The 56156-nt window shown below is 61.3% G+C and carries 54 protein-coding genes and 1 tRNA gene (2 of these 55 cut by a window edge); 41 read left to right on the top strand and 14 right to left on the bottom strand.

What is annotated here, in order from left to right:
• The 3 genes from DKK67_RS21875 to DKK67_RS18175 form a co-directional block, all read left to right on the top strand.
• Positions 1-1247 carry the 3' portion of a hypothetical protein gene (locus DKK67_RS21875; RefSeq protein ID WP_228160701.1) on the top strand. The gene continues 292 nt to the left of window position 1, outside the view, so only the last 1247 of its 1539 coding nucleotides appear in the window; its start codon lies beyond the left edge, outside the window; the stop codon is at positions 1245-1247.
• Between the two features lie 4 nt (positions 1248-1251).
• Positions 1252-1632 carry a hypothetical protein gene (locus tag DKK67_RS18180; RefSeq protein ID WP_111497921.1) on the top strand — a complete coding sequence of 127 codons (381 nt, stop codon included), beginning with the start codon at positions 1252-1254 and terminating at the stop codon, positions 1630-1632.
• Between the two features lie 74 nt (positions 1633-1706).
• On the top strand, positions 1707-2066 hold the full coding sequence (locus DKK67_RS18175; RefSeq protein ID WP_162628875.1) for a hypothetical protein: 360 nt from the start codon (positions 1707-1709) through the stop codon (positions 2064-2066).
• Between the two features lie 86 nt (positions 2067-2152).
• Here the strand turns inward: DKK67_RS18175 and DKK67_RS18170 are convergent, their stop codons facing one another.
• A complete protein-coding gene (locus DKK67_RS18170; RefSeq protein ID WP_162628874.1) occupies positions 2153-3019 on the bottom strand; it encodes a porin family protein in 867 nt (288 codons plus the stop codon).
• A 475-nt stretch (positions 3020-3494) separates the two neighbouring features.
• On the opposite strand from DKK67_RS18170, the gene fabA reads away from it, so the two are divergent.
• Entirely contained in the window at positions 3495-4007 is a 513-nt protein-coding gene (gene fabA / locus DKK67_RS18165) for a bifunctional 3-hydroxydecanoyl-ACP dehydratase/trans-2-decenoyl-ACP isomerase (protein ID WP_111497918.1), read from the top strand.
• Between the two features lie 9 nt (positions 4008-4016).
• The gene (gene fabB / locus DKK67_RS18160; RefSeq protein ID WP_111497917.1) at positions 4017-5234 is read left to right on the top strand and encodes a beta-ketoacyl-ACP synthase I; all 1218 of its coding nucleotides are present in this window, start codon (positions 4017-4019) and stop codon (positions 5232-5234) included.
• Here the strand turns inward: fabB and DKK67_RS21965 are convergent.
• Entirely contained in the window at positions 5215-5724 is a 510-nt protein-coding gene (locus tag DKK67_RS21965; RefSeq protein ID WP_322873919.1) for a helix-turn-helix transcriptional regulator, read from the bottom strand. The genes fabB and DKK67_RS21965 overlap by 20 nt on opposite strands.
• 388 nt (positions 5725-6112) lie before the next feature.
• Here DKK67_RS21965 and DKK67_RS18150 point away from each other — a divergent pair, with 388 nt between their 5' ends.
• The gene (locus tag DKK67_RS18150) at positions 6113-7807 is read left to right on the top strand and encodes a methyl-accepting chemotaxis protein (RefSeq protein ID WP_111497916.1); all 1695 of its coding nucleotides are present in this window, start codon (positions 6113-6115) and stop codon (positions 7805-7807) included.
• Positions 7808-7879: 72 nt separating this feature from the next.
• On the opposite strand, the gene DKK67_RS18145 is transcribed toward DKK67_RS18150, so the two are convergent.
• The gene (locus DKK67_RS18145; RefSeq protein ID WP_111497915.1) at positions 7880-9088 is read right to left on the bottom strand and encodes an MFS transporter; all 1209 of its coding nucleotides are present in this window, start codon (positions 9086-9088) and stop codon (positions 7880-7882) included.
• 239 nt (positions 9089-9327) lie between these two features.
• Here DKK67_RS18145 and DKK67_RS18140 point away from each other — a divergent pair, with 239 nt between their 5' ends.
• The 3 genes from DKK67_RS18140 (at position 9328) to DKK67_RS18130 (ending at position 13568) form a co-directional block, all read left to right on the top strand.
• Positions 9328-10389, top strand: a complete 1062-nt coding sequence (locus DKK67_RS18140) for a linear amide C-N hydrolase (protein WP_111497914.1) — start codon at positions 9328-9330, stop codon at positions 10387-10389.
• A gap of 82 nt (positions 10390-10471) precedes the next feature.
• Positions 10472-10906, top strand: coding sequence for a GFA family protein (locus DKK67_RS18135; protein WP_111497913.1), 435 nt, complete (start codon positions 10472-10474; stop codon positions 10904-10906).
• A 274-nt stretch (positions 10907-11180) separates the two neighbouring features.
• Positions 11181-13568: a membrane-bound PQQ-dependent dehydrogenase, glucose/quinate/shikimate family gene (locus DKK67_RS18130; RefSeq protein WP_111497912.1), complete on the top strand. Its 2388-nt coding sequence runs from the start codon at positions 11181-11183 to the stop codon at positions 13566-13568.
• A 52-nt stretch (positions 13569-13620) separates the two neighbouring features.
• On the opposite strand, the gene DKK67_RS18125 is transcribed toward DKK67_RS18130, so the two are convergent.
• On the bottom strand, positions 13621-14772 hold the full coding sequence (locus tag DKK67_RS18125) for an MFS transporter (protein ID WP_204355870.1): 1152 nt from the start codon (positions 14770-14772) through the stop codon (positions 13621-13623).
• 108 nt (positions 14773-14880) lie between these two features.
• Here DKK67_RS18125 and DKK67_RS18120 point away from each other — a divergent pair, with 108 nt between their 5' ends.
• From DKK67_RS18120 to DKK67_RS18080, 9 genes are all read left to right on the top strand, one after another.
• Positions 14881-15624 (top strand): IclR family transcriptional regulator, encoded by a 744-nt coding sequence (locus tag DKK67_RS18120; protein ID WP_204355869.1) that lies wholly within the window; start codon positions 14881-14883, stop codon positions 15622-15624.
• A gap of 172 nt (positions 15625-15796) precedes the next feature.
• Positions 15797-16225, top strand: a complete 429-nt coding sequence (locus tag DKK67_RS18115; protein WP_228160700.1) for a DUF302 domain-containing protein — start codon at positions 15797-15799, stop codon at positions 16223-16225.
• Between the two features lie 424 nt (positions 16226-16649).
• On the top strand, positions 16650-17087 hold the full coding sequence (locus DKK67_RS18110) for an OmpA family protein (protein ID WP_111497910.1): 438 nt from the start codon (positions 16650-16652) through the stop codon (positions 17085-17087).
• A 26-nt stretch (positions 17088-17113) separates the two neighbouring features.
• The gene (locus DKK67_RS18105; protein ID WP_111497909.1) at positions 17114-18841 is read left to right on the top strand and encodes an OmpA family protein; all 1728 of its coding nucleotides are present in this window, start codon (positions 17114-17116) and stop codon (positions 18839-18841) included.
• 11 nt (positions 18842-18852) lie between these two features.
• On the top strand, positions 18853-19671 hold the full coding sequence (locus DKK67_RS18100) for a vWA domain-containing protein (protein ID WP_111497908.1): 819 nt from the start codon (positions 18853-18855) through the stop codon (positions 19669-19671).
• Positions 19664-20557 (top strand): glycine betaine ABC transporter substrate-binding protein, encoded by an 894-nt coding sequence (locus DKK67_RS18095; protein WP_111497907.1) that lies wholly within the window; start codon positions 19664-19666, stop codon positions 20555-20557. The genes DKK67_RS18100 and DKK67_RS18095 overlap by 8 nt, the downstream gene beginning before the upstream one ends.
• A complete protein-coding gene (locus DKK67_RS18090; RefSeq protein WP_111497906.1) occupies positions 20557-21210 on the top strand; it encodes a 5-bromo-4-chloroindolyl phosphate hydrolysis family protein in 654 nt (217 codons plus the stop codon). The genes DKK67_RS18095 and DKK67_RS18090 overlap by 1 nt, the downstream gene beginning before the upstream one ends.
• Before the next feature lie 14 nt (positions 21211-21224).
• A complete protein-coding gene (locus tag DKK67_RS18085) occupies positions 21225-22343 on the top strand; it encodes a toxic anion resistance protein (RefSeq protein WP_111497905.1) in 1119 nt (372 codons plus the stop codon).
• A 163-nt stretch (positions 22344-22506) separates the two neighbouring features.
• Positions 22507-22782 (top strand): hypothetical protein, encoded by a 276-nt coding sequence (locus DKK67_RS18080; RefSeq protein ID WP_111497904.1) that lies wholly within the window; start codon positions 22507-22509, stop codon positions 22780-22782.
• Positions 22783-22833: 51 nt separating this feature from the next.
• On the opposite strand, the gene DKK67_RS18075 is transcribed toward DKK67_RS18080, so the two are convergent.
• Complete coding sequence (locus DKK67_RS18075) at positions 22834-23733, bottom strand: NAD(P)/FAD-dependent oxidoreductase (protein ID WP_111497903.1); 900 nt, start codon at positions 23731-23733, stop codon at positions 22834-22836.
• A gap of 142 nt (positions 23734-23875) precedes the next feature.
• Between DKK67_RS18075 and DKK67_RS18070 the strand changes: the two genes are divergently transcribed.
• Together DKK67_RS18070 and DKK67_RS18065 are read left to right on the top strand one after the other, a co-directional pair.
• Positions 23876-24298, top strand: a complete 423-nt coding sequence (locus tag DKK67_RS18070; RefSeq protein ID WP_111497902.1) for an Rrf2 family transcriptional regulator — start codon at positions 23876-23878, stop codon at positions 24296-24298.
• Between the two features lie 149 nt (positions 24299-24447).
• Complete coding sequence (locus DKK67_RS18065) at positions 24448-25302, top strand: hypothetical protein (RefSeq protein WP_111497901.1); 855 nt, start codon at positions 24448-24450, stop codon at positions 25300-25302.
• Between the two features lie 16 nt (positions 25303-25318).
• Here DKK67_RS18065 and DKK67_RS18060 read toward each other — a convergent pair whose 3' ends face one another.
• Positions 25319-27430 (bottom strand): glycoside hydrolase family 3 protein, encoded by a 2112-nt coding sequence (locus DKK67_RS18060; RefSeq protein WP_162628873.1) that lies wholly within the window; start codon positions 27428-27430, stop codon positions 25319-25321.
• Positions 27431-27640: 210 nt separating this feature from the next.
• Between DKK67_RS18060 and DKK67_RS18055 the strand changes: the two genes are divergently transcribed.
• The 11 genes from DKK67_RS18055 to DKK67_RS18010 all read left to right on the top strand — a co-directional run bounded on the left by DKK67_RS18055 (position 27641) and on the right by DKK67_RS18010 (position 37277).
• Entirely contained in the window at positions 27641-28660 is a 1020-nt protein-coding gene (locus DKK67_RS18055) for an AraC family transcriptional regulator (protein WP_111497899.1), read from the top strand.
• A gap of 1022 nt (positions 28661-29682) precedes the next feature.
• Positions 29683-29895 carry a hypothetical protein gene (locus tag DKK67_RS18050; protein ID WP_111497898.1) on the top strand — a complete coding sequence of 71 codons (213 nt, stop codon included), beginning with the start codon at positions 29683-29685 and terminating at the stop codon, positions 29893-29895.
• A 211-nt stretch (positions 29896-30106) separates the two neighbouring features.
• Positions 30107-30634 carry a DUF2569 domain-containing protein gene (locus tag DKK67_RS18045; protein ID WP_111497897.1) on the top strand — a complete coding sequence of 176 codons (528 nt, stop codon included), beginning with the start codon at positions 30107-30109 and terminating at the stop codon, positions 30632-30634.
• A gap of 53 nt (positions 30635-30687) precedes the next feature.
• Positions 30688-31077: a DUF6559 family protein gene (locus DKK67_RS18040; protein WP_111497896.1), complete on the top strand. Its 390-nt coding sequence runs from the start codon at positions 30688-30690 to the stop codon at positions 31075-31077.
• 281 nt (positions 31078-31358) lie between these two features.
• Positions 31359-31859: an N-carbamoyl-L-amino acid amidohydrolase gene (locus DKK67_RS21655; RefSeq protein WP_162628872.1), complete on the top strand. Its 501-nt coding sequence runs from the start codon at positions 31359-31361 to the stop codon at positions 31857-31859.
• 106 nt (positions 31860-31965) lie between these two features.
• A complete protein-coding gene (locus DKK67_RS18035) occupies positions 31966-32640 on the top strand; it encodes a hypothetical protein (RefSeq protein WP_111497895.1) in 675 nt (224 codons plus the stop codon).
• A gap of 58 nt (positions 32641-32698) precedes the next feature.
• Positions 32699-33250, top strand: coding sequence for a hypothetical protein (locus tag DKK67_RS18030; RefSeq protein ID WP_111497894.1), 552 nt, complete (start codon positions 32699-32701; stop codon positions 33248-33250).
• A gap of 90 nt (positions 33251-33340) precedes the next feature.
• Positions 33341-33880, top strand: a complete 540-nt coding sequence (locus tag DKK67_RS21650; protein ID WP_162628871.1) for a hypothetical protein — start codon at positions 33341-33343, stop codon at positions 33878-33880.
• Between the two features lie 113 nt (positions 33881-33993).
• Positions 33994-34899 carry a hypothetical protein gene (locus tag DKK67_RS21645; protein WP_162628870.1) on the top strand — a complete coding sequence of 302 codons (906 nt, stop codon included), beginning with the start codon at positions 33994-33996 and terminating at the stop codon, positions 34897-34899.
• 1018 nt (positions 34900-35917) lie between these two features.
• Positions 35918-36211 (top strand): hypothetical protein, encoded by a 294-nt coding sequence (locus DKK67_RS18015; RefSeq protein ID WP_111497891.1) that lies wholly within the window; start codon positions 35918-35920, stop codon positions 36209-36211.
• 142 nt (positions 36212-36353) lie between these two features.
• Positions 36354-37277 (top strand): M14 family metallopeptidase, encoded by a 924-nt coding sequence (locus DKK67_RS18010; protein ID WP_111497890.1) that lies wholly within the window; start codon positions 36354-36356, stop codon positions 37275-37277.
• Positions 37278-37358: 81 nt separating this feature from the next.
• Here the strand turns inward: DKK67_RS18010 and DKK67_RS18005 are convergent.
• Together DKK67_RS18005 and DKK67_RS18000 are read right to left on the bottom strand one after the other, a co-directional pair.
• Positions 37359-37434 (bottom strand) — tRNA-Thr (locus DKK67_RS18005).
• A gap of 140 nt (positions 37435-37574) precedes the next feature.
• Complete coding sequence (locus DKK67_RS18000) at positions 37575-38927, bottom strand: DUF4397 domain-containing protein (RefSeq protein ID WP_111497889.1); 1353 nt, start codon at positions 38925-38927, stop codon at positions 37575-37577.
• Positions 38928-39231: 304 nt separating this feature from the next.
• Here DKK67_RS18000 and DKK67_RS17995 point away from each other — a divergent pair, with 304 nt between their 5' ends.
• Both DKK67_RS17995 and DKK67_RS17990 read left to right on the top strand, forming a co-directional pair.
• Positions 39232-40986: a tannase/feruloyl esterase family alpha/beta hydrolase gene (locus tag DKK67_RS17995; protein ID WP_111497947.1), complete on the top strand. Its 1755-nt coding sequence runs from the start codon at positions 39232-39234 to the stop codon at positions 40984-40986.
• Between the two features lie 122 nt (positions 40987-41108).
• Complete coding sequence (locus DKK67_RS17990) at positions 41109-42011, top strand: alpha/beta hydrolase (protein ID WP_111497888.1); 903 nt, start codon at positions 41109-41111, stop codon at positions 42009-42011.
• A gap of 4 nt (positions 42012-42015) precedes the next feature.
• On the opposite strand, the gene DKK67_RS17985 is transcribed toward DKK67_RS17990, so the two are convergent.
• On the bottom strand, positions 42016-42816 hold the full coding sequence (locus tag DKK67_RS17985) for a helix-turn-helix transcriptional regulator (RefSeq protein ID WP_111497887.1): 801 nt from the start codon (positions 42814-42816) through the stop codon (positions 42016-42018).
• A 282-nt stretch (positions 42817-43098) separates the two neighbouring features.
• Here DKK67_RS17985 and DKK67_RS17980 point away from each other — a divergent pair, with 282 nt between their 5' ends.
• Both DKK67_RS17980 and DKK67_RS17975 read left to right on the top strand, forming a co-directional pair.
• Entirely contained in the window at positions 43099-44472 is a 1374-nt protein-coding gene (locus DKK67_RS17980; protein WP_111497886.1) for an APC family permease, read from the top strand.
• A gap of 42 nt (positions 44473-44514) precedes the next feature.
• The gene (locus DKK67_RS17975) at positions 44515-45393 is read left to right on the top strand and encodes a carbon-nitrogen hydrolase family protein (protein WP_111497885.1); all 879 of its coding nucleotides are present in this window, start codon (positions 44515-44517) and stop codon (positions 45391-45393) included.
• Positions 45394-45550: 157 nt separating this feature from the next.
• On the opposite strand, the gene DKK67_RS17970 is transcribed toward DKK67_RS17975, so the two are convergent.
• Positions 45551-45793 carry a hypothetical protein gene (locus DKK67_RS17970; RefSeq protein WP_111497884.1) on the bottom strand — a complete coding sequence of 81 codons (243 nt, stop codon included), beginning with the start codon at positions 45791-45793 and terminating at the stop codon, positions 45551-45553.
• A gap of 553 nt (positions 45794-46346) precedes the next feature.
• On the opposite strand from DKK67_RS17970, the gene DKK67_RS17965 reads away from it, so the two are divergent.
• Positions 46347-47324, top strand: a complete 978-nt coding sequence (locus DKK67_RS17965; protein WP_111497883.1) for a sulfotransferase domain-containing protein — start codon at positions 46347-46349, stop codon at positions 47322-47324.
• A 272-nt stretch (positions 47325-47596) separates the two neighbouring features.
• Here the strand turns inward: DKK67_RS17965 and DKK67_RS21755 are convergent, their stop codons facing one another.
• The 3 genes from DKK67_RS21755 to DKK67_RS17955 all read right to left on the bottom strand — a co-directional run bounded on the left by DKK67_RS21755 (position 47597) and on the right by DKK67_RS17955 (position 49811).
• Complete coding sequence (locus DKK67_RS21755) at positions 47597-47752, bottom strand: DUF1127 domain-containing protein (protein WP_165856840.1); 156 nt, start codon at positions 47750-47752, stop codon at positions 47597-47599.
• A 244-nt stretch (positions 47753-47996) separates the two neighbouring features.
• Positions 47997-48758 (bottom strand): substrate-binding periplasmic protein, encoded by a 762-nt coding sequence (locus tag DKK67_RS17960; RefSeq protein ID WP_111497882.1) that lies wholly within the window; start codon positions 48756-48758, stop codon positions 47997-47999.
• A gap of 162 nt (positions 48759-48920) precedes the next feature.
• On the bottom strand, positions 48921-49811 hold the full coding sequence (locus DKK67_RS17955) for a carbohydrate kinase family protein (RefSeq protein WP_111497881.1): 891 nt from the start codon (positions 49809-49811) through the stop codon (positions 48921-48923).
• A gap of 288 nt (positions 49812-50099) precedes the next feature.
• On the opposite strand from DKK67_RS17955, the gene ahpC reads away from it, so the two are divergent.
• Together ahpC and ahpF are read left to right on the top strand one after the other, a co-directional pair.
• On the top strand, positions 50100-50663 hold the full coding sequence (ahpC, locus tag DKK67_RS17950) for an alkyl hydroperoxide reductase subunit C (RefSeq protein WP_111497880.1): 564 nt from the start codon (positions 50100-50102) through the stop codon (positions 50661-50663).
• 358 nt (positions 50664-51021) lie between these two features.
• Positions 51022-52608, top strand: coding sequence for an alkyl hydroperoxide reductase subunit F (gene ahpF, locus DKK67_RS17945; RefSeq protein ID WP_111497879.1), 1587 nt, complete (start codon positions 51022-51024; stop codon positions 52606-52608).
• A gap of 105 nt (positions 52609-52713) precedes the next feature.
• Here ahpF and DKK67_RS17940 read toward each other — a convergent pair whose 3' ends face one another.
• On the bottom strand, positions 52714-54060 hold the full coding sequence (locus DKK67_RS17940) for a methyl-accepting chemotaxis protein (protein WP_228160699.1): 1347 nt from the start codon (positions 54058-54060) through the stop codon (positions 52714-52716).
• Between the two features lie 146 nt (positions 54061-54206).
• Between DKK67_RS17940 and DKK67_RS17935 the strand changes: the two genes are divergently transcribed.
• The 3 genes in view from DKK67_RS17935 to DKK67_RS17925 are tightly spaced (at most 48 nt apart) and all read left to right on the top strand, a layout consistent with a single transcriptional unit that may run on beyond the window.
• The gene (locus DKK67_RS17935; RefSeq protein WP_111497877.1) at positions 54207-54845 is read left to right on the top strand and encodes an SDR family oxidoreductase; all 639 of its coding nucleotides are present in this window, start codon (positions 54207-54209) and stop codon (positions 54843-54845) included.
• Positions 54846-54893: 48 nt separating this feature from the next.
• On the top strand, positions 54894-55958 hold the full coding sequence (locus tag DKK67_RS17930; RefSeq protein ID WP_111497876.1) for a Gfo/Idh/MocA family oxidoreductase: 1065 nt from the start codon (positions 54894-54896) through the stop codon (positions 55956-55958).
• A 12-nt stretch (positions 55959-55970) separates the two neighbouring features.
• A protein-coding gene (locus DKK67_RS17925) for a DUF488 domain-containing protein (protein WP_111497875.1) crosses the window boundary here: on the top strand, positions 55971-56156 show its 5' portion. Its footprint extends 174 nt past the window's final position; 186 of the gene's 360 nt are visible here — the first part of the coding sequence; it begins with the start codon at positions 55971-55973; the stop codon falls past the right edge of the window.

Here is a 56156-nt window from a genome sequence, read left to right as displayed (position 1 = left end):
ACGATTCCGGTGTGGACTTTCTGTTGCGCTACTCGCTGGATTATCTGAACGCCCAAAAGTTCACTCCGGAAGATATTAAGAAAGGTGCCGCAAGCAGTAACGGAGCGAGCTTCGCTTCGACCAAATCGGTGGCGGACGACAGCGAGCAAGTTGCTGAATCGCTGAAAGAACGAAAGCTTTCTTTACCGCTTGGAGAGAGCGCGAAGGTCGCCCCCATTGCCGCTGTACCAGCTTCACAGGCAATGGCTTCCAGTCGGCCGGAAGACGTAGAACCAGGGTTCCATGTCGTTCGAAAACCGATGAGTAAGGTTGACCTTCTCACTAAGTTGTTCGGTGCTGCCGGCAATAAGCCGGAGTCCTTTGATCGGTTGAATCCAGACTTGGGGGATCAGGCGCTGCCCGGGGAGATGATTGTCCTGGGTGATCCCGATGGCCAGGAATGCACGCGAGAAGAAGCGGATTTGATGTCAGTGGCCAGTAGCGTCAACGAACAGGTCCGATCGCTGAGTGAAGACGAAGCGCAGTTTATTGTGGATTATTACGACTTGTTGGAGGCATTGACGTCGAATACAGCAACCGGCTTGAGCGCGGGCAGTGTCATGATTTCAAGGCAGATCGATCAGATTAATAATACGCTACGAAGCTTGGAAAGCCTGCACCAGGCATCTTTTAAGAAACATGGTCATCTAAATAGCTCTGAATTTTTTGACGAGCGCCGGAAGCTTTTCAAGCGCCTCGATTTTTCCCTCGGTAATGTTGCTCGCAAAGGTCTATCTCTGGATGATGCTCCCAAGTTGAAACAGGCTCTGGGAGTGTCAACGAAGAGCCTGGTCCACAACTGGAAGCAAGCTGGCGTCGGTGATATTCCCGGTTACGCTACTTACTATGACCGATTGGCGACGGGCGCAAAGTACATGCGCTACACCGGGTATTTGGCAATCGGCCTGGATGCATCTGTAGCGGCGATGAGAATCAAGGAAGCATGCACTGCCGAGAATCCTGAGAAAGAGTGCAAGAAGGTTACGTATATGGAAACCGGCAGAGTCGCCGGAGGGGCGTTTGGCGGGGCTATTGGTGGATCGTCTGCCGTTCTTTGTGGAGTCCTTGGTATTGCAACGACTCCGGTTGGCGGCGTTGCCTGTGTCGTTATCGTTGGCGGGGCCGGATCGGCGGCTGGTGGGTATGCAATGAGCAATGCTGGAGAAAGTTTTGGAGAAGTAATCTACGAGGCCACGAGCGATGAGTAATAACATGGCAACGATGCTGGCTTTTGTCGGGGCAGGCTCGTTGCTCACGGGTCTTTTGTTGATCTGTTTTATGATCACTGCAGGCTTCAAGAAAATAAAAAATATAGAAGGTTATATCGCCACCGAAGGAAAGTATCTGGATCACGTGAGACGGCTCTGGGGAGCAGGACCCATAGGACGTTGGATGAGGCTTCTTCACGTGTTCAGCTTTTTTGCATTGCAGGCGATTCCGGGATTGGGCACAAGAATGGCTGCTCGGCTGGGAGATGAGGCTCAGTCTGTGCCTTTGAGTCTAAGGCTGTGGGCAATCGTTCCCATGAGCCTTATCTACACGTTGGCCATCATAGTTGTCATCTGCGGCTGGAAGATCGGCGCCTATCGATAACAAGCTCCTAACGGGGCGGGGTGTGAATGAAATGATTTTCGTGGCAGTAAACGGTGAATGAGGACATCTATCGGTTGCTGATCCTTTTTGCAGTAGGTTGTTTGGTTTTTTCCCTGGTTCTACTTCTGTTTCTGCAAATTGTTGTTTTTCCCAAAGTGAGGGAGTTAGAGGAGCAGATCGCGACTGAAGGCAAGCACTTGGACAATGTCCGGCGGTTTTGGGGAAGCGGCCCCATCGGTCGCTGGCTCAGACTGATCAACGTGTTTGGCTTCTTCGTTTATCGGCGAATCCCGCGATACGGAAATACCATATCCGCCCGACTCGGTGATGAAAACGGGGATGTGCCCGTTGCTTTAAAGAGATGGGCAACGATTCCTATGGCGCTGTTTTTGGCGTCTACTGTTCTCTTTCTGGTGATTGGCTCTCTGGTTTAATGTTGAGAGAAAAACAGGAACAGGAGACAAGGTATCCTGAACGAGCCCCAGTTACACCCACTGGGGTAGCGCCAGCTCCGAGGCCCTCAAAACTGAGCCTTCAAGTAAAGCTGCCCTCCTGAGTAGCGCCAGCCGAATTCACCCCGGAAGCGGTCCTTGTCGGCGCCCACATCCAGGTCGAAATGCGTTGCGGAAACGCCGATGGACAGAGGCTTCCAGACGTTGTATTCGACACCGACGAGCATGCTGGTAATGCGGCCATCGTAGTCGTCGATATCCGCTTCAAAATACCGACCGGCTGCGCGGAGCTGCCATCCGGGAGCGAACTCATAATCGAAATAAAGGCCGAATAGGGGCAATGGCATGTCGCTACTGACGCTATCCCTGTAGTTATTCTGGAATTCGGCGTTCCCGTCCGAGTCGCTAATGACGCCGCTGGCTTGTACATCGAAGTCCAAATCCACCCAATAGACGCCCGCGGAAACCCCGACCTCCATGCTCTGTGATTTATACAGGCTGTAGATGTAGTTGACGTCGTAGATGTAGAAACGGCTATCCGTCGTCACGTCGGCGCCGGTATTGATGACGGTATCCTCGAACTCGAAATCGCGATCCAGGATGGTGCTGCTTTCCCGGGAAAATGGACTGTATTCCACGCTCAGGCGATGCCGTTCGGCGAATCGCCACAACGCCCTGACAGAGACAAAGTCGACGTCGTCTTCCTGACCGAGATCGTTCTCGATATCGATACTGGCGTTGTTGTCCCGGGTTTCACCGTTGACGGTGATGTCCGAATCGAACCGGGATATCGAGCCCCCGATGCTGAGGGTGAAGGTGTCATCGCCGAGGGCTTGGACGCTGGCCGGGCTCATGGAACAGAGCAGAAACAGGAGGGCATAAAGAGAAGCCTTCAATCCCACCACCCCAGCGTAAATCCGCCGTTGTGATCTCATGGTGAGCCTCCTCCCCATGTCCGGATCAGCGTTCGTTCAGGCGTTTTTCCGAGCGACTTGGAGGGCGAACTGCAGTCTTTAAGGCCTTTCCAGTAGGCTGCTCAGCTCAGCCTGGCTTCTATACTGCGGCGGGTTCGTTCGACTATTTAAGTAGTATGGAAGAAAACCGGAAAAATCCCAGTTCTTCCTGAATAGCCGGATTCTATAAAACGGTAGTCGCCAACGAATCCCGGACCATCTTTCAGGATTCATCCTTCGCAGGATAAAGCGTTCGCTCCAACACTCAGACCGTCACCACAAGCCAACACCCAACCCAACAACGCCTCCAATAGCCAAAAACTAACCACCTTTTAGCCCCCTTTCGGTCAAGGATCGTCAACGACGGGTCAACGGGTTTGAGCTGGGCATTGGCTAGTGTGGAAGACCTCATTCAATGGTGCGCCGGTCCGGTGTCGGCGCAAAGCGGAGGTGTTCCATGATCGAAGCCAAGCAATTTGATCGTCAGGCCCTGGAGGCCTGCGGTCAGGGCCGTTTGTTTCCCGGCAAGGTGCGTCTGCCGATTGACCAGATGCTGATGCTTGATCGCATCACGCACATCGATGCCAACGATGGTGCTTACGGGCAGGGCAGTCTGGAGGCGGAGCTGGATATCCGGCCCGATCTCTGGTTTTTCCGCTGCCACTTTGTCGACGACCCGGTGATGCCCGGGTGCCTGGGGCTGGACGCCCTGTGGCAGTTGATCGGTTTCTTCCTGGGCTGGAGCGGCGGCGAAGGCAAGGGCCGCGCGTTGGGGGCCGGCGAGATCCGTTTCTTCGGCCAGGTGCTGCCCCACAACGAGCGGGTGACCTACCGGCTGGATATCAAACGCGTCATCCGCCGCAAGCTGACCATGGCCATCGCCGACGGCAGTCTGTCCGTGGATGGCCGGGAGATCTACACCGCCCGGGACCTGCGGGTCGGGCTGTTCACCAACACCGATGCATTCTAGGAGGCCGACATGAGACGGGTTGTCGTGACAGGAATGGGCATTGTGTCGAGCCTGGGGCGCAATCGGGAACAGGTTCTGGATTCCCTGAAAAGCGTCACGCCGGGTATTGGCTTCAGTGAGCAGGCGCGCGATGCCGGGCTGCGCAGTCAGGTGTGCGGGCAGATCGACCTGGATCTGGCCGAGGAGATCGACCGTCGCCACCTGCGCTTCATGTGCCCGGCCGCGGGTTACGCCTACCTCGCCATGGCGGAAGCCATCGAGCAGGCACAACTGTCGCCCGCCGCTATCCAGGACGAAAAGACCGGTGTGGTCATGGGCACCGGCGGCGCCTCCACCGTGGAGCTGATGTCGGCCATCGACACGCACCGTGATCGTGGTCTGCGTCGGGTCGGCCCCTATCGCGTGCCGCGTACCATGGGGAGTTCGATCAACGCCTCGTTGGCGACGGCGTTCGGGATTACCGGGGTGAACTACGGCATCACGTCCGCCTGTGCCACCAGTGCGCACTGCATCGGCCACGCGCGGGACCTGATCGCCATGGGGCGTCAGGATGTGATGTTCGCCGGCGGTGGCGAGGACATCCACTGGAGCCTGAGCCTGCTGTTCGACGCCATGGGCGCGCTCTCGACACGCTACAACGACACGCCCGGGCGGGCATCCCGCACCTACGACGCCGAGCGCGACGGTTTCGTGATTTCCGGCGGTGGCGGCGTGCTGGTGCTGGAGGCGCTGGAGCACGCCGAGGCGCGCGGGGCGACGATACTGGGCGAAGTCGTCGGGTTCGGGGCGACCTCGGATGGCGCCGATATGGTCGCGCCGTCGGGGAAGGGCGCCGTCCGCTGCATGCGGCAGGCCCTGGCCGGTATCGATGAGTCGGTGGCCTACATCAACACCCACGGTACCAGCACGCCGGCCGGCGACATTACGGAGCTGGAAGCTATTCGCGAGGTCTTCGGTGAGGAAATGCCCATGCTGGGGGCCACCAAGCCCCTCAGCGGCCATGCACTGGGCGCTGCCGGCGTACACGAGGCCATTTACAGCCTGCTGATGCAGCAACAGGGTTTCGTGACACCGTCGGCCAACATAGAAGCCCTGGACCCACGGGCGGAGGGCTATCCGCTGGTGCGGGAAGCTGTCTCAGACCGGGAGTTGCCGCTGGTGATGAGCAACAGCTTTGGGTTCGGCGGTACCAACGCGTCCCTGGTGTTCAGGCGATGGTCTGCCTGAAGGCGCCCGGCGACAGGCCCATCCAGCGCTTGAACGCGCGGCAGAATGCGCTGGGTTCAGAGAAGCCCAGCCGTTCCGCCACGTCAACCAGCGGGCGATCCGCATCCTTCAGCAGGGTGATCGCCTGTTCGCGCCGCACATCGTCGAGCAGGCGGCCAAAGGTCAGGTTTTCCAGCCGGAGCTTCTTGTAGAGCGTGTGCCGGCTCATGTATAGCCGTGACGCGATGGTTTCGGCCCGCACCGGTCCCTGTGCCAGCGCCTCGGCAATCAGCGGGCGGACCTTGATGCTGAAGGTCAGCGACGGCAGCCCGCGCGATTGGACCAGTTGCCAGAGCCTTTGTAGCTGTGAGGGCGACAGCGCCCTCGCCGGATTGTCCAGCTGTTCCGGTGTTGTGTCGGTGTAGCGTGCCAAAAGGCTGCTGCTGATACCCGCGGACTGGAGATAGGCGATCATCGCGGCAACCAGATTGGCAAAGGCGTCGGTCTTCATGACGTTCCGTCCCCCTGGGGCAAGTGCTCAAAAGTGCTCAACGGACTGTGAATGAATTTCAGCGTACACGTGTTAGCTGAAAGTGTCTCCGTGAACCTTGCGCCGGGTCAAGTCCGGTTTCGCCGAAAGACGGGGTCGGGGTGGGGCAGGCCACGCCAGGACTGGCTTTGTACTCTTGTGCCTCTGGTGAACCTGACCACCCTCCGGTGGCACGACTGATGTCGATGGTTCCGGAAACAAAACCCAAACAATTCCCCCCTACAGCCTTCCCCAACGCGGCCGTTACCCTCCGTATGGGCAGGCAGGATAGCCCGTCGCAACATCCACTCTGTTCCAGGCCTCGTTAAGGACGAACCCGGCTGTACGAGCGACCCAAAACAGGATTGCCATGAAGAACCTGACCATCCAGACGCGCGTTCTTTTGCTGGCCCTGGTGCCGGTGATTGTGCTCACCGCACTGCTCAGCACCTACAACCTCAAGCAGGCGCAGGGCATTGGCGACGAGGCCGTCTCCGGCTTTTCCGATGCCATGATGGCGACCAAGCGCCAGGAGTTGCAGAACTACCTGCAACTGGCGCGGTCCTCCATCGCCCACCTTTATGATCAGCCCGGTTCGGCGGACGACCCCGAGGTGCGCGAGAAAGCCATGGCGATCCTGCGTCAGCTGCGTTTCGATGACGCCGGCAGCATGGGCTATTTCTTTGTGTTCGATACCGACGGCATGACCGTGGCCCACGGCGCGAATCCGTCGCTGGAAGGCAAGAGCCTGTGGGATTTCCAGGATCCCAACGGCAAGTACCTGGTGCGCGAGCTGGTCAAGGCGGCCCGGTCCGGCGGCGATTTCGTGTCCTACGAGTGGGAAAACACCGGGACGGGTGACCCCGAACCCAAGCTGGCCTACGCGGAGATGCTGCCCGAGTGGAATGTGCTGATCGGCACCGGCTTCTGGATCGACGGCCTGGAGAAGCAGAAGGCGGCCCTGGCCAGTGACGTGGACGAGTCCCTGGCCGACGCGGTGATCGGGTCGGTGACCACGTCCGTGGTGGCGCTGGTGATCATCGTGCTGCTCGCGCTGGTGGTGGTGCGTAGCATCATCAAGCCGCTCAAGAACGCGGTGACCGCCATGAACGGCATCGCCAGCGGCGACGGCGACCTGACCCGCCGGCTGGAGGTGGACGGCAACCACGAACTGGGGCAACTGGCTGTGGCGTTCAACAGTTTCGCCGATCAGGTGCACGAACTGGTGGAGCGGGTGCTGTCCTCCACGCGCACGCTGAACGACGCCACCCACGAACTCAACGAGGTGATGAGCGAAGCGGAGCAGGGGGTTGAGCGCCAGACTTCGGAGAGCGACCAGGTCGCCACGGCGATGAACGAGATGACCGCCGCCGCCCAGGAAGTGGCCGGCAACGCCAGCGAGGCCTCCACCGCGGCGGATCATGCCCACGCCGAAGTCAGCGATGCGCAGGGTCTGGTGCATCAGGCCACCGGCGTGATCAGCGGTCTGTCCGAACAGGTGCAGCAGGGCGTGCAGGTGATCGAGAAGCTGGGTGAGGATTCCCGTAGCATCGACACGGTGCTGGAAGTGATCCGCGAGATCGCCGACCAGACCAACCTGCTGGCGTTGAACGCGGCCATCGAGGCGGCCCGGGCCGGTGAGGCCGGGCGCGGCTTTGCGGTGGTGGCGGACGAAGTGCGGACGCTGGCCAGCCGCACCCAGGAGAGCACCCAGCAGATCCAGGGCACCATTGAGCGTCTCCAGTCCGGCGCCGGAAACGCGGTGGAACTGATCGGCTCCATCAGCGAACGCAGCGAAGCGACGGTGGCGGAGACCCGCCAGGTGAGCGAGGCGCTGCAGAAGATCGGTACGGCGGTGCGCACCATCACCGACATGAACACGCAGATCGCCAGCGCGGCGGAAGAGCAGACCAGCGTGTCGGAAACCATCAACCAGAACGTCCACCAGATCGTGACGATCACCGAACAGACCGCCCAGGGCACCCGCCGCGCCGGCGAGACCACCCAGCGGCTGAAGGCGTTGGCGGCGGAAATGTCGGAGCAGGTGAGCCGCTACAAGGTCTGAACGACCCCGCCTAAACCCGATTGACCCACTTCGCGCCGGTGCGGCGGGCGTGAAGTGGGCGTCGCATTCGCGTCAGGCCCCGGCTCGCGCCAGGCGCCAGCTTCCCGGCACCAGCCGGTCCCCCGGCAGGATAAACGGCACCATGGCCATCTGGACGCCGGTGCCCACCAGCATGATCAGCCAGGCATTGGTCAGGTCCGCTGTCTCCTGGCGGATCATGCCCGCCACCAGCGGCATCAGGCTTGCCAGAATGTAGCCGCCGCCCTGCACGAAGCCCATCAGCGCGCCGGCTGCGCGTTCGTCGTCGAGATGCTCCATAGTGACGATCAGCGCCAGCGGGAACATCGTGCCGATCGACAGCCCCAGCGCCACGATCGCCGGCCAGACCAGCGCGTTGGGTGCGACGATCAGGGCCAGGAATCCGGCGACGCCGAGCGCGAGTACGGTGAACAGCAACTGGCGGCGATCCGGAAAGCGCGGCAGGACCACGGACAGCGACAGGCCGGCGCCGACTTCGATGAGCGTCAGCACGCCCAGCAGCAGGCCACTGAAAGCGGGGCTGTGACCCAGTTGCGTGTAGAACGGCGGCAGCCAGGCCAACACCAGGGTGTAGGCCGAGGTGCCGATGCCGAAAAACAACAGCAGGAACCAGGCGCGGCGCGAGCGTACGGGCAGGGCAAACCGCTGCGGCGCGGGAGAGGGGGCAAGGTGGCGCGTGGAGCGGCGCCAGACTACGGCGGCGATGAGCCCCAGCGCGCTCCACACCGACAGGGCAAACGGCCACCCCAGCCACTCGGCGAACGGAGCGGCGGTGCCGGCGGCGACGGCCGATCCGGCCATGATACCGGTGGTGAACAGCGCCATGCCCTGGCCGGCGCGCTCGCCCAGCCGGTTCTTGATGTACGCGGGCATCAGCGCCTGCACCACGGCAATGCCGACGCCGCCCACGGCGGCCGTCAGGATGAGCCATTCGTTACTGTGCCCAAACCCGCGAATCAGGCTGGCCAGGGCGATCACCAGCACCGCCAGACCCACGCCTTTCCAGGGGCTTATCCAGCGTTGCAGGACGCCGCCGAACAGGGCCACCAGGCCCATCGCAAACACCGGCAGTGTGGTCAGAAATCCGGCGCCGACGTCGGTCAGCCCCACGTTGAGCTTGAGCGTATCGAGGACCGGCCCGATCGCCGCCATGATCGGGCGCAGGTTCAGGCCGATCAGGAAAATGGCCAGCCAGATCAACAGACGGCTGTGGCGAACGGGCGGATCTTGAAGGGCTGGCATGGGCGGTCTCCTTACCTCTGGAAGACGCAGGCTACCCGGCAATATATCTTTGCGTCAAGATAAATGCTTACGACGCATTGGCGAACTCATTGTTGGCGGACGTCATGTCATGGTGGGCCAGCGCCCGACATCCGGTCTACGCTTGAAGGCAGCCGCTCAACAGCGTTCGGGCCCCACCGGCTAAGGACACGCCGGACGTGTTGAGCGCTCTCCCTGATCGCAATGGAAAAGGATTGACCATGACGCTCTCCAAACGCTCGCTTGCCCTGTTGTGTTGTCTCGTCTCAGCGCTGTTCACCGCCGCCACGGCCTATGCCTGCACCCGCGCCGTCTATCTGGGACCTGACGATCGGGTTCTCACGGGCCGCAGCATGGACTGGCGCCAGGAGTGGGAAGGCAACCTGTGGATCCTGCCGCGCGGCATCGAGCGGGCAGGGCGCGCCGGGCCGCGGTCGGTGGAATGGACGTCCAGGTACGGCAGCGTGATCGTCACCGGCTATGAGGTGGCGACGGCCGACGGACTCAACGAGGCGGGCCTGATGGTCAACGCGCTGTGGCTGACCGATTCCGAGTACCCGGAGGACGATGGCGAGACCCCGCGCCTGTCCCTGTCGCTCTGGGCCCAGTTCGTGCTCGACCGGTTCGGATCGGTGGGCGAGGCGGTGTCGTACCTGCGGGATAACCCCATCGACGTGGTCACCGGCGAGGTGCCCGGCCAGCCGGGGCGTCTGGCGAACATTCACCTGTCGCTGTCGGACAAGTCGGGCGACAGCGCCATTGTCGAGTGGATTGACGGTGAGATGCGCATCCACCACGGCCGGCAGTATCAGGTGATGACCAACGAGCCAGTGTTCGACGACCAGTTGGCGATCACCAAGTACTGGTCGAAAGTGGACGGGTTGAGCTTCCTGCCCGGCAGCAGCCGGCCCGAGGACCGCTTTGCCCGCGCCAGCTTCCTGATCAACGCGGTGGAGAAGCATGACGATCAGCGCATGGCCGCCGCCTCGGTGTTCAGCGTCATGCGCAACGTGTCCGCGCCCTACGGCGTCAGCATCGACGACCAGCCCAACCTCTCCACCACCCGGTGGCGCGTGGTGGCCGACCACAAGGACATGCTCTATTACTTCGAGTCCGTGGTCTCGCCCAATCTGTTCTGGGTGGACCTGAAGAAAGTGGATTTCTCGAACGCCGCCGGCGTGCGCAAACTCGATCTCGGGCCGCGCCAGCAGCACCTGTTCGCCGGTGATGTGTCCGGGGAATTCGAGCCGGCCGCGCCGTTCGAGTTCATGGCGGCGGAGTAGCGTTGAAGGCCATCGAAGGCGTAAGGTGGTCGAGAATTGATCGATAATCAGGGCGGCGCGTCCAGCCATCGGGGAGGTCATTATGAGCGACCAGCCTACCTACAGGGGGAGCTGTTTCTGCGGAGACGTTCAATTCACGGTGAAGGGGGAGCCGGACGCGATGGGCTACTGTCATTGCGAGTCCTGCCGACGCTGGTCAGCCGGTCCGGTCAATGCGTTTACGCTGTGGAAACCGGACGCGGTTGAAGTGACCCGGGGCGCCGACAACGTCGCAACCTATAACAAGACGTCGGCGAGCTATCGGAAGTGGTGCAAGACCTGTGGCGGCCACGTCTTTACCGATCATCCCGCCATGGGACTGACGGACGTCTACGCCGCGGTGATCCCGGATTTCCCGTTCAGGCCCGCCATCCACGTGCATTACCAGGAGACGGTCCTGCCGATCAAGGACGGTCTGACGAAGATGAAGGATGTCCCGGCGGAGATGGGCGGTTCCGGCGAAACGCTGCCTGAGTAAGCCTTTTTCCGGACGTTCGTGTCCCGAGCGGCCACCTTGGGTGACGCGGCCAGTGCGCCAGGGGCGCCGAGTGCTGGCCGCTGTCTGTTTCGAATAGCAAAACCGGCATATGAGTGGCGCGAAAAGTCATTGATTTGTCAGCCTTTACGTATTGCCCCGTCTTACCCTCTTCATCAATCATGAGCTTACTAATCTAACCTGAGCAGCGCCCGTGTTGCGGTCCCTTCCGTATTCCACGGCGCTGTTGTCTGTCGATCAACAGGAAGTGCATTCAATGACCTCACAATCCGATGCGTCAGGCGGGGGCCGCTGGTTCCTGTCCCTGGTTGGCGCTTTATCAGCGCTCGTCGGCATCGCCCTGCTGGTGGGCGGCGTCTATCTCATTACGCTCGGGGGCAGCTGGTACTTTGCCCTGATGGGGCTGGCCACGACCGCCGCCGGCGTGCTGATCGCCCGCAAGCGTCCGGCGGGCGCCTGGCTGTTTGGAGCCGCCTTCGTTCTTACCATCGTCTGGGCCCTGTTCGATGCGGGGCTGGACTTCTGGCCGCTGGTGTCGCGCCTGTTCATGTTCGGCGTGATGGCCGTGGTGATCGCCCTGTGTTATCCGGCACTGGTACGGGCCAGCGGGGGCCGCGCCGGCCGCGGTGCCTTCGGGGTGGCCGCCGTATTGGCCGTGGCCCTGGTGGCCGGCTTTGTGCACATGTTCCAGGTTAAGCCGGAAGTCGTGGCTTCCGGTGCGCCGGATGTGGCGCCGTCCGCCCAGGGCGAGCCGGACGGCGACTGGAAAGCCTGGGGCAACACCACCGAGGGCACCCGCTTCGCCGCCCTCGATCAGATCACCAGGGCCAACGTGAAGGATCTGGAAGTCGCCTGGACCTACCGCACCGGCGACGTCCCCGAGAGCGACGGCTTCGGCGCCGAGGACCAGGCCACACCGCTGCAGATCGGCGACACCGTCTACGTCTGCACGCCGCACAACCAGGTGTTTGCGCTGGATGCGGATACCGGCGAGAAGCGCTGGTCCTACGATTCCGAAGCGACAGCACCCAACTGGCAGCGCTGTCGCGGATTGGGTTATTACGAGCAGCCGGCCCCGTCGGCGACGGCGGAGAACGAACCCGCATCTCCGGCCGCGTGCCAGCGTCGCATCTTCATGACCACCATCGACGCCCGCCTGATCGCGCTGGACGCCGAGTCCGGCGAGCTGTGCGAGGGCTTTGGTGAGGCCGGCACCGTGGACCTGACCCAGGGCATGGGCGAGGTGAAACCCGGTTTCTACACCCTGACCGCCGCGCCGCTGGTGGCGGATGACATGATCATCGTCGGCGGTCGCGTGGCCGACAACATCGAAGTGGGCGAGCCCAGCGGTGTGGTGCGGGCGTTCAACGTGGTGACCGGCGAGAAAGTCTGGTCCTGGGACCTGGGCCGTACCGATCCCAACGCGGAAACGGACGAACCCTACACCCGCGCCACGCCGAATGTGTGGACCTCCATGGCTTATGATCCCGAGCTGGACATGGTGTACCTGCCCACCGGCAACACCACGCCGGATGCCTGGGGTGGCCAGCGTTCGGAGCGGGACAACAAGTACAGTTCCGCCGTTGTCGCCCTGGACCGCAAGACCGGCGCCGAACGCTGGGTGTTCCAGACCGTACACCATGACCTGTGGGACTACGATCTGCCGGCGCAGCCGACGCTCTACGATCTGCCAGACGGCCAGGGCGGCACCATCCCCGCGCTGATCCAGATCACCAAGGCCGGGCAGGTCTTCATGCTCAACCGCGAAACCGGCAAGCCCATCGCCCGCGTAGAGGAACGTCCGGCGCCCCAGGGCAACGCCGACGGCGAGCACTACGCCGCCACCCAGCCGCTGTCTACCGGTCTGCCGTCCATCGGCACCCAGACCCTGACTGAAGCGGACATGTGGGGCGCCACGCCGTTCGACCAGATGATGTGCCGCATCGCCTTCAAACAGATGCGCTACGACGGCCTGTTTACCCCGCCGGGCGAAGACCTTTCCCTGCAATGGCCCGGCTCGCTGGGCGGCATGAACTGGGGCAGCGCCTCCATCGATCCGAACAGCGGCTACCTGTTCGTCAACGACATGCGCCTGGGGCTGTGGACCAAATTGCTGCCGCGCGACACGATGGAGAGCCAGGAAGGTGGCGGTGTGGAAATGGGCGCCGCCTCCCAGACCGGAACGCCGTATGGCTCCCTGCGGAACCGCTTCATGTCGCCGATGGGCGTGCCTTGTCAGGAGCCGCCGTTCGGCACCATGACCGCCATCGACCTGAAGCAGCGCAAGATCGCCTGGCAGGTGCCGGTGGGCACGGTCGAGGACACCGGCCCGCTGGGCATCAAGATGCACCTGCCGGTGGAAGTCGGGCTGCCGACGCTGGGGCCCAGCCTGGCGACCGAGTCCGGCATGGTGTTCTTCGCCGGCACCCAGGACTACTACCTGCGCGCCTTCGACAGCGCCACCGGCAAAGAGGTGTGGAAACAGCGCCTGCCGGTCGGCAGCCAGGGCGGCCCGATGAGCTACGTCTCGCCGGAAACGGGCAAGCAGTACATCGTCGTTACCGCCGGAGGCGCCCGCCAGTCCCCGGATCGCGGTGACTACGTGATCGCCTACGCCCTGCCTGACGGAGCCGACAGGAAGTAACGGCGAGACACTCGCCGTAGAGCCGAGAGCCGCACCCATGGGTGCGGCTTTTTTATCCCTGTTCCACAACCAGCCGGCGTCGCCGGTGGGTCGACCAAAGCAGAGCGCCATACACGATGGCAAACGCCGCCGCAGTCAGAAACACGTGCTGAGAGCTCCCGGGAATCAGCTCCGAGAACGCCGACAGGAACTGTCCGCTGAACAGGGCAATGGACAGGTAGGCCAGGTTGCGCCCGCGCACCGATGGATGGCTTTGCTCGACCGTCATGTGATTCACCAGCGGCACTGACAGCCCAAACCCGCCACCGAGCAACAGGCCGCCGACGATCATGACCGGCACGCTGCCGGTTTGCGAAAACAGTAAATGCGCCAAACCGTAGCTGATAAAAGCGGTGAGCAGGGTGTTGTACTCGCCAACCCGGCGAACGACTTTGGGCATCGCGCCGGCCGCACCCACGGCGACCAGCGAGACGAACGACAGGAAGTAGCCGGTCTGGGACTCGTTCAGTCCCAGATCGTGCAGCCGGTAGGGCAGTACGATCACGCCGATAAAGAAAGCGATCATCGAGCCCGCCGCGGCAAAAAAGACGCGTTTGATGGCGCCATCCAGCGGTGCGTTGGGGGAGTTGCCTTCGTCGGCGTGCTCGGGTGGCTGGGGCACGAACAGCCACACCATGCCCAGCATCAGCCAGGCAATCAGGTACAGGGCAAACGGCCAGAACCAGGCGAGTCCGGCCAGGACGCCGCCGAGGCTCAGGAAAATCACGCCTCCAAGTTCAATGCTCATGCCTTGTCGGGCAATCATGTTCAGCCGCTTGCGGCCGCTGTAGAACGCCGAGATCAGCCCGGTGCCGGACGCCATCACCACCGCCGTGGCGCCGCCCAGCAGCAGGCGATCCGTGAAGATCGCGACCGGGCCTGTCAGCAGGCCACCTGCCGCGCCCAGTAGGCCGTAGGCGAAGAGTCCACCGCACAGAGCGCGATAGAGCCCCACTTTCTGGATCAACTGCCCGGCAAAAACGCCAAACAGGACCACGCCCAGCGATGGTGTGGTTACCAGCCAACTGGCGGCATCCTCAACACCCAGCTGCCTGGCAATGGCTGGCAATCCAGGCAGGATCACGCAGCCGACCATGATGGTCAGACAGGCAACAAACAGCAGTGTCAGCCCGCCCATCGGTGAGATTTCAGGGTGCTTGTTCATACCAGTTCGTCCGAATAATGGATTGGTGTTCCGTATAATGGATAGTGCTATGTTGTGGCTGAGCCGGTATCCTGTCAATAGGTTGGAACCCGTCTTAAGGAAGTTCTTTTGAGTGAAAACGGAAAACAGGTGGTGGCGCGGGCCGCGGCCGTACTGAAGGCGTTGGAAACGCAGGCCCACGGCATGAGCCTGGGTGAAATCGCCAAACAGACCGGTTTGCCGCGCACTACGGTCCACCGTCTGGTGGCATCGCTGGAAGGGCAGCAACTGGTGATCACGACAACGAATGGCATTCGGCTCGGACCGGCTCTGGCACGGTTGGCCGCTGCCGCTCATGTGGATGTGGCCGACATTGCACGCCCGGCGATGGAAGTGTTGGGACGGCGAACCCGTGAAACGGTGGACCTGAGCGTCTACCGCGACGGCCATGCCATCCTGGTGGCCCAGTACGGATCGGATCAGGAACTGCGCGTGATTTCAGCGGTGGGAACCGCCTTCCCATTACATTGCACAGCCCACGGTAAAGCGCTGCTGGCGGAAATGGCGGTCGACGACTGTGCATCGGTACTTGCTGAAAGACCGCTAGAGCGCCGCACGGCCAACACATTAACGGATCATGAGGCGATTCGGGCGACGCTCGACAATATCCGTAGCGAGGGGGTCGCCTACGACTGCGAGGAGCACGCCAACGGTGTCTGCGGCCTGGGCGTGACCCTGAAATGCGGTGGGGCGGAGCACTACGCTTTGTCGCTTGCGGTGCCGAGGACACGATTCGACGAGGGGGGCGGCTACCTCAAGGCAGAGCTGGTTAAGTGCAAGGCGGAGATTGAGGCGCGATTGGCACCGCGTTGATGGTGCTTGGCCGGGCGGCGCAAGCTGGCCGATCGCTCTGCAACGGCTACACTTGCCGGACGGGGCTGTACCGGCTTAACGATATCCCGGTCGGTGGTGCGCCTCGGTATGACGTCATTCTTGACCGGAGTTGACCGCTATGCGCTTCACTCTCTTTTCACTTGTCCCGCTCATGGCCACTTTGCAGATCTTTTCTGCTCACGCCTCCGCCGCCGACGGCCTCATCACCGTCCAGAGCCCTCACAGCGTCGAGACCACCGCCGACAACCTGGAAGACGCGCTCGACGCCAAGGGCATGACCGTGTTCACCCGCATCGACCACGCCCTGGGCGCCCGCGAAGCCGGCCTCGACCTGCGGCCCACCGAGGTGGTCATCTTCGGCAACCCCAACGTCGGCACGCCCCTGATGCAGTGCACCCAATCCGTCGCCATCGATCTGCCCCAGAAAGCATTAATCTGGCAAGACGCCGAGGGCCAGGTGTGGGTCGGCTACAACGATCCGCAGTACCTGAAAGAGCGCCACGACATCGAGGGCTGCGACGAGGTCATCGGCAAGATCGAGAAGGCGCTGGGGGCATTGGTGGGAGCGGCAGTGGAGTAGGTGCGAGCTGAGCGGGGCCGCCCGCTGAACGCGTGAAATCCCACCCATCCCGCAAACCCGGCGTTCAGGGCTACACAAAGCAGCGTTGGGCCGATAGACTCGGCATCCGATAGGGAATCGAACGTATTATCTCTTCAAGGATTGAAATCATGCCGACCAATGCCCTGACGTCAGGTGTTTCTGCGCGCGCCGGCGCGATACTGTCGTTTGACGACGCTCCCCTTCGCCGGTCGCTCCACCCTTCCGGTTTATCCCGCATCACGTTGCCATCGGATCAATCGCTGAAGTCTGCGAGTCCCTCCGGCACCCGCTTTGGCGGTCTCCCTATTTCGTCCGGTCTTCACTGAGCGACACAACGGACGAGTTGGTCAGGCCCACCGGACAGGGCCGTTAAGCTGTGCCAGCGAGTCCCGATGAGGAAACTATGAACCGAACCTGGATGTCCCGATCCGCCGGCGCGCTGCTGGTCATCATTGCCGTGGCGCTGATTCCTTTCCTGAATTCGCAGGGGGCGCTGGAGCAGCCGGTCTCCCTCACGGTGCTGTTCGATCGCGGCACCGACCTGGACGACGACGCCGCGATGATCATTGCCAAAGCCGTCAGGGAAAGTCTGGCCCGGCCGGAGGCCGGCATTCTCGTGACCGGCTACACCGGTTCGCGAGGCGACGAGCAGGCTAACCTGGCCCTGTCGGAGCGGCGCGCCGAATTCATCAAATCCCGACTGGAGGACAAAGGTATCGAGCCGGAGCGCATCGATACCGTCGGCCTTGGCGGCACCGAAGCCCTGGAGAGGAAAGAGGGCGAGAGTGATCGCGCCTATCAGCGCCGGCTGGCCCGTGCCGACATTCTGATCAACCCGTAAACCCAATCTCACTAAAGGACTGTTTTATGCGAATGACTCGCATGGCCCTGATGGCCACGCTGGCCTGGTCGGCCGGCTCGACGGCTTTGGCCGAGGATTTTATAGACGGCAAGCCCCTATCGGATGTTATGGACCCTGCCGTCCAGGATTGCCGGTCCGTCGATCCGCTTATCCTGCCGATCCGGACCACCGGGGTGGATACGGTGACGCTGTTTGCCAACGACTACCAGTTGGAACCGAACCAGGGCGGCGAGTTTGGTCGCAATGACCTGAACGTCAAACTTGAGCTTGAGAACGACATTCGCGATCAGCTGGAAGACTACCTGAGCTGTGAAACGCCGATCATGCGCGGCACCCAGGGCATGCTGAACGCCGTCGCCGACCTGACCGAGGGGGACGACCGGACCCAACAGGTCGCGTTCTACCAGCATGGTTTCTCCAACGGGGCTGACGCCATCGTGGTCCGGCCCGGCATCAACAGCGCCCAGGATCTCTCCGGCAAGACCATCGTCATCCAGGCCTATGGTCCGCACGTGTCCTATCTGGCGCGCATTCTCTCTGACGGCAAGAAGGCCGCGCAAGAGGCCGGCCAGACCTGGCAAGAGCCCACGATCCTCTATACCGAAAACCTGATGGGCTTCGGCGAGGGCACGCCGGGGCGGGCCTTTGAAGAGGACGACGCCATCGATGCCGCGTTCGTGACCTCCTCGGACGCCCGCATCCTGACCAGCGGCGGCAAAGTCGGCACCGGGGCCGAAGGCTCCGTCAAAGGCGCACGCACGATGCTGTCCACCAAGTCGGCCAACCGTCTGATCTCCGAAGTCTACGTGGTGCGGGCCGACTACCTGCGCAATCACCGGGACCAGATCAAGAACCTGACCAAGGCGTTGTTCAGCGCCGAGGAAAAGCTGCGCGAGAACGTGGTCAAACAGGTGGTCGACTGGGAAGCCGTGGGCGATTACCTGCTGGGTGATCCCGGCGCCGAAGACGAAGCGCAGCAGATGTGGCGGGACGTGGAAACCGTCGGTATGCAGGGGAACGTCGACTGGGCGACCCCCGCCAAGCCGCGTTCCTGGAAGTCGATCAATGATGAAATCCAGAGTGGCCTGGTGGCCACCGGCATGCTGTCGTCCGCCTACGCGATGGAGACCGCCGACTGGAACTACGGCGACTTCGCCGGTGGCGTCTTCGATCAGCGCCGCGCCTCACTGCCGGGCTTTGACAACAACAAGGCGTCTTCTGTCGTTGCCAGCATGGACGAGTCGGGCAGTCTGGAAAAGAACGCCCTGATGGAATTCGACATCAACTTCAAGCCCAACCAGACCGCGTTCAGCCCGAAGCAGTACGCGGCCAAGTTTGATCAGGTCCTGGAACTGGCCGCGACCTATGGCGGCGCTGTGATCACCGTCGAAGGCCATTCCGACCCACTGAACTACCTGAAGAAAAAGCACAACGGCGCGAACGCCAGCACGCTGCGTTCAATCCGGCAATCCGCCCGGAATCTGTCGATGAGCCGGGCCATCGAAGTGCGGGACGTGGTGCTGAAGTACGCCGAGGACCGCGGCCAGACCATGGACGAGAGCCAGTTCGTCACCCTCGGCCACGGCATTACCGAGCCCAAGACGGGCATGTGCTCCGGGGATCCCTGCGCTCCGAAAACCGAAGCCGAGTGGTTGTCGAACATGCGTGTGACGTTCCGGATCGTCAACGTGGAAGCCGAGGCCAGCACATTCACGCCCATCAACGCCTGGTAAGGAGGGGAATCATGACCGTATTTCGCAAACCCCGCCTTGCCGCGCTGGCGATGGCGTCCGCCCTGGTGCTGACCGGCTGTGGCGAGGCTGAGAGCGATGTCGCCGAGGCCGATGTCGCTGAGACCGCGCCAAAAGAGGCTCCGGCGGAGTCGGCCGATTACAGCATTGCGGCCGTGAAAGCCGCATCCTGGCCGGGGAAGGAAGCCGCCGACACCGACTTGATGGATCCCGTGCCGACGCGCGAGAACATCATGGTGGTTCTGGATATGAGTGGGTCCATGGGCGGTAGTGGCTGTGCCGGTAACTTCCGGACCAAATCGGAGGCGGCCAAGTCCGTGCTGCGGGACTGGGTCCAGTCCGTGGACAAGGAGGCCAACCTGGGCCTGATCGTCTTCGACGCGTCCGGAACCAGCGTGCGGCTTCCGCTGGGCCGCGACAATCGGGACGCCTTCGTTGACCTGATCAGCGACGCCTTCCCGTCCGGCGGCACGCCACTGGCGGAAGCCGTGTCACTGGCCAGCAACTCCCTGAGCGAACAGGCGGTTTACCAGCAGGGATACGGCCGCTACCGGATGACCGTGATTACCGACGGTCAGCACGATCCGGGGCAGGATCCGCAAGCGCCCCTGGACCGCATTTTCGCCAACGCCGCCAACCCCATCGAGATCAACACGATCGGTTTCTGCATCCGCGATTCAGCACTGAACCAGCCGGGCCTGACGCAGTACCAGAGTGCCCGGAACCCGGAAGAGCTGCGTGCCGGACTGAACCAGGTGCTGGCTGAGTCCACCGATTTCAAACCGATCCAGGAGTTCAACAGCGATGAATAAGACATCGAAACTATTCAAGCGCCCGGTACGCATGATCGCCGCGGCCCTGCTTATGGCCACCTCGGTGGTGCTACCGGCCCAGGCCGCCGGCAATCGTCCTGACGTCATCATTGGCTGGACCACCTGGGGCGATGCGGAGATCGTCTCCAAGATGGCCGCCATCGTGCTCCAGCAGGGGATGAAGAAAGACGTCGAGCTCACCCTGGCCGATATTTCCGTGCAGTATCGCGGGGTGGCCGACGGCGACCTGGACGCCATGCTGATGTCCTGGCAGCCGCTGACCCACAAGAAGTACCTCGAGAAGTACGGCGACCGCCTGGACGATCTGGGCCCGATCTACGAAGGCGCCAACCTGGGGCTGGCGGTGCCCGCCTACGTGCCGGAATCCGAACTGAAATCCGTTGCTGATCTTGCCAAGCCGGCGGTCAGGGAGCAGCTCGATGGCAAGATCCAGGGCATCAGCCCCAACGCCGGTATTTCCGGCATGACCGAGGACGCGATGCAGGCCTACGGCCTGGACTACGACCTGCTTCCGGGCACCGGTCCCAAGATGGCCATGGAGATTGGCAAGGCGGTCCGGAAGGATCGCTGGATCGTCGCGACGGCCTGGCGTCCGCACTGGAAATGGGCCCAGTACGATCTGCGCTACCTGGACGATCCGAAAGGCGTGTTCGGGGGCAGTGAGTCGGTGCACGCTGTCGTCACCAAGGGCTTTGAACAGTCGCATCCGGACATTGCCGGGTTCTTCAAACGCATGAACCTGTCCGTTTCGGAAGTGGAGGCCCTGATGAACGAAGCCCGCAAGACCAGCCATCGCGAGGCGATCTACGCCTGGGTCAAGGCCCACCCGGACCGGGTTGAGTACTGGATGACAGGAAACCGGTAATGAAGCACCCGGAGAGCGGATTGGCCCTGTCGGAGATCGGCCGGTCGCTGTTGGCGGGCGGCGTGTCCGCCGCGACGGTCCTCGGGGTGGGCGTCCTGGGCACGTTGCCCGCGCCCGCGTTTGTCTACGCCGGACTGGTGGGCGGTCTTATGTTCGTCGGGCTGATGCTGGTGATTCCCCGGAAGATGACGCTGCAGGAGCGCCTGCGGGCGTCCGGTGGCCTGTCGGACGCCCAGGCGGCGGAGATGGGACGCTTCATCGCCGCGACCGGTGCGCATATCCGGCGGCTGGAGAAACAGGCCCGGAAAGTCCCCTCGCAGCGGGAGATGATCGAGGACATCGCTCTCTGGGCCCGGCGCATTGTCGCCAACGTGCAGGAAGACCCCACGGACCTGAGTCGATCGACCCGTTTTGAGGTTCACCTGGAGTCGGCGGCCGATGTCGTGCGCAAGCTGGCCGACATCAAGGGCAAGGACCGGGGCGCCAACAGCGAGGTGATCGCCGACATCGTGGACAAGAGCGAAGCGGTACTGACCGACATTCGCGACTCGTTCGAACAGCAATATCACAGCAACCTCGAAAACAACATTCGGGACGTGGATGTCGATCTGGACGTCCTCAAAGGAGCTCTGGAACGCCAGGGACTCGGCTAATTCAAGGAGGCAATATGGAATCCCAAGCGGTAAGCATGACCGAATCCAAGGCAGCCGGCTCGGCCGGCCTGCTGGATGAGAACAACCAGCTGGTCGCCGGGCAGGACGGCATGGACGCGGAAAAGCAGGCACGTATCGACGAGCTCAAGAACCAGATCGATCTCGACGATTCCCAGTCGATCATCGTCTTCGGCTCCGCCCAGCAGTCCAGGATGGCGGCGCTGTCCAAAGACATGATCGGTGGCGTCAAGAACAAGGATGCGGGCCCGGCCGGCGCGCTCCTGAACGACATGCTGGTGCAGGTTCGCGGCCTGGATACGTCGGATCTGAAAGACGGCAAGTCGCCGGGTTTCTTCCGGAAGCTGTTCGGCGCCATTGAACCCCTGGCGAAGTTCATCCAGCAGTTCGAGAGCATCGAGTCCCAGGTGAACGCCATCGAGCGCAAGCTCGAAAAAGAGATCATGACGCTCAGCAAGGACGTCGGCATGCTTGAGAAGCTCTACGACGGCGTCGTCGAGCATTATGAGGAGCTGGAATACTTCATTGCCGCCGGTGAGGTGCGCCTGAAGGAAGTCAACGAGGTCGAGATCCCGAAGCTGCAGGCCGACGCGGAGGCCTCCGACGACATGATGGCGGCCCAGCGCCTGCGTGAAGTCCAGGCCGCTGCCACGGATCTGGAACGTAAAGTCCACGATCTCAAGCTGACCCGCCAGACCACAATGCAGTTCCTGCCGACCATCATGATGACGCAGGAGAACGACAAGGCGCTGATCAACAAGATGAACAGCTCCCTGGTCAACACGCTGAGCCTGTGGCACGTGCAGATTGCCCAGTCCATCGCCATGGCCAACACGCGCAACGCCGCCGAAACCCAGAAAGCGGTGTCGGACATGAACAACCAGTTGCTGGAGGCCAACGCGACCAACCTCAAGGAGTCCAACGCGGCGGTTCGCAAGGAGATGGAGCGGGGCATCTTCGACATCGAATCGATCGAGAAATCCAACCAGACGCTCATCGACGCGATTAACGAGAGCCTCCAGCTTGCCCAGGAAGGCCGGGAAAAACGGGCCGACGCCGAGCAGCGTCTGGTGCAGTGCGAATCCTCCCTGAAGGAAGCGCTGCGCTCGAACTGATCACAGCCGTTCATCGTTGACTTGAAGCCGCGCCTACGGGCGCGGCTTTTTTATCGGCAGATGCTGAGTGCGCCCGGCCCCGGACCACGCCAACGCCGACTAAACTGAGGGGTATCGAAAGCGTGCGGGTTGTTTGACGGACTCTAGAGTAGAGGAGAGCAGCGTGAATGGCCATCGAATCTGCTTCACCTGCAGCGTGGCGGGCCTGATCGCCCTGACCGGCTGCGCGGGCGGCACCCTTCAAAGCGGTCCGGCGGACTGCTTTGAGCGCTGTGACGCGCAATTTCTCGAATGCAGAGCGTCGAGCCAGTTCAGTCGCTTGACTTGCATTGACGCCAACGCGGTCGAGACGATGAACGTGGTGTGCGAAGACCGGTTCATGAACGCCCGATCGGTGTGCGCCGTTTCAGCCACGACCTGTCGTGCCGAGTGTCCGTAGCGGACCGGCACGTGTTCACGTGCCGGCCGGATTCAGCGGCGCATGGGGCCGTCACGTCTCCAGCATCAGCGCCCGATGCACGCTCACCCCCGCCATCACACCCGACGCCGACGCAAAGGTCGCGTTCTGCATCTTGTTGGACATGTCCCCCGCCGCATAGACGCCCGGCACGCTGGTCTGCTTGAAGTCGTCCACCTGCACCACGGCGCCGGCTGGGCCCTCCTCGAAGGCGCAGCCCAGCTGTTCCGCCAGGGAACTGGCCATATGCGATCTGGGCCCCAGGAACAGGGCTTCGAGCTCAATGACGCGGCCGTCGGCCAGGCGCACGCCGGTGATGGCTGGGGCATCGCCGAGGATTTCGACCACCGGTGTGGTCTCCAACGTGACACCCCGGCGCTCCAGAAGCGCTCGCTGTTCATCGTCAGGCGTGAATGTGCCCTGGGTGAAGTAGGTGGTCGGTCCCCAGTCCGGGATGATGCTGGCCTGGTGCGGCGACATGGGGCCGGTGGCCAGCACGCCCAGGTTCCGGTTGCGGTACTCGTAGCCGTGGCAGTAGGGGCAGTGGATCACGGTTTTGCCCCAGCGCTCGACCAGGCCGGGCAGGTCCGGCAGCTCGTCGCGCAGGCCGGTGGCGAGGATGAGTTTACGGCCGGTGGCGGTCTCTCCGTTGGTCAGCCGGACCGCAAAGCCGCCTTCCTGCGCGTCAGCCTGGGTTGCCTCGCCTTCGATGATCCGCACCGTGGGGTAGTGGCCGAGCTGTTCCAGGGCGGTGCTCCGGATGGTGGCGGGCGTGGCGCCGTCGAGCCCGAAGAAGCCATGGGACGCGTCGGCGAACCGGTTGCGGGGCTGTCCCGCGTCGATCACCACGATGGGTCGCTGGCCCCGGGCTAACTGCATCGCGGCCGAAAGTCCCGCAAAACTGCCGCCGACGATGATGGCATCTGCTTGCATGGTTCGTTCTCCGTTTCGGACTTTAAGTAACTTTTATTGTTACGTGATGCTGGGTGCGATCGCAACACATGAAACATTAAAAGTTACGTGATAAGGTCTGACCCACGCTTCGATCGCCCTGCAGCCAGAGCAACCAACCGCCATGAGAAAAGACAGCCGCCTGTCCCGGGTGCTTCATGTGCTCGTCCATATGGACCAGCTTGCCGGACCCGCCACCTCGGAAACGATCGCCGGGATGCTCAACACCAACCCGGTTGTCGTGCGTCGCACCATGGCACTGCTGCGCAAGGCAGGTTACGTCAGCTCGGTGAAGGGGCACGGTGGCGGCTGGTCGCTGGCCATGCCGCTGGCGGACATCACCCTCTACGATATCCACCGCGCCCTGGGCGACAGCTCCGTATTTACCATCGGCCTGACCGACGAGCATACCGGCTGCCCCATCGAGGCGGCGGTCAACACCGCTATCGACGACGTGCTGGAAGAAGCGGAAGCGCTGCTGCTGGAGCGGTTCCGACAGGTGACGCTGGACCGGCTGCAATTCCGCTCCCGTCGCGGCGAAGGCTGATCGCGCCATCGATCCGACCCGGCTTTACCGGCGTACAACCCGGTAGCGGTTGGGCTGGGCATTGACGTCTCCGGGCATGCCTTGCGCGGGCGCTATACTGGTTCCGACAACAGAGTCAGCAGGCGCCTTCCGCGCAGGTACGGTGAACGATGGCCAGAATCCTTCTGGTTTTTGCAGTGATACTGATGGTCAGCTCGCCCACCCGGGCCGAGCTTTTCAGGTTTGGTTTGCCGGCGACCCACGACTTCCAGTACGAACTGGCGGCGATTCGTCTGGCCCTGGATAACGCGCCGGGCGACCACGAGCTGGAAGTGGTTGAATTGCCGGTTGTCTCGACCAAACGCTGGGTGGAAATGCTGGAAAGTGGCTACCAGGGCATCAATCTGGGGGTCGGCGGTTACGATCCGTCACTGGAGCAAACACTGCTGCCCGTCAGCATCCCGCTGACCCGGGGCCTGCTTGGCTACCGGCTGATGGTGGTGCGGGAAGACCGGCTCGACGAATTGTCGAACATCCATTCCCTCGAGAGCCTTTTGCCCCTGCAAATCGGGTCGGGTTACGCCTGGCCGGAGAACTCCATCCTGTGGCAGAACGGCATTGATCTGGTGCTTGGGCACTATGAGAACCTGTGGGCGATGCTGGCCCGTAAGCGTTTCGACGTCTTCCATCGTGGCGTGCAGGAAGTGTTCGTGGAGCTGTCGGTCCCGGGGCGGGAAAACTTTGCCATTGTCCCGGGTGTCGCGCTGGCGTTCCGGTTTGACTACTTCCTCTATGTGCCCGGCGATCGCCAGGATCTCCAACGGATCCTGGTGCAGGGCCTGGTCAACGCCTATGAGAACGGCCGCTTCATGGCGTTGTTCGAGAGCGATCCGATCATTCGTGAAAGCCTCCGGCTGGCCGATTTCGACCGGCGCGAGGTGATCTGGCTGGAGACGCCGGAGAACCGGGCCAGTATCGACTACATTCCTGACCGATACTGGCACGATTCGGTACTCCGGCGTTGAGGCGTATGGCGCCGGATCAGTAACTCAGGCCGTATCCATAATCGAACAGCGGATCCGCTGAGTCGTAGGGCACATCCTCATATTGCGCCTCGACCGCTTCCATCGACGACGGCAGCTCGAACGGCAGCTTGCCGGTGGGGCTGGCATCGCCGAACACCAGTTGCAGCAGGTTGGCGTCGCTGCTGCCGAAGCTGGCGAAGACCGCGTCCACGTCGTCGATAAACTCGGTCAGGATCGCCGGGCGGCCCATGTAGACGTCCACGATCACGCGCGTGGCGCTCCCTTTATTGGCGACCACGTCCTGGATGCGGGTCAGGTCGTCGTAGTTGGCGGCCTGGTAGGTGCTCGGGTCGGTGACCAGATTGTCGTCCTCGTCGTAGATGGTGTACTGGCTCAGCTCGCTGCTCAGGCCATCGTAGGGGCCGTACACCAGTGGCCCGCCGGGCATCTGGAAGATGGCGTTGGCGGCGGAGATGCCCAGGCCCGGCACCACGGAGTAGGGCGCGGCGACCCGCACGATGGCGATATCCGCACTGGCGACGTCGTCGGTTCCGGTTACCCCCAGTTCACTGACCTCGGCGGCGGTCATGCCGTCGATGTAGACCCTCGTGTCCGCACGCGCGGTGGCGACGGGCAGGGTGTTGTCGTTCTTCAGCAACACGGTGGATTGGATCTGCGCCTGGTCGGCGAGGTCCTGGTGCTGGCCGATGTGCTGGTCGACCTCGGCGGCATCCACATAGGGATTCTCGAACAGTCCCAGCGTCATTTTCTGCGCCAGCAGTTTGCGGAGCGATCGGTCCAGGCGCTCCTCGGTGACCAGTTCCTGATCCACCGCATCGAGGATCGGCTGGGGATCGTCCAACCCGCCGAACTGGTCGACGCCGGCGTTGAGCGCCTTGGCCACCCGCTCAGCCTGGCTGAGGCCCTCCACGCCCCAGGGCATGCCGATGAAGCCGCCCAGGGATTCGGAATCGCTGATGATGCCCCAGTCCGTGCAGACGATGCCGTCGTAGCCCATCTCCCGGCGCAGTTGCCCGGTGATGATGTCGCGGTTGAAGCCCATGCCCACGTTCTCGGAAGTCTGGTCCACGGGAATGCCGTAGTAGGGCATGATCGAGGCCACGTTGTTTTCGATCAGGGCCTCGAACGGCACCTTGTGGTATTCAAAGTTGTCGCCCGGATAGACCTGGCGTTTGCCCTGTTCCAGGTGGGCGTCGATGCCGTCCTCCTGCGGGCCGCCGCCGGAGAAGTGCTTGGCCATGGCCGCGACGCTGTCGTCGTCCAGCTCGTCCCCCTGCAGGCCGCGCACGTAGGCGGCGCCCAGTTTGCCGGTGAGGGTGGCGTCCTCGGTGGCGAAATTGCCCATGATGCGGCCCCAGCGGGGCTCGGTGGGCAGGTCCACCTGCGGATGCAGGGCCACCTGGATGCCCAGGGCACGGTATTCCTCGCGGATCACCTCACCGGCCTCCTCGGTCATTTCCAGACCCGCCGCCTCGTCGCCCATGGCGATGGCGCCGAAGCCGGCCGGCTGGGGCCACTGGGTCAGCCCTTCCTGCAACAGGCTGACGCCGTACTGGCTGTCACCCACATGGCTGCGCGGGTCGGTGCTGATGGCGAAGGGGATGCTCAGGCGGGTGTTTTCGGCGGCGGCCTGGACGCGGTTGGTGTAGTCGATGTACTCGGCCGGTGCGTCGTTGCGGCGGCTCACACCGGCCCCGGCAAACTGCTCGATGCGGGTCAGGGTGTAGGCCTCGGTGCCGTCGCTGTCCATGTTGATGTGCAGCATGGCACCGGCTTTTTCCGCCAGGGTCATGCGCGCCACCAGATCGTCAGCCCGCTCGTCGGCGCCCAGGCGCCAGTCCTCGTAAGGATCCAGCGTGCCGTTGGCGTTCATATCCTTGAACTGGTAATCGTCGACGTCGATCAGGCTGACGGTTTCCGCCCCCAGTTCCGGTTGCTCGTAGTCGGTGTCGCCGCTGTTGTCCTTACAGCCGGCCAGCGCGGCGAGGGCCACGACAGACAGTGTGGAAAGGCGGGTGAAGCCCGCCCTCGGAAATGCAGGATGGGCGGACGTGCGCGAGACGCCGCGCCGTCTCTGGAACGGGGTAGTCGATGGTCCTGTGTTCATGGAATCGGTCCTCTGTCTATTCTTGTTGGCGTTGGATAAAGAGCCGGGTACCCGAAAAACGATGCTAGGCAGCGTCCGGCCGGCCAACAATCGCAGTTGGGAGCAGCCAGTGCGCATCCGGGGGCAGGTGACGACGCCCTGTCGCCACGATCGACGCATCCTGACGCGAATACAGACCACAACAACGACAAGAAGACGGATCTTCCACCCATGACTCACCAAAAAATTTCCACCCAACTGGTGGCGCCGGTTTACGACGACGCCGTGCGCGCCGGCGCCAGCGAGGACCGTATCCGGCAGCGGACCGGCCTCGATCCGGCCTGTTTTCGCACCGCCTGTCCTTTTGTCCCGGCGCACCAGGCCTGGGCGATGTTCGAGTTGGCGGGCGATTACCTGCCGCCGGAGTACTGCCTGCTCCCGGAAAGTCGCGCCACGGTGCTGGATACCAGCATCCTCAGCGCTGTGTTCCTGAACAGCCCAACCCTGGAGGAGGCGTTCCAGCACCTGGTGCGCTTCCATGACCTGTGGGGCGAGCCCGACGCCTATCGGCTGCACCGCAGTGGCGAGCGTGCGGCGCTGCAGTACCTGCCGGACCAGCTCACCCGCGCCCCGCACGACGCCGAGGCCAACCTGTCCATCGTCCATCACCTGCTGCGGCGCTACCTGGGCGGCGTTGTGCCCGGGCTGGCGGTCCACATGCGCCACGCCCGGCCGGACTATGGCGTGCTGTATGACGACCTGTTCCAGGCGCCGGTCCATTTCGGGCAGCCGGCCAACGCCATCGTGTTCGACCGGGCTCTGCTGGCCGCGTCGGCGGACGGCCACAACCCGGCGATCCAGGGCTTACTGGTCAGCCAGGCACAGCAGGCCCTGCTGCAGCTGGATACGGCGCAAGGCCTGTCCGGTCCGGTGCGCTCGCTGGTGCGTGAGCTGCTGCCCCAGGGACGTGCCGATATGGTCCACGTGGGCGATGCCCTGAACATGAGCCGCTGGACCCTGGCCAGACGTTTGCGGGACGAGGGCACCGCCTTCAACCAGGTGCTGAACGAGGTGCGCAAGGAGCTGGCGATCCAGCACCTGGTGCACTCCAGCCTGCCGGTCAGCGAGATCGGCGAAGCACTGGGATACGTCTCGCCCAACAGCTTCCAGCGCGCCTTCAGCCAGTGGTTCGGATGCTCGCCCACGGCCTATCGGGCCCGCGTCCGCACGCCGGATTGCGGCGTCGTCTGAGCGGTTGTTCACCGGTGCGTGACGGCTCGGCTTTATCCCCACGATCCGTGGATAACTGTGTGAGGAAGGCGAGGATGATCCGCTGGAAGCGTTGGGGCGCAGGGCGTGGCGAATAATGCCTGATAATTGGCCAGTTTTCCGGGGCTGGGTATAAACCGTCGTCCCATTGCGGGCATTCTCGCCGGCGGTCGTTGTGTCTCTGATATTTATTCGTGCACTTGTGTTGCGTTTTTCTCCGCCGGCAGCGTGGTTCGTCGGTATTTCACAGGTGGGGCGAGGGATAAACCGGCGCGATCCGTTTATCCCCACAATCCGTGGATAAGTGTGTGAGGAGTGCGAGGGGAAGTCGTATAATCTTCTGTTTTTTATGATTTTTCAGGACTTGTACGGTTATTGGCCAAGGCGCGCCGACTGGGTATAAACAGGCCTGACGGATTGTGGAAAACGGCGTTTCCGCCGGCGAACAGATCAGCATCCGATCAATTGCGACCACCAGACGGGGATTTTTCCCACGTTATGACCGGATGGGGTGTAGGCCCTGAGGATCAGTCACTTGGCGGCGGTTTATCCCCACAAACCGTGGATAACTGTGTGAGGAGTTCGAGGAGAGGTCGGTTAATTAACTGTTATCGTTAGAAAAATAGATCCTGTCTGTTAAATGATCATCGCGCGGGCCCTGGGTATAAATTCCCGTCTCCGTCGGTCGGGTCCGGTTGTTTCCTGTGCACTGGTGTGGGTTTTCCACGGTGAATAACCCAGGCCCCACCGAGCGGCCCGTGTTCGGTGCCAACCCCGCCATGTTATCCCCACAATCCGTGGATAACTGTGTGGGGAAGGGCGTAAGAGCGTCGTTAAAGGCCTGTCTAAAAAGGCATTTCGGGCGATGACCGATAAATCGCCAATGCCGTTCAGGGGCTGAACAATGCGCGTTGTCCACCGGGCGGGAATCCACCATACTTTATCCACCGCATCGTGATTGGCCTCCATCACGCTTGATCGGACCCATTGACGGAGCCTTGCCCATGGATCCCCGGGACATCCTCGACACCATTCCCGACGTTCGCGACGGCCTGACCCGGACCGAGCGCATCATCCTCTACGTGCTGCACGAGACCCAGCGCGAACTGGGCGGCCGCAATGTGCCCTCCGCCATGCTCTACGGCCGCGTGCTGGAGCATCTCGATATGAGCGAGCCGGAGCTGCAGCACTACCTGGACCGGCTGGGCGTGAGCTGACCTGTTGAGCCGTGGTTCAGACGATGAAGGCTTTTCCTGATATTTCCCGACAGGTTTTTCATTAGTTTACGTCTGCTCGATTTACATTAAGAATCGTTAATCGCAGCATGAAGCCATCATTCGAACTATCTTGAACGCGCGGACAGCCTTGAGCGTGGTGGACGGGGCTGCGACGCCCGGTTCGGGCCGCTGACGAATCGATGGGAAGCCAATGAGCAGGGACGCAAAACGCCACGCACTCGGTGGGTGGCTGATTCTTGTGGGACTGGCCGTCCTGGTGGCGCCGGTGTTGCCGACGCTGTCGGTGCTGCCCCTGTACGGCGCTATCGTCACCGATGGCCAGTGGACGGCGCTGATCCAGCGCATGGGCGTGCTCCACGATCCGTTCCGCGCGCCGCTGCTGGTCAGCGAGATCGTCCTCGGCGGCCTCCTGTTGCTGGTCTCGCTGTTCCAGATCTATCTGTTCTTCGCCCGGCACTACCTGTTCCCCCGGCTTTTCCGCGTGTTCCTCATGCTCCAACTGCTGTTCGTCCCGCTGGATGTCTGGGTCCATCATCTGACCCGCCACGATGGCGTGCTGCTGTCACCCGTCACCCTCGTATCCCTGACCACCGCCGCCGTCACCGCGCTGGTGTGGATCCCCTACATGAAACGCTCCCGCCGCGTGGCGCGGACGTTTGTGGCCTGGAGGCCGGAGGACGACTACGAGCCGGACGCCGAGGCCGTGGGTTATCGGTAGGAGGCAAGGCCGGAGAGGTCAGGGAAGAACGTTGAGCAAGGACGCGTAAAACGATGCTCGACTGGATGAACCGCTATCGCCGCAACCGGATGGTTGACCACTACATCACCCTACTCGGACCAGCGCTGCGCAGCCGCTACGGCCTGCGCGAGCAGTACACCGTTCCCCAGATCCAGAAAACCCTGGTGGCCATCCACCTCAACACCCAGTACCTCGCCTACGCCGTGGCCCTGTACCGACACGAAGCGTCCCGCAACACCGTCAACCTGCGCCTGAGTCAGACATTCCTGGACAGCCTGCGCGCCGAGATGGCAAAGCGCTATTTCCACGGCCGCGACAGCTACCGGGCGCACGATGTTCTCGGGCTCGTCAAAACAAGCCGTTGGCGCGGTGGTCGACCGGCTGATGGAGCGCGTCCGTGGGCGGTGGGGGCGGCGGATTGAATCGGAAAGTTGAGGACATCCGCGCCGGGGAACTCGGTTCTGGCTCTGGGTATGTGGCGCGGTTTGCGATGGCCTGTTTTTATACAGTTATATTGAAAACACGAAAAGAAGACGTCAAACGAATACATGGCGCTGTTAGCGACGAGACGCTAAGGTGTTGTTTAAATGGGATTAACGGCCGTTCCGAAACCGCCCGTAGGGCGACATTATCGAGAACGCACGGTTATTCGATATCGCGGAACGCGGTCTAATTGCTGTTAGGGCTCACAACAGGACAAGTCATGATTGAGAAACAATCCCCTTACCTTGCTCATCAACATAGGCTTGCTGATGTAATCGCTGCAATCCAGGTAATGGGTACATATAGGTATTCGGGACGCAAGGTAGAGTCATGGGCTAATTTGCTCGGCGAAAAGCCAAAGAGCGCGAATGACTGGCAATCCATTTTTAATGAGCATCCCGAATTTTTTCGGGCCGGTATAGGCGATGACGATTTTCAGTCACTAGTCGTTCGGCGCGCTCAACCTAGAGTTTATAACACACAGACTGAAGAAGTAATTACGGTAGAGCAATTCAAGGCATTGCCGAAAGACAATAGGTCTCATATCTCCCGTTTGCCTCTGTCCTCCGAACAAATCCTTGCATTAATAGATGTAGCAGTGAAGCTACAAACTCAAGCAGTTGTTCGTCGTAAGGAGCTTCGATGGTGGGTGCCGGTGGTCATCGGCGTGTTGTCCTCATTGGTTGGTGTATTTGTCGGAGCGGCAATTAAAGGTGGGTAGCGCTAAGTCACGCCCTAACAATCGCAGGCAATCCGACAGCTTTTCCGTTGCGCCTGCGGCTCCACTACAAAGCTGCGGTTGCTGCGGGCGTTAGGTAAGAATACACATGGATGATATTCAGGCATTGGCTTCGGCCATATCTTCAGAGACGCTGAGTCGCTCTTGGCCTTATTTCCTCTCTATTGGCCTGCTCACCCTGGTCTCGGGCGCAGTTGGTGCTTTCCTCAGCTCTTATTTCGGTAGGAGAGGCGAGCACAAAGCGATTGCAGCGGACTTTGATCTAATCAAACAGCAGTTGAAAGACACTACAGAGATCACTGAGTCGATTCGGGGTAAGTTAGATCATACTCTCAATAGGCGACATGCTATTGAAACCCTTCGCCGTGAAAAACTTGAATGTTATGTAGCTAAGGCAATCGAGGCGTCGGAAAATTTATCAAGGGAAATGAATGAGAAACTTTTCAACTCGAAAGTTGATTACGAAAAATCGGCATTCTCGACCGCCACTATGCTTCAAAAGCTCTACTTTCCTGAATTTGATCAGGTGCATGCACAATTCCAAATCGCCCATGCGGAATTCCAAAAGTGGTTGGTTGAGGGCATGAAGTACCTTGCAGATCAGAGATCGCAGGGAGTTCCGTTACCAATTCCCAACGCTGTTCACCTAGATCGATACTCTGACTATTACCAGCAAGTTTTGCGAGCATTAACAGCTTTGGAAGAAGCAGCACGTGACCTTGGAAGGCAGCTCATTCAAGATGATCCTGAACTGTTTACCTAACCAAAGCAGGCAAGGGACGCTCCTGACGTCGCGCCCCTGCTGCAGGCGTTAGGTTTATATGAAAGAGCTGAAATTCCCGAAGGCCATCACTCTTCGCTTAGATCTTGATCGCCCAGACCCGCTGCAAAGACGGCCTTCAAGCTTGGTCGATGAGATGGCTGTAATAGAGAAAAATGGCACTGAAATACTTTCCGCGATGGTGATGATCGAGGACCGAATTATTGAGGCGGTCAGCAAGATCCTTTTTACTGAGACAGGCCAGAATCGCAACTACAGAGATTTCTTCGTGAGTGAGATCATGGGAACCTCCGACTTCTCATTCTCATTTAAACGTCGGGTTTTCACGCGTCTCCTAGAAGAGTTTAAGTTGTTGGGGCGCGAAAAGATTAAAAGCCTGAAGGCAGACTTAAACAAACTAATGTTGTGGAGAAATGCATTTGCCCATGGACAAGTACTCCATGATCAGCATGATGGCTATGTGCTTCAGTATTACAGTGGAGGGCATAAGGAGCAGGTTCTCAACGATGACTTCTTCGAAAAAGTTGATAGCACTGTTCGAAATTGCCTTTACGTCTGCAACGGAATTATTCAGTCGCATGCTAGGACCTAACCAGTGCAGGCACGGCGACGCCCACTACATTGCGCCTTCGGCTCCATTTCGCGGGCGCGCATGCTGCAAGCGTTAAATGGAAATGGCTTCATGTTGAGCTGGCAAGATTTACGAAAGGAATTTCAAGCTTGTGAGGAGGCACTTAGGTTCGTCCGTATCGATTATCAATGGGGCGCTGCCGGCACCTATTATCGACTCGCCGGTGTTCCAGTTAGTCCAAAATTGAGAGAGTTTGAAAAATTGTGCTCATTGGCTGGCGTCAAGCTTTCGGAGATACAGCCTGAGGAACTGAGTGAGGCTGTTCTGGGTATTTTGTCGCCAGAAGAACGGTGGTATGAAGCATTACGCCAATACTCGGGTTTGTTCGCCTCAGGACCTATCGCAACACAGATGAACGACGATGGCTCGAGTGCCGGGCACATTTACACTGGTAGCATTCATGATCCCGCTCAGGCATCAATGATTTGTGCATTACGGATTTCTGAAATGCCGGTGAAAAATCCGGCGCCTAAAAATTTATTCGAGCGGTTAGAAAACTTCTTATCCAACGAATTCAAACGACGGCCATACTTCTGGGGCTTCGTAGCTTTTGCTGTTACAACCGTCATCGCCCTTGCAGGCTTGCTGTGAATAATTCATTTAACAATGCCATTAAGGTCGTTCCGGGCCTTTGGCCCTCCACCGGACGCCCTTGTCAGGGCGCCGCTTATGGCTGGCGTTACATTTTAAATTGAGGAAACCCTATGATCACCTTGAACACGGAAAGAGGGCTGATCAAAGTTGAGACTTGGCAAGAAATTGAGGAGTTGCCTGGCTTCACTAAAGATATAGATCCCAAAGAGTACGAGCTAAAGGAAATTATTGGGCGCTATATCTTCAAAGACTATATAAAGTGCGGACTGTCTAGCTGTCATACACCTCATGGAAAGGGTTATATAGTTACGACAAAAACGGGGCCGATAACAAACATTGGTAGAAACTGCGGGAGAAATCACTTTGGTGTTGAATTTGAAGAACTGTCAAAAACTCTAGAAACAGAAATTAGAATAAAAACATATCGAGACATCATCGGTAGTTTTCTCATATTTATTGACCAACACAAAGAAGCAGTTAATAAGCTTAGATCCGGACCTTTTGGTGCAGATGCGGTATATAGAAAAGCAAACCTGCTGCTAAAAAACACCTCAGGATGCCCTGAAGAAGCTGTCAAAATATTATCCAGGGTGGTGAGGTCTAGGAATACTGATATTACTAAAGATAGGATCGCCAGCAAGCAAGAGGTTGAAGATTTGGAGGCGATTCAAGGAAAAAGTCTTCCTAGGCCGTACTACATAGAAGAAAAAGTTGATTACTTAAGCGGTCTGCCTTTTCTCTACAAAGAAAATGACTTGCGTGAACGTCTAATCATAGACTTGGAGGAGGGATTTAAGGCAATCGAAGAGTTAAACCTAGATGATGCGTCCGATTCCGAACTCAAGCACTGGTCCGGCTGGTCATCCGAAGTCGAGCGAAAGATCAAGGAATCAGAAGAAATTCTAAAATACGGTGTGGCGTTGCTAGAAAAAGCCAATTTGATGAAGCTCGAAAAAGCTCTGAGTGATGACAAAAGCAAGTCAGAGTATAGAGAGTTCGTTAGAAAAAAAATGTAACAAATTTCTCCAATTGACGCAGAGGTCTACGTTTCTTTTTGTGCATTCGCTACGCTCATTGTCGCACAAAAATCCACTACAACCGCTGCGCAATTGAGCAAGGCGCTACAGGTATCGGAAAAGGTGAATATGGAAGTTCTGTTTGAACCAGCTGTATTGGTAAGTCTCGTTGTTACCGTTTTGGGCGCTATGTTTGCGAAGCGTCTCTCTACGCTTGGCGAGTACCTGATCGGCCTCGCTTCACTCATTTCGAAAAAATCTCGTACGCGTTTGAGGGTGAATCGGTGGAGATCGAGAAGAAAGCTAATTGACAGTGCGCGGGGACATCACAGTGTCACATTGAGCATTGTTCGAACCTATGCGTTGCTTCTTCTCTTTTTATCTGTCTTTGCAGTCTATCTCTTGCTTATTGTTTTAGGTCCGCTGAAAGGGATAGGTCAGCTCCCATTCAGTGTGCAGGCATTAATTTCCTCTCCCATCTATATTTTTGAAGCTCTATGGCTAGTGCAAAGGGAACGGATGTTTGACCTTGTGCGTATCGCTGAAAGCCGTGTAACCAATCGCTCATGTACGTTTCGGTCCGTTAGACCTACACCGGACGCACTAAAGCACGCCGCTTAGCTTCGCGTTAAATCAAGGTAGATGACGGACTATATCTTTATCACAATCCTCATCGGGTGCTCTCTTTGGTCTGTTGTGACGGCCGTTCAAATTAGGGCTGAGTTCCGCAAACATGGTTATGAGATGAAAGCCAGCCCACTTTGGGCGTGGACGAACTTCAGCACCTTTTGGAATGAGGCTACCCAACGTAACGAACGCTATAACAATTCTGCTGTTTCCAAGCTGCTAGAGCTTTATGGACTGTGGTGGGTGGTTGTGGCTGTTGCCTCGTTGCTCGCACTGATCTTTAACCCATAGTTCCAGTTCGTTCTGGACTGTAGGGCTCTCCGCCGGATGACCTTTTTGCTACGCTTCATGGGCACCTCTGAACAGGAACGTTACGAGTGCAGGAGAATCCATGAAACCAGATGACTATAATCCGATGGCAAGAGAGGCATTTGGTAGGACGCTGATTGATGTCGGCGTGTCGATATTTAAGAGCATCATCCTTCTCTTTACGGTCGTGCCTCTGGCCGCGATTCTGGAAATCGTATTCCTCAATCAAACCGATCTTTCCTCGATATTTGAGATTCTAGGTGCTCTGTCTGGGTCTACCCAGTTGCTTATCATTGGGTTTTTGATCATTGGTTTCTTTGCAGGGCATTGGTTCAGGAAAGAAGGGCTCCGACATCTGCATGAGCTTGAAGAGTGATCGTAACGGAAAGCTGGGACAGCGCTACTTTCTGCCGGCGGCCCTGGATAACCGCATCAACGCCACGTCAGCCCCTATTCCCAGCGGTGATCGTCGATCCTAGAATACCCACCCGCACAGACCCCCACCGGAGAGAAACCCTATGAGCTCAGCCCCCACGCCTTATCCCATCGGTACGCCCGGCACGCCCTGGGGCGAGGCAGAACGCGCCGAGTGGTTGTCGCGACAGACCCGTCAGCGCAGCTACGAATCCGAGGTATTGAGTGTGATCGAGGGCCTGCGTTCGCGCTTCGACGTGGAAGAGTACGGGCACCTGGACTATGGCGCCGATCAGTACCCGCTGATGGCGATCCGGAGTCGCGATTGGCGTGACGATCTGCCGGTCATGCTGGTCACAGGCGGCGTGCACGGTTATGAAACCAGCGGCGTGCAGGGCGCATTGCGCTTCGTCGATCAGCATGCGGCGGCTTACGCGGGGCGCGTCAACCTATTGGTTGCCCCATGCGTCAGCCCCTGGGCCTATGAGCGCATCCACCGCTGGAACGCGAACGCGGTCGACCCCAACCGCTCGTTCCGCGAAGACAGCCCGGCGGGAGAGTCGGCGGCGCTCATGCAACTGGTGGCGCCCGTCCGTGATCGTGTGCTGATGCACATCGACTTGCACGAGACCACCGATACCGACGAATCCGAGTTTCGTCCCGCCCTGGCGGCCCGGGACGGCAAGCCCTTCAAGCCGGGCGCGATTCCTGATGGCTTCTATCTGGTCGATGACAGCGCGAATCCGAATCCCGCATTCCAGCAGGCTGTGATCGATGCGGTGGAGCCGATCACCCATATCGCGCCGGCCGACGACAGCGGCGAGATTTTTGGTTCCGCGGTGGCCGCACGAGGCGTGATCCAATACCCACTCAAGCAACTGGGCCTGTGCGCCGGCCTGACCCCCGCGCTCCACAAGACCACCACCGAGGTCTATCCCGACAGCCCGCGTGTGACGCCCGATCAATGCAACGCGGCGCAGGCCGCTGCGGTGTGTGCGGCGATCGACTACGCGCTGGAACACCGTTAGGGAAGGGCGGTTACCGTAGAACGCGAGCCCTCTCCGGCGCAGACGAACGAGATGGGGACCTGAGAACGGAAAATCAGGAAATGGTGCCGGGAACAGGAGTCGAACCTGCGACCTGAGCATTACGAATGCCCTGCTCTACCGACTGAGCTATCCCGGCACGTCGGTGACGCCATAATGCGGATAGCCTGATTTTTACTCAGTTTTCAGGGCGTTGACAAGAGGTGAGGGAAGGGCGCCGCGGCGTGCTTGAAGCTGGAAAAAGACCCCGGACGCCAACGCGGTCCGGGGTCGGGTCCCTCAGAAATCGCCAAGGGTCGTGAGGGTAAAGCTACTGCCATCACCGGCCACTTCACGGGCGACGACGGTGTAGACGCCACCCGCCACCAGGCTGATATCCACCGGGCCGATGGCGACGGTGCCGGTGCCCGCAACGGTCACGCAGACGGTGTAGTCAGCGGCGGCCACTTCCAGATACCCCGAACTGGTCTGATAGGGCACGTCCGACAGCAGCGGATCCGCATTGCCCGGGCAGGCGTTGCCTTGCGCCACGGCGTACACGTCCACGTTGGGCGCCATGGCCGCGCCGTGGATCACCCGCAGTTTGGCGGCGGTGGCGATGCTGCGGTTGTCGTCCTCGTAGGGCAGCAGTTCCAGGCTGGATACGGCATTGGCGGCCAGCACGGTGTAGGCCTGCCCGCCCACCAGGTCCAGATCGGCGTCCGCCACGACATTAGGGTCGTTCGCCGCGGTGACGCCGATGTTGGTGGTGCCAGCGGGCAGGTCGGCGTAGTCGGTGTCCGGGTCGTTGCCGGAGCCCGGGAAGGCGTTGGGGAAGGCGAGGTCTTCGGCGGCCAGCACGGTGTCGACGTAGAGGTCCACGTCGGGCGCGTCGTAGGAGTTGTGAACCGCGCGTACGCCGGCGGTTGCATCGGCATCGACGATCTCGGACACGTCGCCGTCGTCTTCAACGATCAGGCTGATCGGGGAGTCACCGAAGTTGGTGTTGTCCACGGCGCCGATGAACAGTTCCTGGTCGTCAGCCAGTGCCACGGTGCCGCTGTCGAACACCACGGTGGCGCTGCCTTGCGGGGTGACGCGAATGCGGTAGTCGCCGGCCGGCACTTCCACCGGATCGGTGACGTCCTGGAACGTCAGTGTCGCGATGGGCGAGGCGCTGCCCAGGTCGTCGCCGGGCGCGGTGACGTAGATGTCGACGGTGGGCGCAGCGGACGCCAGATGCGCCACCTGGACCTGCGCGTTGCCGTCGGAGGCGTCGGTGTCGGTCTGTTTCACCAGCAGCAGGGTCGGGCCCCCCGCGCCCACGGTACCGACGGCCGCCGCGTAGTAGCGGATGCCATCACGGAACCTCACTTCCGTCGGGCGGATGACCGTCGTGGTCTGATCGCCCGGCAGCCGGGCGTCTACGGACAGGTTGTAGGTTCCTTCTTCGATTCCCCGTTCGCCACCGCTTTTGAAAGGCACGTCACTGAACAGCGTGCCGCCCCCGCCCCGGACGTTGACGTTGGGTGCGTCGGCAGCGGCATGGAGCACCACCAGGTCGGCGGTGTCATCGTCGTTGTCACCATCGAAACAGCCAGCCAGGGCAACGGAGAACAGGGAGATCAAAAGCAACCTTGCAGCGTTCGTCATCTTGTTGTCCTCATGATGTGAGATTGCAAGGATCGTTACGAGCGGGCGGGATCGATGGCTTTGCAGATTGTTCAACAATGTTGGAATAGAAAGGGCCAGCTTTATAAAGGACCGCCTTTTGGCGTTGTCCTGCGATGCCGGGAAACGCTCCTTACACAACTTTTACACCCGCCCCGCCCAGTCCGCGCCTGTCTTTGACTAACATAGGAACCGTCTGTTGCCGGCTCGCCGCCGGCGGTTTCTGGATCGGGAGAAGGGAGTTGTTTGCGTGAATCTGTGCAAAGGCAACCGGCGTTGGCCGGCGATTATCGGGCTGCTGGGGCTGCTGTTTGGGGTGTCGGCCGCGCAGGCATCGACCGGGCCGGCAGACCTGGCGAGAGTCAAACCGGCGGTGGCGTGCACCAGCCTGATCAATACCGACCTGGTCCATATCGGGGGCAAGGGCAGTCGCGTCACCGCGGCGGTGGATACCACCAATGACGGCGTGCCGGTCTGTGCCGTGTCGGGCACCCTGGCGCCGGCCATCGAGTTCCGGGTGTTGCTGCCGCGTGAGACCTGGACCCAGCGTTACATGCAACTGGGCTGCGGCGGGCTGTGCGGTCGTATTTCCATGCGCTCGGGAGCCTCCGACGGCTGCCAGGTGCTCGCCAACGGCGGTTTCGTCCTGGGCAGTACCAACATGGGCCATGACGGCAATGGCGGCGAGTTTGGGCTGGATCCACAGAAGCGGGCGGACTTCGCCTACCGCGCCCAGCACCTGACGGCCGATACCGCCAAGCGACTGATCCGCGCCTACTACGGCCAGTCACCCGAGTACGCCTATTTCAACGGCTGTTCGGACGGCGGCCGCGAAGCCCTGGTGGAAGCCCAGCGGTATCCGGACGATTTCGACGGCATCATTGCTGGCGCCCCGGCCATGAACTTCCAGGTCCAGAACACGCTGTATCACGGCTGGCAGGCAACCGTGAACCGGGATGACGACGGCAACGCCATCCTGCTGGCGGACCGGCTGCCGGTGCTGCACCGGGCGGTGGTTGCGGCCTGCGACGATCTGGACGGACTCAGCGATGGGCTGATTTCGGCACCGCTGCAGTGCGATTTCGATCCGGCCAGCGTGGTCTGCCCGGACGACGTCACGGACACCCGCGATTGCCTGACCCCCGCCGAGGCGCGTGTGGCCAGCCAGTTCTACCAGGGGCCAGTGGACGCAGACACCGGCACGCACCTGACCGCCGGGCAGCCGCTGTATGGATCCGAGCTGGCCTGGGCCGGTGTCTACGTGCCGACCAGCGCCGACGGCCAGGTGATGAGCCGCATGGCGGCCCTGCCGGCGTTGCGCTACCTGGCGTTCGACGAGTCGCCGGGCGAGGCATTCACTCTGGATGACCTGCGCTTCGACCTGGCCACCTTCAACCGCCTGCGCGCCCGGCACCCGTTGTACGACGCCACCAACCCGGACCTGTCCGCATTCGCGGGGCAGGGCGGCAAACTGATTCTCTGGCATGGGCTGGCCGATCCGCACATCTCGCCGCTCAATACCATCGCCTATCACCAGGCGGTGCAGTCGCAGATGGGCGAGGCGCAGGCCGAGGCCTTTGAACGGCTCTACCTGCTGCCGGGTGTCTACCATTGTGGCCAGGGTGAAGGGCCGAGCCAGGTCGACCTGCTGACGCCGATGATGACGTGGGTGGAGAATGGCCAGGCACCGGACGCCATCGTCACCCGCCAGAGCGCCAGCGAACAGGCCAGCGATTTCGGCCAGCCCCATATGGGTGAAGGTAAAGCGGGCAAGGGCCCGCGCCCGGGTAAGCCACCGGGAGCCGGCCGGGACGGTCACGGTCCCATGGCGGACGGACCGCCGCCGATGCTGACGTCGTCTGCGGACGTCCCTGAGCGCAGTCGCCCGATCTACCCCTATCCGGACGTAGCCGCCTACACGGGTGAAGGCGACGAGAACGACGCCGCCAGTTTCGAGCGTGGCGATGCGCTCAACGCCGTGCCCATGCCGGACTGGGCCGGCAGCGATTTCTACATGCCCTACGAGCCGCGCGAGCGGTGAGACAGGCCGCCCGGTTGCGCACGGTTGGCGCCGCCGGGCGGGCATCCATCCCCACGTTCTCCCCGTATTTCAGAGCACAACGGACGCAGCCGGAACCCATCCGCTGCCCAACGGGAGAACCCATGAAAGCTCTGATCCCGGTCTTGCTGGGCCTGATCGTCACCGGCTGTGCCAGCCACCTGAATGCCCCCGGACAACCGGTCCCCCTGCCCGAGACGAACTGGACCGTGGAGGCGTCGGTGCGTTATTCCCCGCCGGACTGGCCGGAGCCGCTGTACGCCGACATCTACCGGCCGCAAGGCGCGGGGCCGCATCCGGCGGTGCTGACGGTGCACGGCGGTGGCTGGACCAATCGCTCCCGGGCGGACATGACGGACATCGCCGAGACCCTGGCGGGCCATGGTTTTGCGGTGATGAACATCGATTACCGTTTCACGCCGGACCATCGCTTCCCGGCCCAGTTGCAGGATCTGCAGCAGGCGATGCACTGGCTGCACCGCCAGGCCGATGACCTGGACATCGACACTGGCCGGGTGGCCGGTTTCGGCTATTCCTCCGGCGCCCACCTGGTCAGCCTGCTGGCGCTGGTTGCGGCGGAAGGCGGTGAGCTGGATCGACCCTACGGCGGCCCGCAGACCCGATTGGCCGCCGTGGTCGCCGGTGGCACGCCCAGCGATCTGCGCAAGTTCGGTTCCGGGCGGCTGGTGGAACAGTTGCTGGGCGGGACCATGGCGGAGGTGCCGGCGCGTTATGCCGCGGCGTCACCGGTCACTCATATTACCGACACCGCGCCGCCGTTCTTCCTCTACCACGGTTCCTGGGACGGGCTGGTGCCGGTGGATCACGCCACGGATTTCCAGGCCGCGCTGGCATCGGAAGGCGTACCCACGGAAATGATGATCCTGCGCTGGCGCGGGCACATCGCCTCGTTCCTGACCGGGCAGGGGGCGGTTGATGCGGGCGTGCAGTTCCTCTATCGCACGCTGGTGCCGGAGGCCGCTGAGCCGGTACTGGCCCAGCCTTAGGGCCTCAATCTGACAGAGCCGATAGCAGCGGCATCATCAGGGCGAACAGTTCCGCCTGGGAGGAAATGCCGCACTTGGCGTAAAGCTGGCGGCGGAACACCTTGACCGTCTGTTGGCTGACCTCCAGGTGCAGGCTGATGGACAGGGAGGAATGGCCGCGCAGGATGAACAGCGCGACTTCCGCCTGGCGCGGGCTGAGCTTGATGTCGTGCTGGCGCTTGAGGGCGTCGCGCAGCCGGTCGCGCACCGGTGGTGGCTGGTCCGCCGCGGCGGCCTCGGGCTGGTAGTCTCGCCAGTGGGTCTCCAGCAGCGCGCTCAATGTCTGTTCCATGTCCTGCAACGCCTGCCGCTCGCGTTTGCTGAAGGGGGCGCCGCTCGACCGGTCGCGCCCGAGGCAGGCGGTCAGCGTCACGCGTTCGGACAGGGTGGCGAACACGGCGATCTCGTCGAGCAGGGTGGTCTGCTGGTAGTAGGTCTTGTAGTACTGCGTGCGGCGGAAATGGTCGGGCGCAACGTCCCGCAGGCGCAGGATGCCCCGGTTATCCCCCTTTCGGTGCTGGTGGTAGAACGGATCCAGCAGGTAGGCGCCGCCCAGGTAGTCGCTGTCCATGGGCAGGTAGACGATGGGGTCGGTGAATTCCCGGTAGAGCACCGCCGGCTGCTGTTCGCCGTGGTAGGCGATGACAATGAGGTTGTCGAAGGCCGCACGGGTGCGGACCAGCGCCGCGTAGGCGCCCATGAAATCCGGCGTGCCCAGGGTGTGGATGGCCTGGGCCAGGGCCCGGTCGTTGTCAGATCTGCTCACGGATGACTGCTCTCAAAAACATACCACACTGGGGTTATATTCGGCCCTGCGCCTTATCGTTACGGTTTAAAGACACTGTGATCACTACGTATTGCAGTCTAGCTGCGTCGCCCTGGAGCCGGCAATCCGGGTCCGGGCCAGCAGTTGATCCCGATAACGAAAAATAGGCCGGCCGCTTCCCAAACCCCGCGGCACGGCATCCAATAAAAGGGCGCGGGACCGGTGGCGGCTCGAACGACGAGGACGGCTCCGGCACGCCCCGACCGATTTTGGAGACGGGCTATGTCTGATAACAGAATTCAACTGGAGCGAACGCTCTCCCTCAAGGCTGTGGTGCTCTTTGGCCTGGCCTACATGACCCCGCTGATCGTGCTGGGCACCTTCGGTGTGGTGGCGACGACCACTCAGGGCTCGGTGCCCACCGCTTACATCATCACCACCATCGCCATGCTGTTCACCGCGTACAGCTACGGTGTGATGTCCCGGGCGTTTCCGGTGTCCGGGTCCGCCTACACCTATGTGCGCAAGACCATCGACTCCCGCGTTGGCTTCATGGTGGGCTGGGGTGTGCTGCTGGACTACTTCTTCCTGCCGATGGTCATCTGGTTGATCGGCGCGGCCTACCTGGGCGCGAAATTTCCGGATGTGCCCACCTGGGTGTTCCTGCTGGGCTTCATCGGCATCACTACCGTACTCAACGTGATGGGCATCAAGCTGGCGGCGAAGGTGAATTCGCTGCTGATGGTGTTCCAGGTGCTGGTCATCGTCTTCTTCGTGGTGCTGTCCCTGCGCCATGTGTTCATGGATGGCGGCACCGACGCGCTGTTCAGCATGGCGCCGTTCTTCAACGCCGATTCGAGCTTTGCGACGATTGCCGCCGGTGCGGCGGTGGCGGCGTACTCCTTCCTGGGTTTTGATGCGGTGACCACGCTGACCGAGGAAACCATCAACCCGCGGCGCAACATCCCCCGCGCCATCCTCCTGACGGCGCTGATCGGCGGCGGCATCTACGTGCTGGTGGGTTACACCACGCAGTTGGTGCATCCGGGGGCGGTGTTCGAGAACGCCGATTCGGCCGCATTCGAGATTGCCAGAACCATCGGTGCGGATCTGTTCGGCGCGATTTTCCTGGCCGGCATGATCCTGGCGCAGTTCACCTCCGGTATCGCCGCCCAGGCTTCCGCCTCGCGCCTCTTGTTCGCCATGGGCCGGGATGCGGTCCTGCCGCGCAAGCTCTTCGGGGCGCTGCACCCGCGCTTCCACACGCCGGTGTTCAGCATCGTGCTGACCGGTTTGATCGGCGTCGTGGCGCTGTTCCTGGACGTGTTGTCGGCCGCTTCGTTCATCAACTTCGGTGCTTTCATCGCGTTCACCATGGTCAACGTGTCGGTGATCGTCATGTATCTGAAGGATGCGTCGATGCGGGCCGAGTACGGCGTGCTCAAGGCGGTCGTCGTGCCGCTGGTCGGTGCCGGAGTGAACCTGTGGCTGATGAGCAAGCTGGACATCCACGCCGTGGTGCTGGGGCTGGTCTGGCTGGCGATCGGTCTGATCCACCTGACGCATCTGACCCGCTTCTTCACCCGCAAGCCGCCGGAAGTGGATTTCAGTGAGGAAATGCCTGAGAACGGCTCGAGCACGCCGGAGCCGGTCTGAGCACCCCGCCGGTTCCGATTTGAACAAAGAGTGAGAAACCGTATGTCCCGATACTTGCCCATATTGCTGGTCCAGGCGCCTTCACGGCGCCCGGGGACGGACGCCAGCCTGGATGGATTCGAGCACGAGATCGCCACCCACCTGAGCGACTTCGGGCCGGGGTTTGAGCCCAGGCGCATGGTGGTCTATCCCGAGCTGCATCTGTGCGCGGCGGAAGGCACACCGGAGGAGCGCACCGCATTGCTGGAGAGCATCGCCGAGCCGCTCAACGGATCGCGCATTCGCCGCCTGGGGGCGATCGCCGCCAGGCTGGGCGTGTGGCTGTTGCCGGGCACCATCTGCGAGCGCGGCGAGGACGGCCACCTCTACAACACGGCGCCGGTGTTCTCACCGGACGGCGAGCTGGTGGCGGCGTACCGCAAGTGCTTCCCCTGGCGCCCGTTCGAACCCTACCGGCCGGGCAAGCGCTTCGAGGTGTTCGAGGTGCCCGGCGTGGGCCGGGTGGGTCTGGCGGTCTGCTACGACATCTGGTTCCCGGAAGTCTCGCGCCAGTTGGCGTGGATGGGGGCCGAGGTAATCATCAACCAGGCCGCGACCACTACCTGCGACCGGGCCCAGGAACAGGTGCTGGTCAAGGCCAACGCCATCTTCAACCAGGTGTTCGTGGTCAGCGCCAATGTGGCCGAGCCCACCGGCGTCGGCCAAAGCCTGATCGTGGACCCGGAGGGCCGGGAGCGGGCCGCCATGAGTGGCGCGTCCGCCGGCATCCTTACCGACGTGCTCAATCTGGAAGAGGTGGAACGGGTCAGGACCTTCGGCACCGCCGGCCTCAACCGCGTCTGGTCTCAGTTCCGCACGGACGATCCGGTGCTGGAGCTGCCCATGTACGAGGGCCGTCTGGACCCGCGACGATTGAGCTGATCCCTTCCTGTCCCCGGTTCGTTAGCGAACCGCTTTCGGGGCGTGTCTGGCCTGGGCCAGCGCGCCCTTTTTTGTGGGCGCTCGGCGAGTATGGGCCGGGTCAACGGGGCTGGGATACGGATGGCCGGGTAGGATAGGGGCGTTGGTTTGCGGCAGGTCAGATGGCGGTGGCGCGCACAAGAAAGGGCGCACGAATAAAAGAAGGGCCCTGAGGCCCTTCGTTGTGGTGCTGTGACGAGGTGGTCGTTTCCTCATCCAGCCAGTCTTCGAAGGCGTCCAGCGCCTGGCGTGTATCCTGGCGTGGACGCTGTTTGAGTTTGGCGACCCGGTGCGGGCCGCCCTTGCGCATCAGCGGGTTCGTGGCCGCCCAGTTGCGCATGGGTTTGGGGCCTTTGGCCATGTTTTTTTCTCCTTGCTGTGGATGTTGCCGGAGTAGCCGGCGGGTCGCCGGAGCGACCATAAAAAAACCCTGGTGAACAGGGTCCACCAGGGTTTCGTCGTGCTTGCACGCACCGCGCCGGAAGACCTTATGCCTTCCAGCCACAAAAGGAGGAAGGCGATATCAGTAACGGGATACCTGTGTCCGTTGTTTCATGGTGAGCTCCTTTTCTGTGGGCGCCCGGGGCGCCGCTGCACGGTACGTGCGTGAATTTGGATGGCGATCATACGTCTTCGATCGGGTGTTTGCCAGATTATTTGCTGGAGAGGGGCGGGGCATCGCTGCGCTCCGGCACATCACATAGAAGGTGACTCGCCGCTGAAACAAAAAACTGGCATGGATCTGGTATAAATCAGGTCGGTGTGGCGCCAGGATAGACAGGTCTTTGATCGCGATGGGTGCCCGCTATGATTTGATCGCAACACTTGATATCAATGCCTGATACCCACTCTCGATAACAACAAGAGCAGAAAACTCGGCGATACACCATTCACTGTGAGGGAACGCGTGAACGATGGATAGAGCTACCGGCATCACTTCGAGGGCCCGGACCCTTGGCAAGCGTCTGGTCCTGCGCGCCAACCATGCGCTGGGAAATTACCGCGATGCGGTCTGGCTGATCGGCGATGGGCGTAGCGGCACCACCTGGGTGTCCGACCTGATCAACCACGACCGTGGCTACCGGGAGATGTTCGAGCCGTTCCATCCGCAGCTGGCGCAGGGGGCCGGCACCTTTACGCCGCACCTGTACGTGCGCGGCGGGGAGATGAACGACGAACTCCGGAATCTGGCCCGGACCATCCTCAGCGGCCGGCTGTGCGACCAGCGGGTGGATGTCGCCAACAAAGCGTTCTTCTACCGTGGCCTGCTGGTTAAGGACATCTTCGCCAATCTGATGTGCCATGCGGTGTGCCGGGAGCTGGACTGGGTCAAACCGGTGCTGCTGATCCGTAATCCCTTTGCCGTGGCCCAGTCCAAGGCACGTAAGAAGGACTGGTACTGGGCGTCCGAACCTATGGATTTGCTCAAGCAGCCGGCGCTGTACGAGGATTTCCTGGCACCCTACGAAGACCTGATTCGCCGCACCAGTGCGCGGAGCGACCTGTTGCTCAACCACATCCTCATCTGGTCGATCATCAACACGGTGCCCCTGCGCCAGTTCGCACCGCAGGATATCTACGTCAGTTTCTATGAGAGCATCTACGCCGAGCCCAACCGGGAAGTGTCCCGGCTATTCGGTTTCCTGCAGGGGCAGCCGGACTACCGCATCGAACTCGACCAGGCGCTGATCAACCGACCCAGCCGGGTGGTGCGTAATGAAACCAGCCTGGCGTCCGGGTCCTCACCGGTGACGTCGTGGAAGGACGATATCGAGCCGCGGCTGATTGACGAGGGGCTGTCCATTCTCGAACAGTTCGGGCTGGCGTCGCTCTATGACGAGGATGGCATGCCGGACAAGCGCGTGCTTGCGAGCCTGCAATCGCCGGCCTGAAGCGGGTTTCAGTTTCCGGAACTCGTGTCAGGTGATGCAGGGGACAGGGCGTGCCGCCGTCGGCGGGAGGAAAGGTTATTCCGGGGCGGGCTGGGCGATGGTCGCCTGGCTCGCCCCGTCTTCTTCTAACGCGGTGTCGGTATGGGTACAAGCCCGGTGATGAATCATGAGCGTGGGCTTGAAGTGTCCCCGGAATCCAGTCGCTTATGCGGCGAGCTGCGATCTACCGACGTGGGGACGGTGTCGGCCGTGAGGCCGCGTTCCGGTGGTGCTTAGTGGAACTTCCAGAACGGTGTGCTCAGGCGCTCTTCGGCTTCGGCGCGGGAGTAGCCCACGTCCAGCAGCAGGCGCTCGTCCATACGGCCGACCATGTAAGCGAAGTCGCGCTTCTTCTTCCATTTGTTGAATACGCTGAATACGGATTTCATAACGTCATCTCCAGTAGAGGGGTTAATTGATGATGACAATATGATAGGTCCCGAACTGTTTTCGGGGAATACAAGGAAACCCGTATTCGTCAATGAATTTAATGACTTACGGAGGTAAAGCGGGAGGTCGAAGTTTTCTATTATCCAGTTTTTGGACGATAATTCGCCATTCGTAGAAACCCGAATCCACCCTTCCGGGGGGGCAAAAGAGGGATAGGGAATTACCGTAGCGCAGCGAATCAGCCTAGTCGGTATGCACCTGCAGCGTGGCTGGTTCGCCAGTGATACCGGAGCGATAGCGCAGCAGCAGATTGTGATAGCGCGGGGTCTGACGGAAGCGGTCGAGGGTGGTGCGCAGGGCTTGCTGTTGCTGGAGCATTGGAGAGCGCCGGGATACGGCGATCCAGGCGGGTTTGCCGGGTACCGTGTAGGGCGAGACGTGGACATCCAGTCCTTCCCGGTCGATGAGTTGCAGGCCCATCAGCTCCGGCGCGATGACCACGTCCACATGGTCCATGGCCAGCATCTGCATCAGGTTTCGATAGCGCGTGGCGGGGGCCTTGTCCAGGGTGTCATCACGGTCGAACCGGGGAAAGTGGGCGCTGCCGCGCAGCATGCCGATCGTCTTGCCGGCGAGGTCACCGTATTCGGTGATGCGGTTTTCCGGTTGCTGATAGAAGAACAGCCGCTGCTCCGCCGGAAAAGCCTGAGCCACGTAGGCCATGTAGGTTTCCCGCTCGGGCGTCCGGACCGGCCCGAGCATCACGTCCACCTGGCCGTCCTCCATCAGTTTCAGCAGCCGGCGGAAGGGCGCTTCCCGATAGACAATTTCCCAGTCCAACTGACGTCCGATCTCGTTGAACACGTCGATATAGAAGCCGCCGATGTGCCCATCTTCGATGATCCGATAGGGCGGCGCGTGATTGACGCCCACCACCACGCGTTGCCTGTCCGCCTGGGCGGTCAGTGACGTCAGGATCAGACAGATCGTCAGCAGAAGGCGCATGGGTATTGTCGGATTCGAGGGAGTGTATGAATGGCGGCTGAGTGAATGACAAGTCGGGACGTTGAATCGGCATACAGTATAGCGGCCATGGTGGGTGGACAATGTCAGATCTTGTCAGGCGGCATACGCAATTGGACGTATGCCTGCTGGTAGGGGCGCTCGTCATCGATAGCCGGCAATGACCGCATCCAGCGTCGCCGGTGACAGAGTCTCGCGGGCCAGGCCGGTGGATTGCACCGCCAGGGCGCCGCACGCGGCCGCGAGCTGCAGGCAGCGGGCCGGGGAGTCGCCGCGCAGGTGTCCATAAAGGAAGCCGCTGAAAAAGGCGTCGCCGGCACCGTTGGTATCGACGACCTGTGGAACCGCGAACGCCGGCTGCTCAAGCCATCGACCGTCACGATCCAGCAGCGTTGCGCCCTGGCTGCCATGGGTGCACACGACCATCGACTTGCCCTGATCCATCTGCGCCCGCATGAACGCCCTGTAGTCGGGCAGGTTGTCGCTGGACAGGAAGATTACATCGGCGGCGTCGATAAAGGTCCGGTGGTGAGGGTTGCGGCCGTCGTAGTCGTGCAGGTCCGTCCAGATGGGCGTGCCGCTGTTCCGGGCCAGCTCCAGCGCCGGTCGGGCGTAATCGAGGATGTTCACCACCACCAGCGGGCAGCGGGTCATCGCGGCGCGGACCGCTGCCCAGTCGACCCGGTCCGGGGCTGCCGGCGGCTGTACGAACAGCGATATCCGGCGGCCGTGTGGGTCCATGAGGTTGACGTGCTGCTCGGTGGGCGCGTCGGTTTCCTCCACCAGCAGCGTCAGGCCCGTCGCTTCCAGGGCATCTTGAATCGTGCGGCCGGCCTCATCCCGTCCCAGCAGCGTGTGAAGCGTCACCCGTTGCTCCAGTCCGACAAGGTTAAGTGCCTTGCCCGCCCCGGTACTGCCCAGGGCTCGATAGCTCCGGCGGGGCCAGATGGTTTGCGGAACCGGCTGCGGGAGGTCGTCGAGCTGGACGATGGTGTCGAGGGAAGCGCCGCCGATGATCAGGATTGCTTCTTGCATGGCAATAGTCCCAGAAGTGACTGGAAACACCAGTGTAATGCCGTTGCGTTACAAGAAACTCATCCGGAGGGCTACGCCCTGCGGAAGGGGGAGCTTTTTCATGCTTAAATCGTGCCATGCCTGCGATAGCAGGGTGTCAGGGTAAATACGTATAAGCGATTGAAAAGCAGGTTTTTATACCCACTCTATAGATCACCCCTATGGGTCATTTAAGAATTATCAATTTAAAGGGTCTCGGGCTTCCCGTTACCTTACGCATCCGAATCAACTTTTGAGGAGATATTCCAAATGGGCATTGTTAACAGCGAGATCAAGCCGTTTAACGCCACCGCCTTCAAACAGGGCGAGTTCGTTGAGATTTCCGAAGCCGACGTGAAAGGCAAGTGGGCGGTCTTCTTCTTCTACCCGGCTGACTTCACTTTCGTTTGCCCGACTGAGCTGGGCGACGTGGCCGACAAGTACGACGAGCTGCAGAAGCTGGGCGTGGAAGTCTTCTCCGTGTCCACCGACACTCACTTCACTCACAAGGCGTGGCACGACAGCTCCGAAACCATCGGCAAGATCAGCTACTACATGGTTGGCGACCAGACCGGCACCATCACCAACAACTTCGGTGTGATGCGTGAAGGCCAGGGCCTGGCCGACCGCGCTACCTTCCTGATCGATCCGGACGGCGTTATCCAGGCCGTTGAAATCACTGCCGAAGGCATCGGCCGTGACGCTGACGACCTGCTGCGCAAGGTTAAAGCCGCTCAGTACGTTCGCAACAACCCGGGCGAAGTCTGCCCGGCCAAGTGGAAGGAAGGCGAAGAAACGCTGGCTCCTTCCCTGGACCTGGTTGGCAAGATCTAAGTTTCGCCTTCCGGTGAAGCTCTAAAGGAAGGCCCGCACTGCGGGCCTTCTTTGTATAACGGGTGCCTTTGACAAAGTCTGACGCCGGAAACGCCCCATATTGGGGTGCTCCGCCCCGAAATTGGTCGGTTTGCGGTCCATTCCGTGGCCGTTCAGCGACAGGTTTTCTCAGAGGTTCCCGGCAGGAAAAGCGAACGATCGTCATATAGCAACTTGCTATCGGATGTTTAAGCTCAATTAATTTGAGCGTTATCCCTGGCGATCTTATCGTTAGCGCCTATCGAATTCTCGAATTCAATACATTTTGTTGTTCAGGGAATCGCCAGTCCCGAATCGACACACTTAAGGGGAACAGCCTATGTTGGATGCCAATCTGAAGGATCAACTGAAAGCCTACATGGAGAACCTGCGCGAGCCGATCGAGCTGGTTCCTTCTCTGGATGACAGCGCCAAGTCCAAAGAGCTGAAGGAGCTTCTGGAAGAAATCGAGGCGCTGTCCGACAAGATCTCTCTGCGTGAAGACGGCGCCGCCGACGTGCGTCGCCCGTCGTTCGCCATTAACCGTGTGGGCAGCGACATCGGCGTTCGTTTCGCCGGCATCCCCATGGGGCACGAGTTCACGTCACTGGTGCTGGCGCTGCTGCAGGTGGGCGGTCACCCGTCCAAGGCCTCCCAGGAAGTGATCGAGCAGGTGCAGTCACTCGACGGCGACTACGTGTTCGAGACCTACTTTTCCCTGTCCTGCCAGAACTGCCCGGACGTGGTCCAGGCGCTGAACCTGATGAGCGTGCTGAACCCGAAGATCAAGCACACGTCCATCGACGGCGCCCTGTTCCAGGATGAAGTCGAGCAGCGCGAAGTCATGGCGGTGCCGAGTGTCTACCTCAACGGCGAGTCGTTCGGCCAGGGCCGGATGAACCTGGAAGAAATCGCCGCCAAGCTGGATACCAATTCCGACGCCCGCGAAGCCGAGAAGCTGAACCAGAAAGACCCGTTCGAAGTGCTGGTCATCGGTGGCGGTCCGGCAGGCGCTTCCGCTGCGATCTACGCCGCGCGTAAAGGCATTTCCACCGGTGTCGCGGCCGAGCGTTTCGGCGGTCAGGTGGGGGACACCATGGGCATCGAGAACCTGATCTCCGTGCCTTACACCGAAGGCCCCAAACTGGTGGCGGCGATGGAGCAACACGTCAAGGAATACGACGTGGACATCATGAACCTCCAGCGCGCCGAGAAGCTGATTCCGGCCGCCAGCAAAGGCGGAATGCACGAAGTGCGCCTGGCTAATGGCGCGTCGTTGAAGTCCCGCACTCTGGTGCTGTCCACCGGTGCCCGCTGGCGCCAGCTGGGCGTGCCAGGCGAAGACGAGTACCGTAACAAGGGCGTGGCCTACTGCCCGCACTGCGACGGACCGTTGTTCAAAGGCAAGCGCGTGGCCGTCATCGGCGGCGGTAACTCCGGCGTGGAAGCGGCCATCGACCTGGCGGGCATCGTCGGTCACGTGACCCTGATCGAGTTTGGCGCCGAGATGCGCGCGGACGATGTACTGCAGAAGAAACTGCGCAGCCTGCCCAACGTCGAGATCCTGCTGTCCGCCCAAACCACCGAGATCACCGGTGAGAACGGAAAGGTCAGTGGGCTCAGCTACACCGACCGAGAGTCCGGCGAGAGCCACCACGTGTCGCTGGAAGGCGTGTTCGTCCAGATCGGTCTGGTGCCGAACACCGAGTGGCTCAAGGGCGACATCGAGCTGAGCCAGCACGGCGAGATCATCGTCAATGACCGCGGCGAGACGTCCATCCCGGGGGTCTTCGCGGCGGGCGATGCCACCACCGTGCCGTACAAGCAGATTGTGATTTCCATGGGCGAAGGCTCCAAGGCGGCACTGAGCGCCTTCGACTTCCTCATCCGCAACTCTGTTCCTGATGAAGAGGGTGCGGCGGCCTAAACGGCCCCGCGCGCCGGGTGGCCTGACCGCCCGGTTTCCAATAAAGAAAACCCCGTCGTCCGTTGGGCGGCGGGGTTTTTTATCGTTCGGTCCTTCGTTTTGAAATCAGGTATCCGCCTGAATCGCGCCCACAGCCTCCACCACCTGCCGGGAGGCTGACTGGATGGTACTCATCAGTTCGTCGACGGACTGGACCTGTCGCTGACCCTCCTGGGCGACGGACGAGACCTCTTCGACCCGTGCAAGCACGTCGCCGGTCAGGCCCAGGTTCTTCTGGATCACCGCCTCAATCTCCGATGTCGCCTCGCTGGAACGCCGGGCCAGCTGTCGCACCTCGTCGGCCACGACGGCAAAGCCCCGCCCCTGGTCGCCGGCGCGCGCCGCTTCGATGGCCGCGTTCAGCGCCAGCAGGTTGGTCTGGTCGGCGATCTCGGCAATGGTCCCCAGAATGCGTTCGATGCTGCGGGACTGTTCGGTGAGCTGGCGGATGACCTGTTGGGCGTCCTCGGACCGCGCCCGGATCTGCTCCGACGTCGTCAGCGAGCGTTGCAGGGAGGCTTTTGCCTCATTGGATGTGTCCGACGTCTCCCGCGCAATCCGATAGGCCAGGTCAGCGGCTTCAATCGTGCGCTCGCTGAAACGAATGCGCTCGGTGATGTCGCTGGCAAACTTGATCACTTTGGCCACCTGGCCCTGGTCGTCGAGAATCGGGTTGTAGGACGCTTCCAGCCAGATGGTGCGGCCATGAGCGTCGATACGCTCGAATTTCCCTGATTTGAACTCGCCCTGCGCCAGCTCGCCCCAGAAATCCGGGTGGGCCTCAAGGAAGCTGTCGGGGCAGAGCATGCGGTGATGCTGGCCCTGCAGTTGGGCAAGACTGTAGCCCACCGTATCCAGGAAATTCCGGTTGGCGTTCAGGATGGTTCCGTCCGGTTGGAATTCGATAACGGCCATGGACCGGTCGATGGCGTTGAAGACCGCCTGCTGGTCCTGGACCGTGTCGTGCTGCTCGGATACGTCCGCCGCCATCTTGAGAATTTTGTGAACCCGCCCGGCCTGGTCCCTGACCGGGAAGTAGGTGGCCTCCAGCCAGATTTTCCGGCCGTCTTTTGTCAGACGAGGGAAATGACCGCTGTGACTCTGCCCGTTCTGCAGTTCACGCCAGAATCGCTTGTATGCCTCGCTCTGGTGATACTCGCTATCGCAGAAGAGGCGGTGATGCTGGCCCTCGACTTCCGCCCGGCTGTAGCCGACAGTACCCAGGAAATGATCGTTGGCCCGCTGGATAATGCCTTCAGGCGTGAATTCGATAACCGCAACGGCGTCGTCGATGGCGTCGAGGGTGGCGGCCAGATTCTGTTTCTCGGCGGTAAGTCGTTCAACGGACTGCTTGTGGCGGTTGAAGATCATGGGGCTGAATACCGGTGGTGGGAAAATGATCAATTGAGTCAAAGCTGATCATACGTGTGGAGTGGGGCGAGCGCTCACTGACAATCTAAAAACTGTGTAAAACCGTGTAACTATCGCCAGGGGTTGAATCCGGGGGCATGCGGGCGCAGTTCTATAGGACTCACTCAGGACCGGTAAGGAGAGCGGCCATGCGCGTATTGATCGTCGGTGCCAACGGCAAAATCGGGCGCCACCTGTTAGAGTTGATGGCGGAAAGCCCGCACGAGGCCCGGGCCATGGTGCGGGATGCGGACCAGATTCCCCTGATGGAAAAGCTCGGCGCCACCGAAGCGGTTGTGGCTGACCTGGAAGGGGATTGCGGCGAGGCGCTGCGCAGTTGCGACGCGGTCGTCTTCACCGCCGGGTCCGGCCCTCACACCGGTCCGGACAAGACCGTTGACGTGGACCAGAACGGTGCCATGCGAATCGTGGACGCCGCGGCCGCCGCCGGTATCCGCCGTTTTGTCATGGTCAGCGCGATGCGGGCGGACGAGCCCGACAAGGGGCCGGAAAAGATCCGCCACTACCTGCTCGCCAAACAGAAGGCGGATGACCACCTTCGCGCCAGCGGTATGGATTACACCGTCGTGCGGCCGGGCCCGCTGACTGAAGATCCGGCTACTGGACGTATTGAGGTTGGTGACAAGCTCGACCGTACCGGGAAGATCCCGCGCGAGGACGTTGCCGCCGTTCTGCTCGCGACCCTCGACGCGGCCAACACCGAGAACCGGACGTTCGATGTGCTGTCCGGCGAGATACCCGTGGCAGAGGCCGTCGCCGGTCTCTGATCCCGGCTGAACCGTTACCAGAATACTGACCAACAAGGAAAGCGATTAATGTCCGAATCACCTGACGTCCGGGTTGCCCTGATCGGCTATGGCATGGCGGGTTCCGTATTCCACGCGCCTCTGATCGACGCGGCCCGGGGTATGGCCCTGCACGCCGTGGTTACCTCCAGCGAGGAACGGGCAGAGGAGGCCCGCCGGGCCTACCCAGGTGTTACCGTCCATGCCACCCCGGCCCAGCTCTGGCAAAACGCCGATCAGTTTGATCTGGTGGTGGTCGCCTCTCCGAACCGGACCCACAAGCATCTTGCCATGGCGGCCTTGCAGGCTGGCCTGGGGGTGGTGGTGGACAAGCCGCTGGCGGCCTCCGCTGAAGACGCCCGGGAAGTGATTGCCGAAGCTGAAAAGCGCGGCCAGTTCCTCAGCGTGTTCCAGAACCGCCGCTGGGACGGCGACTTCATGACCATCGAGCGCCTGCGTGAAGAGGGCGAACTGGGTGACATCCGTCGCTTCGAATCCCGCTTCGAGCGTTGGCGGCCGGAGCCCAAGGGGGGCTGGCGCCAGTCGGGCGCACCGGGCGAGGCCGGTGGCGTGCTTTACGATCTGGGTGCGCACCTGATCGACCAGGCACTGGTGCTGTTCGGGCCGGTGGCCTCGGTGTACGCGGAGCTGGAACACCGCTATCCGGACGCCGAGGTGGATGACGACACCTTCGTGGCGCTGACTCACCGCAACGGTGTGCGCTCGCACCTGTGGATGAGCAGCGTTGCGGCCCAGTCCGGACCGCGCTTCCGGGTCCTGGGCAGCCGCGCGGCGTATACCAGCTTCGGCATGGACGGACAGGAAAATGCGCTCAAGGCCGGCGCCCGGCCCAACCAGCCGGATTGGCGCGAAGTGGTGGAAGACGGGCAGGGCTATTTGACCGCCGGCTCCGAGGAACGGCCGGTCCACAACGATCCCGGTGCCTATCGCCGCTATTATGAGGCGGTTGCCGTTGCGGTCCAGAATGGCACGCGTCCGCCGGTCAACGCCGCCGATGCCGCGGACGGCCTGGAAATCATCGCCGCCGCCCAGCGATCTTCCGCCGAACGGAAAGTGGTCCACCTTCCCGAGTAGCGAGATGGCCATATGCCGATTCACCTGAAGCGCGCCTACGATGCCCCGGCCCTGGAAGACGGGGTACGCATCCTGGTGGATCGGCTCTGGCCGCGCGGTGTGAGCAAGGACCGGCTGCAACTGGATGACTGGCTCAAATCGGTCGCGCCCAGCGACGATCTGCGCAAAGCCTTCCACCAGGCCGATCTCGACTGGGTG

The sequence above is a fragment of the Marinobacter bohaiensis genome, assembly GCF_003258515.1.
GTDB classification, from domain to species: domain Bacteria; phylum Pseudomonadota; class Gammaproteobacteria; order Pseudomonadales; family Oleiphilaceae; genus Marinobacter_A; species Marinobacter_A bohaiensis.
This window is presented reverse-complemented; position numbering and strand designations above follow the sequence as displayed.

Excerpts from the sequence above, each read along its gene's own strand:
- DKK67_RS18180 (WP_111497921.1), top strand. The coding sequence starts at position 1,252 with ATGGCAACGATGCTGGCTTTTGTCGGGGCAGGCTCGTTGCTCACGGGT.
- DKK67_RS18170 (WP_162628874.1), bottom strand. The coding sequence starts at position 3,019 with ATGAGATCACAACGGCGGATTTACGCTGGGGTGGTGGGATTGAAGGCT.
- fabA (WP_111497918.1), top strand. The coding sequence starts at position 3,495 with ATGATCGAAGCCAAGCAATTTGATCGTCAGGCCCTGGAGGCCTGCGGT.
- fabB (WP_111497917.1), top strand. The coding sequence starts at position 4,017 with ATGAGACGGGTTGTCGTGACAGGAATGGGCATTGTGTCGAGCCTGGGG.
- DKK67_RS21965 (WP_322873919.1), bottom strand. The coding sequence starts at position 5,724 with ATGAAGACCGACGCCTTTGCCAATCTGGTTGCCGCGATGATCGCCTAT.
- DKK67_RS18150 (WP_111497916.1), top strand. The coding sequence starts at position 6,113 with ATGAAGAACCTGACCATCCAGACGCGCGTTCTTTTGCTGGCCCTGGTG.
- DKK67_RS18145 (WP_111497915.1), bottom strand. The coding sequence starts at position 9,088 with ATGCCAGCCCTTCAAGATCCGCCCGTTCGCCACAGCCGTCTGTTGATC.
- DKK67_RS18140 (WP_111497914.1), top strand. The coding sequence starts at position 9,328 with ATGACGCTCTCCAAACGCTCGCTTGCCCTGTTGTGTTGTCTCGTCTCA.
- DKK67_RS18135 (WP_111497913.1), top strand. The coding sequence starts at position 10,472 with ATGAGCGACCAGCCTACCTACAGGGGGAGCTGTTTCTGCGGAGACGTT.
- DKK67_RS18130 (WP_111497912.1), top strand. The coding sequence starts at position 11,181 with ATGACCTCACAATCCGATGCGTCAGGCGGGGGCCGCTGGTTCCTGTCC.
- DKK67_RS18125 (WP_204355870.1), bottom strand. The coding sequence starts at position 14,772 with ATGAACAAGCACCCTGAAATCTCACCGATGGGCGGGCTGACACTGCTG.
- DKK67_RS18115 (WP_228160700.1), top strand. The coding sequence starts at position 15,797 with ATGGCCACTTTGCAGATCTTTTCTGCTCACGCCTCCGCCGCCGACGGC.
- DKK67_RS18110 (WP_111497910.1), top strand. The coding sequence starts at position 16,650 with ATGAACCGAACCTGGATGTCCCGATCCGCCGGCGCGCTGCTGGTCATC.
- DKK67_RS18105 (WP_111497909.1), top strand. The coding sequence starts at position 17,114 with ATGCGAATGACTCGCATGGCCCTGATGGCCACGCTGGCCTGGTCGGCC.
- DKK67_RS18100 (WP_111497908.1), top strand. The coding sequence starts at position 18,853 with ATGACCGTATTTCGCAAACCCCGCCTTGCCGCGCTGGCGATGGCGTCC.
- DKK67_RS18095 (WP_111497907.1), top strand. The coding sequence starts at position 19,664 with ATGAATAAGACATCGAAACTATTCAAGCGCCCGGTACGCATGATCGCC.
- DKK67_RS18090 (WP_111497906.1), top strand. The coding sequence starts at position 20,557 with ATGAAGCACCCGGAGAGCGGATTGGCCCTGTCGGAGATCGGCCGGTCG.
- DKK67_RS18085 (WP_111497905.1), top strand. The coding sequence starts at position 21,225 with ATGGAATCCCAAGCGGTAAGCATGACCGAATCCAAGGCAGCCGGCTCG.
- DKK67_RS18075 (WP_111497903.1), bottom strand. The coding sequence starts at position 23,733 with ATGCAAGCAGATGCCATCATCGTCGGCGGCAGTTTTGCGGGACTTTCG.
- DKK67_RS18070 (WP_111497902.1), top strand. The coding sequence starts at position 23,876 with ATGAGAAAAGACAGCCGCCTGTCCCGGGTGCTTCATGTGCTCGTCCAT.
- DKK67_RS18065 (WP_111497901.1), top strand. The coding sequence starts at position 24,448 with ATGGCCAGAATCCTTCTGGTTTTTGCAGTGATACTGATGGTCAGCTCG.
- DKK67_RS18060 (WP_162628873.1), bottom strand. The coding sequence starts at position 27,430 with ATGAACACAGGACCATCGACTACCCCGTTCCAGAGACGGCGCGGCGTC.
- DKK67_RS18055 (WP_111497899.1), top strand. The coding sequence starts at position 27,641 with ATGACTCACCAAAAAATTTCCACCCAACTGGTGGCGCCGGTTTACGAC.
- DKK67_RS18050 (WP_111497898.1), top strand. The coding sequence starts at position 29,683 with ATGGATCCCCGGGACATCCTCGACACCATTCCCGACGTTCGCGACGGC.
- DKK67_RS18045 (WP_111497897.1), top strand. The coding sequence starts at position 30,107 with ATGAGCAGGGACGCAAAACGCCACGCACTCGGTGGGTGGCTGATTCTT.
- DKK67_RS18040 (WP_111497896.1), top strand. The coding sequence starts at position 30,688 with ATGCTCGACTGGATGAACCGCTATCGCCGCAACCGGATGGTTGACCAC.
- DKK67_RS21655 (WP_162628872.1), top strand. The coding sequence starts at position 31,359 with ATGATTGAGAAACAATCCCCTTACCTTGCTCATCAACATAGGCTTGCT.
- DKK67_RS18035 (WP_111497895.1), top strand. The coding sequence starts at position 31,966 with ATGGATGATATTCAGGCATTGGCTTCGGCCATATCTTCAGAGACGCTG.
- DKK67_RS18030 (WP_111497894.1), top strand. The coding sequence starts at position 32,699 with ATGAAAGAGCTGAAATTCCCGAAGGCCATCACTCTTCGCTTAGATCTT.
- DKK67_RS21650 (WP_162628871.1), top strand. The coding sequence starts at position 33,341 with ATGTTGAGCTGGCAAGATTTACGAAAGGAATTTCAAGCTTGTGAGGAG.
- DKK67_RS21645 (WP_162628870.1), top strand. The coding sequence starts at position 33,994 with ATGATCACCTTGAACACGGAAAGAGGGCTGATCAAAGTTGAGACTTGG.
- DKK67_RS18015 (WP_111497891.1), top strand. The coding sequence starts at position 35,918 with ATGAAACCAGATGACTATAATCCGATGGCAAGAGAGGCATTTGGTAGG.
- DKK67_RS18010 (WP_111497890.1), top strand. The coding sequence starts at position 36,354 with ATGAGCTCAGCCCCCACGCCTTATCCCATCGGTACGCCCGGCACGCCC.
- DKK67_RS18000 (WP_111497889.1), bottom strand. The coding sequence starts at position 38,927 with ATGACGAACGCTGCAAGGTTGCTTTTGATCTCCCTGTTCTCCGTTGCC.
- DKK67_RS17990 (WP_111497888.1), top strand. The coding sequence starts at position 41,109 with ATGAAAGCTCTGATCCCGGTCTTGCTGGGCCTGATCGTCACCGGCTGT.
- DKK67_RS17980 (WP_111497886.1), top strand. The coding sequence starts at position 43,099 with ATGTCTGATAACAGAATTCAACTGGAGCGAACGCTCTCCCTCAAGGCT.
- DKK67_RS17975 (WP_111497885.1), top strand. The coding sequence starts at position 44,515 with ATGTCCCGATACTTGCCCATATTGCTGGTCCAGGCGCCTTCACGGCGC.
- DKK67_RS17970 (WP_111497884.1), bottom strand. The coding sequence starts at position 45,793 with ATGGCCAAAGGCCCCAAACCCATGCGCAACTGGGCGGCCACGAACCCG.
- DKK67_RS17965 (WP_111497883.1), top strand. The coding sequence starts at position 46,347 with ATGGATAGAGCTACCGGCATCACTTCGAGGGCCCGGACCCTTGGCAAG.
- DKK67_RS21755 (WP_165856840.1), bottom strand. The coding sequence starts at position 47,752 with ATGAAATCCGTATTCAGCGTATTCAACAAATGGAAGAAGAAGCGCGAC.
- DKK67_RS17960 (WP_111497882.1), bottom strand. The coding sequence starts at position 48,758 with ATGCGCCTTCTGCTGACGATCTGTCTGATCCTGACGTCACTGACCGCC.
- DKK67_RS17955 (WP_111497881.1), bottom strand. The coding sequence starts at position 49,811 with ATGCAAGAAGCAATCCTGATCATCGGCGGCGCTTCCCTCGACACCATC.
- ahpC (WP_111497880.1), top strand. The coding sequence starts at position 50,100 with ATGGGCATTGTTAACAGCGAGATCAAGCCGTTTAACGCCACCGCCTTC.
- ahpF (WP_111497879.1), top strand. The coding sequence starts at position 51,022 with ATGTTGGATGCCAATCTGAAGGATCAACTGAAAGCCTACATGGAGAAC.
- DKK67_RS17935 (WP_111497877.1), top strand. The coding sequence starts at position 54,207 with ATGCGCGTATTGATCGTCGGTGCCAACGGCAAAATCGGGCGCCACCTG.
- DKK67_RS17930 (WP_111497876.1), top strand. The coding sequence starts at position 54,894 with ATGTCCGAATCACCTGACGTCCGGGTTGCCCTGATCGGCTATGGCATG.